Raw genomic sequence first — 49,338 nt, forward strand, 5'->3', positions numbered from 1 at the left:
TTCTGCGCCACCAGCGTCTTGGCTGCGGGCTGCTGCGCCACGGCCGTTCTGGGCTTCGGCGTTTCTTCCGGCTCTTCCTTCTTCGGCTTCACCGGCGCCTCGTCGGCGAGCGATTCGAGCTTCAGGCCGGTTTCGCCGGTTTCCTTCTTCTCGACGGTGACCCGCACCGTACCGCCCTTCTTGAGCTTGCCGAACAGCACCTCGTCGGCCAGCGGCTTCTTGATGTGCTCCTGGATCACCCGGCCGAGCGGCCGCGCTCCCATGCGCTCATCATAGCCCTTGTCGGCGAGCCAGGCGATCGCATCTGACGACAGGTCGAAGGTGACGCCACGCTCGGAAAGCTGGGCTTCGAGCTGCATGACGAACTTCTGCACCACCTGATGGATGACCGGCACCGGCAGCGAGCCGAACGGGATGATCGCATCGAGACGGTTGCGGAATTCCGGCGTGAACAGCCGGTTGATCGCCTCGACATCGTCGCCTTCGCGCTTGGTCGAGCCGAAGCCGATCGCCGCGCGCTGCGCATCCGACGCACCCGCATTGGTGGTCATGATCAGGATCACATTGCGGAAGTCGATCTGCTTGCCGTTGTGGTCCGTCAGCTTGCCGTGGTCCATCACCTGCAACAGGATGTTGAACAGGTCCGGATGCGCCTTCTCGACTTCGTCCAGCAACAGCACGCAATGCGGATGCTGGTCGACGCCGTCGGTCAAAAGACCGCCCTGGTCGAAGCCGACATAGCCGGGAGGGGCGCCGATCAGCCGTGAAACGGTGTGGCGTTCCATGTATTCCGACATGTCGAAGCGGATCAGCTCGACGCCGAGCGAGGCGGCCAACTGCTTGGCCACTTCGGTCTTGCCGACGCCGGTCGGTCCGGAGAACAGGTAGGAGCCGATCGGCTTTTCCGGTTCGCGCAGGCCGGCCCGTGCGAGCTTGATGGCCGAGGTCAGCGCGGTAATCGCGGTGTCCTGACCATAGACGACGCGCTTCAGCTCGATATCGAGGCCTTGCAGCACCTTCTCGTCGTCGGCCGAAACCGTCTTCGGCGGGATGCGGGCCATGGTGGCGATCGTGGCTTCGATCTCCTTGATGCCGATGGTCTTCTTGCGCTTGCTTTCCGGCACCAGCATTTGCGAGGCGCCGGTCTCGTCGATCACGTCGATTGCCTTGTCCGGCAGCTTGCGGTCGTTGATGTAGCGCGCCGAAAGCTCCACCGAGGCCTTGATCGCCTCGTTGGTGAACTTCACCTTGTGGAATTCCTCATAATAGGGCTTCAGGCCCTTCATGATCTCGATAGCGTCCTGGATGGTCGGCTCGTTGACGTCGATCTTCTGGAAGCGCCGCACCAGGGCGCGGTCCTTCTCGAAGAACTGGCGGAATTCCTTGTAGGTGGTCGAGCCGATGCAGCGGATCGCACCCGACGACAGAGCCGGCTTCAACAGATTCGACGCATCCATGGCGCCGCCCGATGTGGCCCCGGCCCCGATCACCGTGTGGATCTCGTCGATGAACAGCACAGCACCTGGATAGTCCTCGAGTTCCTTGACGACCTGCTTCAGCCGTTCCTCGAAATCACCGCGATAGCGCGTGCCGGCAAGCAGCGTGCCCATGTCGAGCGCGAAGATGGTGGCGTTGTGCAGCACTTCGGGAACGTCGCCCTCGACGATGCGCTTGGCCAGGCCTTCGGCGATCGCCGTCTTGCCGACGCCGGGATCACCGACATAGAGCGGGTTGTTCTTGGAGCGGCGGCACAGCACCTGGATGGTGCGGTTGATCTCGGATTCGCGGCCGATCAGCGGGTCGATCTTGCCGGCTTTGGCCTTGTTGTTGAGGTTGACGCAATAAGCCGTCAGCGCGTCCTGCTGCTGCTTCTTCTTGCCGCCTTCCTCCTGCGGCTCGGCGCCGTTCTGGCCGCCCTGCTCGTCATCGGCGCCGCGCGGCGAGCGGGTCTCCGACGCGCCCGGACGCTTGGCGATGCCGTGCGAGATGTAGTTGACCGCGTCGTAGCGGGTCATCTGCTGTTCCTGCAGGAAATAGGCGGCATGGCTCTCGCGCTCGGCGAAGATGGCGACGAGCACGTTGGCGCCCGACACTTCCTCGCGGCCCGATGACTGCACATGGATCACCGCGCGCTGGATGACGCGCTGGAAACCGGCCGTCGGCTTGGAGTCCTCGTCGTAGCCGGTGACGAGGTTGTCGAGTTCGGTGTCGATATAGGTGAGAACCGTGTGCTTGAGCTCATCGAGATCGACATTGCAGGCGCGCATGACGGCGGCGGCCTCGGTGTCGTCGATGAGCGCGAGCAGCAAATGTTCAAGGGTTGCGTATTCATGGTGCCGCTCATTGGCGAGCGTCAGCGCCTGGTGAAGCGCCTTTTCCAGGCCTTGGGAGAAAGCCGGCATGTTACCTCACTTCTTCTCCATCACGCATTGCAGCGGATGCTGATTCTGTCGGGCGAAATCCATGACCTGGGACACTTTGGTCTCGGCCACCTCGAATGTATAGACCCCGCACTCGCCCACTCCATGATTGTGAACATGAAGCATGATGCGTGTGGCGGCTTCGCGGTCCTTCTGGAAAAAACGCTCCAGCACGTGAACCACGAACTCCATGGGCGTGTAGTCGTCGTTGAGGATGAGGACCCGATAAAGGCTAGGCTTCTTGGTCTTGGTTTTGGTGCGCGTGATGACGGCCGTCCCGCGGCCGGCCTCATTGCCGTCGCCGCCGCCGTTTTGCATCCGCGCCACGTGTCTCGTGGCAGTCAAACCGATCGTCACGTATTCCTGCCTTTTTCGAATCCCCATGCGAGTCCGACATGTAGGTGTTCGATGTACGATTTTAAGCCCTTCTGTTTAGCTGACAATATGGCTAGGTGACCAAACTTGGACGATTTTCGCAATCGTGAAGGGGCGAGAGGCCCTTGATCGGGAATTGACATGAAAAAACCCGGCCGCGTTTCCGCAGCCGGGTTTTGTCACGGCCCAAAGGGCCGAATCCGGGTCATGCCGGGACGAAGTTACTTCGCCTTGGCAACGATCGATTCGAAAGGCTTGTAAGCTTCCTTGGCGAGCTCGGCATAAAGATCGCCGATCTTGGTGGCCTCGGCGACGAACGCCTCGTAGGACTGCTTGGCGTAATCCGACTGGATCTCGATCGCCTTTTCCAGCGACTTGGCCGAAAACAGCTTCTCCACAGTGGCGCTGCCGGACTCAAAACTCTTCTTGGTGTATTCGCCAGCCTCGGTGGCGATCGCCTGGGCGCCCTTGGAGAGCGACGCGAAGCTCTTCAATCCGGTGTCGGCAAATTCTTTGCCGTATTTGCTGAAGTCCTCATAGGTCTGGGTCATTTCACGATTCCCTTGACGGTTGAGGCGTCCTTCTTCGGGGCGCCCTTGTGCAATGCACTACAATATATTGTGCGCCGCACAAAAGTCAATGTTTCGCGGTGTGCGAGCCCGCCTGCGCAGGCAATGGCTAAAAATCGAATAAAGAGAGCTTCAAGCCCGAATAAAATGGTGAACGCGGCGGTTACCATAAACGGATTGGTAACGCTGCCCCGGTAGCTTGGCCGGAAGCGAGGCAGGACCCTTTGCCGCCTCCAGCGCAACGAAGAAATCCAAGGGAAGTACCAGTGCGTAAGGCGTTGTTGGGCATCGTTTCCAAATCCACCTCCCCTCTCAAAACGATCATGATCATCGCCATGGCGATGGCGTTCGTTTGCGGCGACGTTGCCTCGTCGCTGGCGGCGAGGTCGGCGGCCATCGTCATCGACGCCAAGACCGGCAAGGTGCTGTATTCGGCGGACGCAGACGGCAGGCGCTATCCGGCATCGCTGACCAAGATGATGACGCTCTATCTGACCTTCGAAGCACTGGCGAAGGGCAAGATCAGCAGGAATTCGCAGGTCGTGTTCTCGGCCAATGCCGCGGCCGAGCCGCCGACGAAGCTCGGCGTCAAGGCAGGCGGCTCGGTTACGGTCGAGACCGCGATCCTGTCGATGGTCACCAAATCCGCAAACGACTCTGCAACCGCGCTCGGCGAAATGCTCGGCGGCAACGAAGCCACTTTCGCCCGCATGATGACCGCCAAGGCGCGTGCCTTGGGCATGAACGGCACCGTGTTCCGGAACGCCAACGGCCTGCCCAATCCCGGCCAGTTCACCACCGCGCGCGACATGGCGACGCTCGGCATCGCGCTGAGGGAGCATTTCCCGCAGTATTACGGCTATTTCTCGCAGCGTTCCTTTCTCTATGGGCGCCAGCGCATCAACGGCCACAACCGCCTGCTCGGGCGCATCAAGGGCGTCGACGGCATCAAGACGGGCTACACCCGCGCCTCCGGCTTCAACCTCGTCTCGTCGGTTTCCGACGGCAATCGCCGCATCGTCGGCGTCGTCATGGGCGGCACCTCAGGCGGTAGCCGCGACAATCAGATGGCGACGTTGATCAACACCTATTTGCCGAGGGCATCGACCCGCGGCGGCGGCGATCTGGTAGCCAAGGCCGGCGACAACAACCCGATCACCGCGCTTGCCAAAGTGCTCTTGCCCAAGCACGACGCGCCGACACCGGACGACAAGCCTGATGTGGCGCAGGACGATGCCACCGTCGCCGAGGACGCTACGGTCGCGGAAGACGACACCGCGCAGGCCGAAGAGGCGGCCCCGGTCGTCAAGGCCAGGAAGGTCAAGACCGTCATCGTATCGGCCCCTCAAATTGCCACCGCCCAGGTCGTCGCTGCCTATGCCGAGCCGACGCCGGCGGCTGTCGACCCGGTCAACACGGCGTCGGTGCCGTCGGGCTGGGCCATTCAGGTGGCCTCGTCGCCAAAACAGTCCGAAGCCCAGGCCTTCCTCGACAAGACCACCAAGCAAGCGCCCAAGGTGCTGGCCGACGCGTCCGGCTTCACCGTCGCCTTCGACAAGGACGGGGTCACTTATTACCGCGCCCGCTTCGGTGGCTTTGGTTCGAAGACCGCCGCCTGGAAGGCCTGCACCGCTTTGAAGAAGAAGAACATCGAGTGCTACGCCGTCCAGCAGTAGGACTGCGTGGAAGTCATCTCCCGGAAAAATTCTGCGTCGAAGGAGACTAGTTGTGATTGGAGAGCAAGACGTCCTTGGCTTCATTAATCCGCGCCGCCAGGAAAGACGTGCCGCCGATATCGGGGTGCAGGCGCTGCATCAGGCGGCGGTGCGCCTTGCGGACATCCGCCGCGGCGGCCCCCGCTTCAAGACCAAGGACCTTGTAGGCCTCCTCCTTAGTCATGGCGCCCGAACCTGGCGCAACACCCAACCCTTCGCCACCGTTCGTCTCAGTGTTTTTGCGCCAGACGGGAAATCTGCCGTCAAGATACGTCTCTAGCAACTGCCGGCTCTCCGGATCGCCGGAGAGTTCCCGGTAGAGATGCTGCAACTCTCCCAGCCCCATCGCACCCAGCATCTTGCCTTCATGGCGGCCGGCCAGGACCAGTCCTTCGAGGCCGCCGGTAGCGTGATCAAGCTCCATTTCCAATGCCGCGGTACGCACCGTCGAACGCTTGCCCTGCACCGGTCTGGCCGTCTGGTGTTTCATTCGCACCGAACCATACCAGGCAATTGCAGCGGCCAATATGATGCCGGCGATTCCTTCGCGCCCGACCACAAGCACAGCGACGCCGATCAGCGCCAAAAGAACCGGCCCGAGCGTGCGCATCCCGCTTGCCAGTTTTCCCGGATCAGCGCGCAGAAAGATGGTCACCGCGCCGAGAAGCACCAGAAGCAATGCAACAAATAAGATAACTGCGCCCATCAGTTGCCGCCGCCCCGCAGATGCTCGATCATCAGCCGGTCTTCCGGCCTGCCCCTGGCTTCAAGCGCCTTCAGCCCGCCGGTTGCAAACACCGCAACCGCTGAAAGCAATCCTGCCAGGGTCGCGGCAGCCCGCCGATCAAATCGGAACCAAGCCCCTTTGGACAACCGCGCGATTTCCTTAAACGCTTTTTCTGCGCCGGAATCGTGACCTTCCTGGAAAACGAAGACAGGAACGCCATGCAGGCCGAGGCTGCCGGCCATTTCGGCCAGATCGTCGATGTTTTCCTCCATCGCATCGCCGATATAGACCAGCGCATTGACCTTGGCCGTAGCCGTCTGTTTCAGCGCATGCGCCAGCACCTTGCCGATCTGGGTGTGGCCGCTGCGGCATTGGATTCGCGTCATCAGCTGCTTCAAGGCATTGGTATCGGTTACGAAAGCGGACGAACGGCACTCGCCCAGCCCGCGAAAATAGACCAGTTGGACGCTGAGGATTCCGGCCTTGCCGACGGCATCGAACATCTGGCCCTGCAGCTCACAAGCCAGATCCCAGGTCGGCTGGCGGCTCATCGTCGCGTCGAGCGACAAGATCAGCCTGCCCGAGCCCGTCGCCGACGCAGCCAGCATCCTTGCCTGCCGAAGAAAGGCTTCGATCTCGCCGGCATCGGATTGAGGTTTGACCGGCGCAGGATTGGCCCTTGCGGGCACGGGCTGCTTCTTGTCGTTCATGAAAACAAGATGTGGCGTTGTTCCACCGCTTGCAAGCCCTGCCCAAGGCAACATTGAGGGCCAGAGGCCTGGATTCTCAGGGGTCAGAGCAGACCGAGATCGGCAAGCTCGCGCCTGAGTTTTGGCGGCATCTCGATCAGCCCGGCCTTGCCCTTGCCGAGATCGGGTGGCGCGTCCGCCGGCTTCAGATAGCGCCAGCCCTGAAAGGCCCGGCGCGGCTGCCAGTCGGTTCGAACAACCTCAGGGTCGAGTATCAGGTGGCAGCGGCCGACGCCCTCACCGTCGGTGAACGGCCGGATCTCGGTGATCAGCTGGCGGCATTGCACATTGCCCTTGATCACCCAGTAGAGCGAACCGCCATCGGTAACTTCGGCGCCGCGCGTCGGCATCATGCGGGTGGTGTGGTATTGCTCGACCGGCTCACCGGCGCGCCGCCGCTCGTCGAGACGGAAGGCAATCCACTCTTCGAGATCCTCGACGCTGTCGCAGCCGACACAGAGTTTTATGAGATTGAGAGACATCGCATAAGGTTAGACCGGCACGCGAATGCGTCAACGGCCTGATCGACTTCTCCACAGTAGCGGCTTAGGCCAGACCTCAGCACTCCACGACATTGACGGCTAGCCCGCCAAGGCTGGTTTCCTTATACTTCTCGTTCATGTCGAGGCCGGTCTGGCGCATGGTTTCGATCGCCGCATCGAGTGGTACGAAATGGATGCCGTCGCCCTTGATGGCCAGTGACGCAGCCGTCACCGCCTTGACGGCGCCCAGCGCATTGCGCTCGATGCACGGCACTTGCACCAGCCCGCCGACCGGATCGCAGGTCATGCCGAGATGATGTTCGAGCGCGATCTCGGCGGCGTTTTCGACCTGCTCGGGCGTGCCGCCCATGACGGCGCACAGGCCGGCCGCCGCCATCGCCGACGCCGACCCGACCTCGCCCTGGCAGCCGACCTCTGCGCCCGAAATCGAGGCGTTGGTCTTGATAATGCCGCCGACGGCGGCTGCCGTAAGCAGGAAGTCGCGGATGCTCGGCTGGTCGGCCTCAGGATGGAAATGCAGCCAATAGCGCAGCACCGCCGGCAGCGTGCCTGCCGCGCCATTGGTCGGCGCGGTGACGACCCGGCCGCCAGCGGCATTCTCCTCATTGACCGCCATGGCGTAGATCGACAGCCAGTCATTGGCGAGCAGCGGATTGGGCTTGTTCTGCTGCCACTGCTCCTGCAGCTTGTCATGCAGCATGCGCGCGCGGCGGCGCACCTTCAGTCCGCCCGGCATGATGCCGTCCTGCGACAGGCCACGGTCGATGCAGCCCTTCATGGCGCTCCAGATGCCGTCGAGGCCGGCGTCGAGCTCCTCGCGCGACATCTGCGTCTCCTCGTTGACGCGCTTCATGTCGGCGATGGAAAGACCGCTTTTGCCGGCCATGGCCAGCATCTCGACCGCGTTCTTGAAGGGATAAGGCACTTTCTTGCCTTCTGTGGTCACCGAGCCCTTGGCCTTCATCCGCTGCAGCTCTTCTTCCGAAACCACGAAGCCGCCGCCGATCGAATAGTAGATGCGCTTGAGCAGCAGGCGGCCGCCTGAATCATAAGCATAGAAGGCCATGCCATTGGCGTGGCCGGTGAGCGGCATCTTGCGGTCCAGCACCAGATCGGTAGCCGGATCAAAGCGATAGGAGGGATGGCCGGGCGGCGAAATGCGCTTTTCGGCGGCGATGCGGCTGGCTATGCCATCGGCTTGATCGGGATCGACCGTCTGCGGCGTCAGACCGGCAAGGCCGAGCACGACCGCGCGATCACTGCCGTGGCCGATGCCGGTGTAGGCGAGCGAACCATGCAGGCTGGCGCCAAGCCGGTCGACCTTCACACCCGCCGGGCGCGGCCAGTCACTTCCCGCGATCTCGTCGAGAAACCGCGCCGCTGCGGTCATCGGCCCCATCGTGTGCGAACTCGAGGGTCCTATGCCGATCTTGAACAGGTCGAAAACCGAAAGGAACACGCGGCGTTGTCTCCTGGAGTCAGGTCAAAGACTACATATAGGAACTCCCAGGATATTTCCGCTCTTTTGGAAATCGCGGCGCTGCACCAGCCGACCTTGTTTGCTCCGGCAGCGACATTGGTGCCGATCGCTGGTCGCGGACATCGAAGCGACCCGCACTGAATGTGATAAATTCAGTCCATGGGCGATTCTATCGATCTTCCGACAGCCGATCTCGCGGCGCTAGCCTTCTTCCTCCTCGCGTGGCTGCTGCACACGTTCGCCTCCGACGGCAAGCTGGTCAGCCGCGTGTCGCTGACCACGGCTATGAATGCGCAGCGGCAAGCCTGGATGCGGACCATGGCCGAACGCGAGATCCGCATCGTCGACACCGCCATCATGAGCGGCCTGCAGCAAGGCACTGCCTTTTTCGCGTCCAGCTCACTGATCGCGATCGGCGGCTGCTTTGCCTTGCTCGGCGCGTCGGACCGGGTTCTTGAAGTGCTCAGCGACCTGCCCTTGGGCGGCGCGCCGTCGCGCGCGGCTTTCCAGATTAAGGTCTTCGGACTGGTGCTGATCCTGGCATTTTCGTTCTTCAAATTCGGCTGGGCTTATCGGCTGTTCAACTACTGCACGATCCTCATCGGCGCCGTGCCGATCCCGCATGGCGAAGCCTCGCGCAACCCGGTTACCGAAACGGCGGTGTGGCGTGCGGCGCAGATGAACATGCTCGCGGGAAAGCACTTCAACTCCGGCCTGCGCGGCGTGTTCTTCTCGATCGGCTATCTCGGCTGGTTCGTCGACCCCATGGTGTTCGTGTTGTCGACGCTGTTGCTGCTGGCCGTGCTGGTGCGGCGCCAGTTCTTCTCGGCGGCCAGACAAGCGGTGATCGGTCAGCCGCCAGGCCCTGGAAAAGGCTGATCGATCCGGCCTGACAGCCAATAGGCAAAAAGCCCGATCCATTCGCGGATGGCGGTGGTGGTGGCCTGCAGCGAATCAGCCGGGTTGTCGCGAAACAGGCCGACGCCTTCCCGTCCCGAAGTGCGATAGTCGACCGGCCACGGAACGGTCGCAAAGCCGGCCTTGTCGAACAGCGCCTTGGCGCGCGGCATATGGAAGGCCGAGGTCACCAGCAGCCAGGTCTCGCCGGGCTTCGGCGTCACCAGTTCCTTGGTGAAGACCGCATTCTCATAGGTGTTGCGGGACTTGTTCTCCAGGATCAGGCGATCGGCCGTCACACCAAGCGCGGTGAGCAGACGGGGTGCCGTGGCGGCATCGCCCTCGCCATCGAGAAACAACTCGCCTGTGCCGCCGGAGACGACGATTTTGGCGGTGGGAAAGCGCCGGGCGAGGACAGCGGCCTCGACCATCCGATCGCCGCTGCTGTTCAGATCATAGCCGCCGCGCACCAGGTTGATGGAGCCTTCAAAACCGCCGCCGAGCACGACGATGCCGTCGACCTTTTCCGGCAGCTTCGGGCGCGCAAAGCGCTCTTCCAGCGGGTTGAGCATCATGGCGCCAAGCGACGTCCAGGCCGACAGCGCAAGGATCAGGAGGGCCAGCACGCTGCCGGTGACCGCCAGCCGCGGGCGGCCTATCATCGCCGCGAGCAATCCCGCCAGCAACAGGAAGATCGCCAAATTGAGCGGTTGGATGAAAAACCAGAATATCTTGGAAAAATAGAAGAACATCGCTCATCGCTCTCGGACGAGCGGCATGCTTACCACCACTTTTCCGGCTGGAATGTGCCGGCCGCCTGCTCGATGACGGCAGCAGTCTGGAACAGGGTTTCCTCGTCGAACGGCCGGCCGATCAGCTGCAGCCCGAGCGGCAGGCCCTTGGCGTCGAGCCCGGCGGGCACGGCGATGCCCGGCAGGCCGGCCATGTTCACCGTGACCGTAAAAATGTCGTTGAGGTACATCTTGACCGGATCGGCGGCCATGTCCTCGTCGGCGATGCCGAAGGCGGCGGACGGCGTTGCCGGGGTCAGGATGACATCGACGCCGGCGGCGAAGACAGTCTCGAAGTCGCGCTTGATCAGATTGCGCACCTTCTGCGCCTGTAGGTAGTAGGCGTCGTAATAGCCGGCCGACAGCACATAGGTGCCGATCATGATGCGGCGCTTGACCTCGCGGCCGAAACCGGCTGCACGCGTCTTCTCGTACATGTCGACGATGTCCTTGCCCGGCACGCGCAACCCGTAGCGGACGCCGTCATAGCGGGCGAGGTTGGACGAAGCCTCGGCAGGGGCCACGATGTAGTAGGCCGGCAGCGCGTATTTGGTGTGCGGCAGGGAAATATCGACGATCTCGGCGCCGGCCTCCTTCAGCCAGGCAATGCCCTTTTGCCACAGCGCCTCGATCTCTTCGGGCATGCCATCGACGCGGTATTCCCGGGGAATGCCGACCTTCATGCCCTTGATCGGCTTGCCGATCACCGCTTCGTAGTCCGGCACAGGCCGGTCGACCGACGTGGTGTCCTTCGGATCGACGGACGCCATCGACTTCAACAGGATCGCGGCATCGCGCACGTCACGGGCGATCGGGCCGGCCTGGTCGAGCGACGAGGCGAAGGCGACGATGCCCCAGCGCGAGCAGCGGCCATAGGTCGGCTTGATGCCGACCGTGCCGGTGAAGGCGGCTGGCTGGCGGATCGAGCCGCCGGTATCCGTCGCCGTCGCGCCGGCGCACAGAAAAGCCGAAACGGCGGTCGCTGAACCGCCGGAAGAACCACCCGGCACCAACTGCGCATTGTCCAAGCTGCGCGCGGTCCTGGTGCCGCCGGCCGACACGAAGCCGCCGTCACCCTGATGCGTCGTCGGCATCACCACCGTGTCGACACGCAAACGCCGCCATGGGTTGATGACGGGACCATAATAAGACGTCTCGTTGGACGACCCCATGGCGAACTCGTCCATGTTAAGCTTGCCGAGCATCACCGCGCCGTCGGCCCACAGATTGGCGGTGACAGTCGATTCGTAGCGCGGCTTGAAGCCGTCGAGCACATGGCTGCAGGCCTGCGTATGGACGCCTTCGGTACCGAACAGGTCCTTGATACCGAGCGGGATGCCTTCCAGCGCACCGCCCTCGCCCTTCGCCAGTTTTGCGTCGGAGGCCTTGGCCATGTCGCGCGCCTTGTCACTGGTCACCGCGACATAGGCATTGAGCGCCGGATTGGCGCGATCGATGGCCGCGAGATAGGCCCCGGTGAGTTCGGTCGCGGTGATCTCCTTGCCGCGCAACTTGGCGCGCGCCTGCGAAATCGTCAGCTGGGTCAGGTCGCTCATCAAAGGCTCTTTTCGTAAAACACCGACCACTCGGAATCGGGATAATCCAGCACCGGGCCGCAGCGCGAAAACCCGGCGCGTTCGTAGACAGTCCAGGCGGCGGGATGGCGATCGCCCGTCTCCAGCACCAGGCGCTTCAGCCCCTCAGTACGCGCCAGCGCCTCGACCCGCTCGACGATGCTGGCGCCGATCTTGCGGCCGCGATGCGAAGGCCGTGTGTACATGCGCTTGACCTCGCCGGTGGCGCCGTCATGGCGCTTCAACGCACCGCAGCCAACAGCGAGACCATCCTCGCGGGCGATGAAAACGGTCGTATCCTCACCGGCCATCTGCTCGACCGTCAGATGGTAGCAGTGCTCAGGCGGCGTCAATTCGAGCAAGGTTTCGTTGAGTTCCTCGACCAGGCCGCGCACGTCGTCCTGCAGCGGCGTCTCGATGGCGATCTCGATTGCCATCGGCCCGCTACTCCACGACCTTCGGAACGAGGAAGAAATTCTCGTCGGTCGCCGGCGCATTGGCGACGATGTCGGCCGCCTTGCTGCCGTCGGTGACAACGTCCTGGCGCTTCTTCATCTCCATCGGCGTCACCGAAGTCATCGGTTCGACGCCGGAAACATCGACCTCGTTCAACTGCTCGACGAAGCCTAGTATAGCATTCAGCTCGCCGGTCATGCGTTGGGCATCTTCTTCACTCACCGCGATGCGGGCGAGATGCGCGACGCGCTTCACTGTTTGCAGATCAACAGACATGTTTTGCCTCGGGGAAAACCAGTTCGGGCTATAGCGGCGCCGCGCGCGGTGCGCAACATGCATCGTGCGGCAGATCAGACCGTGGTGGCGGCCCGGTTCTCGGCCATCGGTCCAAGGACAAGGCGCTGTCTATGGCAGGGCAACGCCCTCGCACAGATAGTAGCTGCCGCTATTGCCGCTTGCCTCGCTTTCGTCACCGGCCGGCCGGACCGATACGAGATCGACTTGCTTCGCGTTCATTTGCGTCACCGAGAGCACATCCGGAAAGACATAGCCCGGTTCCTGGCAGATGGCCGTCACCGCCCAGCTTGGCGAAGCCGTTGCCTTGCTGATCTGCAGAAACTCGCAATTGTACTCGACGCCTTGCAGGCCATGCGCCGAAAGAACGATGTTGCCGGCGTCGATCAACGTTTGCAGCGTGTCCCTTTTTGCCTGTTTGCAAAGCTCCTCGGACTGAAGGTAGACGCCTTCGATGAAATCATCCGCGGCGAGCGCGGGCGACGCCGCGACAAACATGGATACGCAAAGAGATCGCCCCAACGCCATGGATTCATTCCGCTTTAGCTGTTTCTAGACAGTAATCGTCTCACCGATTTTCGGCAATGCCACCGTCACACCGGATCCCTCCAGTCCCGCCTCGAACTTATCAGCGGTCTGATCGATCATCGGGAACGTGCCGAAATGACAAGGGATAACGGTTTCGAACTTGAAGAAGCGGCGGCAGGCAAGTGCCGCCACTGCGCCGCCCATGGTGAAACGGTCGCCGATCGGCACGATGCCGATCTTCGGTTCATGCAACTCATTGATCAGCGCCATGTCAGAAAAGATGTCGGTATCGCCCATGTGATAGAGCGTCTTGTCTTCCGGGAAATGCAGGACAAGGCCGCCCGGATTGCCAAGATAGGTGTTCTGGCCGCCATCGCCCGGGAACGAGGACGAGTGCAGCGCCTGGACGAACGTGGTGGTGAAGCTGCCGCAATCGACGGTGCCGCCGATGTTGCCGGGATTGATCTTCTTGTCGCTGGCGCCCTTGCCGACCAGGTACATGCAGATCTCGAAATTCGCGACCAACTGGGCGCCGCTTTTGCCGAGCACTTCCAGCGCGCCGCTGGTGTGGTCGCTGTGACCATGCGTCAGCAGCACATGCGTGATGCCCTCGGCCGGTCCTTCCCAACCGCCCGTCCAGGACGGATTGCCGATCAGATAGGGATCGATGAGGATCTTGGCGTCAGCCGTTTCGATGCGGAAGGCCGAGTGGCCGTACCAGGTCAGTTTCATGAATGCATTCCTCGATTTTTGTCTTGCCAAAGGATAGAACGCCGACAGCCCGGAGATCAAAGGGTTACTGTGCCCGTTATGCGGTTGAGAGAACACATGACGGTGAAAGGCAAAGGACGGCCGTTGGGCATTATCACGATAGAGGAATTGCCGGCGCGGCTGGCCGGCGGCAAGACGCTGGCCGGGCTCGACCTCGGCGACAAGACGATCGGCGTCGCGGTCTCGGACCAGAGGTTTTCCTTCGCCCATCCGCGCCCGGTCATCATGCGAAGGAAATTCTCGCTCGATGCGGCGGCGCTGCTCGCCTTGCTGCGGAAGGAGAATGCCGGCGCGGTGGTGATTGGGCTGCCGATCAACATGGACGGTTCGGAAGGGCCGCGCGCGCAGAAATCGCGCGCCTTCGTCCGCAACATGGCGCAGATGAGCGACCTGCCCTTTGTGCTCTGGGATGAAAGGCTATCGACGGTCGCCGCCGAAAGGACGCTGATCGAGATGGATTTCTCGCGCCGCAAACGTGCCGGCAAGATCGATTCGGCGGCAGCCGCGTTTATTCTGCAGGGAGTTTTGGACCGGCTTCAGTCGCTCCACGCATCCGCCCGAACGGAACCGGACCCGCCCAGCGCCGTCTGACCCAGACTGTGATTTCGCGGCGGCGGCGAAATGCCCACAGCGCCATCAGCAGAAACCCGTCGAAGACGCAGGCCTTTGCCACCATGCCGGGGATGGTCGCCGGATCGATGCCGAGCATCTGGCCATAAAGTTCGAAGACGAAATCGTGCAGTCGTCGGCTGAGCATGACATAGCCGAAATTCATGTCGTTGAGCGAAAGGTAGAACCAGCCCCAAAATAGTGCCATCGGGCCCGCCCACAATGCGAAGATGTAACGCATCAGCGGCCTCCCCCGGCATTGGAGCCCGTGCGGCCCGATATGAGTGAAAGCAGCGAATTGTGGGCCGCGGCCTTTGCCATGCCATGCGCGACGGCGCGAACCTCGCCCTTGCCCGAAGCAGCTGCCGCAACCGCGGACCGCCGTTCGGCAAGCATGGCGACATAGGACGCCAGAAGTGCTGCCAACTGCACGGCGACGACCATGAACAGCCCATTGATGCCTTGCGCGGCGCCACCGATGACGATCAGCGACAACACGCCGGACGCGGAGATGAAGGCGATGCGGGCAACGCTGTCGGCGCCCTGGCTGGTCGCGTCATTGATCAGGGTTTCGACGAAGGCCCAGAAGAACAGCACCGCCACGACAAGCAATGCGGTGGCGAGCGGCGCCACGACGACGAATTTGTCGAGGTCGATGAAGCGGGTGCCCTCGATTGTGGCTCCCAACACCCCGAGCGCCGCCGCCACACCACGGTTTCCGTCGATGCAGATGAGCGCAAGCAGGGCGAAAACGATCGTCCAGTGCAAGGCCAGAAAAGAGGTCAATACGTGTCGCATCGGCGTTCCTGCTTCGCAAAGAAGGGGCGGCCAATTTGAACCATTCCCTGCTTTCGCTGAGACAGTGGGCTTTGCCGCTCGCTACCGCAATGGAAACCATTTGTTAAGGTTAACGGCGATTAGTTATGTGCACGAGGATATCCGCCGATGCCTCAAAACGTGCATGCCGTCAGTTTTTGTGACGCTCGCGGCTCAATTCACCGGCGGGTAGAGCGTGTCGATGATCATGCGCGCATCGTGGCGCGAATCGAGCATGCCATAGGTGTTGCGCCATTGGCCGGCCAAGCGCGTCTCGACGAAAGCGTCGGCGATCCGCCCTGCCCCCAGCCGGCGCAACTCCGCCGCCGCCGCCGACAGTGCCAGCTGTTCGGTGAGCAGACGGGCGGAGCCCTCGTCGGTCGCCGCGACCTGCATAGCCGCCTTCAGCACGCCGATCGTGCCGCGTCCGCCGGCGCCGAGATCGCGGTCGATGCCGGCCAGCACATCCTCAAACAGGCCAGGCGCACGGCCAAGCACGCGCAGCACGTCGAGTGCCATGACATTGCCCGAGCCTTCCCAGATCGCGTTGACCGGGGCTTCGCGATAATAGCGGGCGAGTGGCGCCTCCTCGACATAGCCATTGCCGCCGAGACATTCCATCGCCTCGTAGAGCAGCGGCGGTGCGATCTTGCAGACCCAGTATTTGACCACCGGCGTCATGGCGCGGGCAAACGCTGCTTCACCGCGGTCGCCGGCCGCTTCATCGAAGGACCGCGCCAGCCGGAACGACAGCGCTGTGGCGGCGGCGACATCGAGCGCCATGTCTGCCAACACGCGCTGCATCAACGGTTGCTCGATCAAGGTCGAGCCAAACACCTGTCGGTGGCGCGCGTGATGAACGGCCTCGGCCAGGCCCGCGCGCATGATCGCCGAAGATGCGATGGCACAATCGAGCCGGGTCAGGGTGACCATGTCCATGATCGTCTTCACGCCCGCCCCCGGTTCGCCGACCATCTCGCCGATGGCGTTGACGAATTCCACTTCGGAGGACGCGTTGGAGCGGTTGCCGAGCTTGTCCTTCAGCCGCTGGAAGCGGAAGCCGTTGCCCGAGCCGTCACCGAGAACGCGCGGCACGAGGAAGCACGACAGTCCCTCCGGCGCCTGCGCCAGCACAAGGAACGCATCCGACATCGGCGCCGACATGAACCATTTGTGCCCGGTCAGGCGATAGAAGCCGCTGCCGGCGCGCTCCGCCCTCGTCACATTGGCGCGCACATCGGTGCCGCCCTGTTTCTCGGTCATGCCCATGCCGAGCGTCAGCCCGGTCTTCTCGACCGGCGGCTTCTGGCTCTGGTCGTATTTGCGCGTCGTCACGCGCGGCGCCCATTCGCGAAACAGTTTTGGGCTGGCCATCAAGGCAGCCAGTGAAGCGTTGGTCATGGTGATGGGGCAGAGATGCCCGGTCTCGAGCTCTGCCGTCAGGTAAAACCGGGCGGCACGGACCTGATGGCGGCGGCCGATCTCGGCGTCGCCATTTTCCCAGACCGAGGAATGCAGCCCGTTGGCCACCGAGCGGCGCATCAAGGCGTGATAGGCGGGGTGGAACTCGACCACATCGATGCGCCGTCCCTGGCGATCATGCGTCCTGAGCTTCGGGGTCTCGACATTGGCAAGACGCGCCAGTTCCTGCGCCTCCTGCGTCAGCACGAAACGGCCAAGCCCATCGAGTTCCCGGCGCACCGGATCGGAAAAACGCTCAGCGAGCTGGATCAGCAACGGATCGCCCCGCCAGGCGTTGCCGCCCGTCAGCGGCGGCGGCTGGTTCGTCACGTCGTCGGTCACGCCCAATCCTTCTATCGGTAGAAAGGTGCTTATCGTCAGAAAGCCACGAATCCGAGGCCGTCGGCTAGATATAGCCAAGCCATGCAGCGCGCGCGATGAAAATACCGGCCGATTTAATCGGCCATCTACACGAAAAAATTGAGGAGAACGGCTTCAATCCAAAGCTGGCGCTTGCAGCCGCAAAATCTCCACCCTATAGCAGCGCCTTGAGATGACCGACGCTTCGTCCCTGACACTCTACCCTCACCGCCATCTTCTGGGCATCCGCGACCTTTCCCCCGCCGACATCGAGCTTTTGCTCGACAGGGCGGATCGTGCGGTCGCGATCTCGCGGCAGTCCGAGAAAAAAACCTCGACGCTGCGCGGCCGCACCCAGATCAACCTCTTCTACGAAGCCTCGACGCGTACGCAGTCGTCGTTCGAGCTTGCCGGAAAGCGGCTCGGCGCCGATGTCATGAACATGTCGGTGGCGAGCTCCTCGGTGAAGAAGGGCGAGACGCTGATCGACACGGCGATGACGTTGAACGCCATGCGCCCCGACATCCTGATCATCCGCCACCAGTCGGCCGGCGCCGCCGCCCTTCTGGCGCAGAAGGTCGGTTGCTCCGTCGTCAATGCCGGCGACGGCGCGCATGAGCACCCGACACAGGCACTGCTCGACGCACTGACCATTCGCCGCGCCAAGGGCCCGCTGTCGAAGCTGATCGTGGCGATCTGCGGCGACATCCTGCACTCGCGCGTGGCGCGCTCGAACATCATGCTGCTCAATGCGCTCGGCGCGCAGGTGCGCGTCGTCGCACCGTCGACGCTGCTGCCCACCGGCATCGAGAAAATGGGCGTCATCATCACCCACTCGATGGCCGAGGGCCTCAAGGGGGCCGACGTGGTGATGATGCTGCGCCTGCAGCGCGAGCGCATGGAAGGCGCCTTCGTGCCGTCGGTGCGCGAATATTTCCGCTATTTCGGCCTTGATGCCGAGAAGCTGAAGGCGGCCAAGGACGACGCGCTGGTGATGCATCCCGGTCCGATGAACCGCGGCGTCGAGATCGCCTCGGAAATCGCCGACGGACCGCAAAGCGTCATTCAGGAACAGGTCGAGATGGGCGTCGCGGTACGCATGGCGGTGATGGAAGCGCTTCTCGATCCCCGTCGTAATCAAGAAGGCCGCAACCACGAGGGCCGCGGCGCATGAGTACGACGGTCTTTGAACGCGCCCGCATCGTCGACCCGTCGCGCGGCATCGACGAAGTCGGTGCCGTCATCGTCGAGGGCCACAAGATCGTTGCCGCCGGCAAGGCGGCGCTCAACCAAGGGGCGCCCGAGGGCGCTATCGTCGTCGACTGCGCCGGCAAGGCGATCATTCCAGGCCTGATCGACGGCCGCGTCTTCATCGGCGAACCGGGCGGCGAGCATCGCGAAACCATTGCGTCGGCAAGTGTCGCGGCGGCGGCCGGCGGCGTCACCTCTATCGTCATGATGCCCGACACCGACCCGGTGATCGACAATGTGGCGCTGGTCGAGTTCGTGCTGCGCACCGCCAAGGACACGGCAATCGTCAACGTCTTTCCGGCGGCGGCAATCACCAAGGGCCTCGACGGGCGCGAAATGACAGAGTTCGGCCTGCTGCGCGAGGCCGGCGCCGTCGCCTTCACCGATGGCCGCCACACCATATCGAGCGCGCTGGTGATGCGCCGTGCGCTGACCTATGCACGCGACTTCGGCGCCACCATCGTGCATGAGACGCAGGATGCCGACCTCGGTTCGTCCGGCGTGATGAATGAAGGCCTCTACGCCAGTTGGCTCGGCCTCTCCGGCATTCCGCGTGAAGCCGAATCCATTCCGCTGGAGCGTGATCTCGCCCTTGCGCGGCTGACGCGCGGCTCCTATCACGCGGCGAAGATCTCGACGGCGATGGCGGCAAACGCCGTGATGCGCGCGAAAGCCGACGGTGCTGCCGTAACGTCAGGCGTCGCGATCCACAATCTGTCGCTGAATGAAAACGATGTCGGCGAATACCGTACCTTCTTTCGCCTGACGCCGCCCTTGCGCGCCGAGGAAGACCGGCTGGCGATGATCGAGGCGGTCAGGGACGGCACGATCGACATCATCGTCTCCTCGCACGATCCGCAGGACGTCGACACCAAGCGCCTGCCCTTCGCGGATGCGGCAGCCGGCGCCATCGGGCTCGAAACCCTGCTGGGCGCGGCATTGCGGCTCTACCACAATGGCGACGTGCCGTTGCTCCGGCTGATCGAGACCTTGTCCACCGCTCCCGCAAAACTGTTCGGACTGCCCGGCGGCACGCTGAAACCGGGCGCCCTCGCCGATCTTGCGCTCGTCGATCTCGACGAACCCTGGATCGTCAGCGAGAGCGGCATTCGTTCGCGCTCGAAAAACACCTGTTTCGAAGGCGCGCGGCTGCAAGGCAAGGTCTTGCAAACGCTGGTGGCGGGCCGCACAGTATTTTCCGTCTGAGCCGGCCACCGCGCGCCTGATCCGGCCAGCCTGGGGGAAACGCGGGGAAACAATGACTTACAGCCTTATCCTAGCTCTCGTGTTTGGCTATTTTCTTGGCTCGATTCCGTTCGGGCTGCTGCTCACCCGCGCGGCTGGCCTTGGCGATGTGCGCAAGATCGGCTCCGGCAACATCGGCGCCACCAATGTTCTGCGCACCGGCAACAAGGGCCTTGCCGCCGCGACGCTGCTGCTCGACGCGCTGAAGGGCACGGCCGCCGTGCTGATATCAGGCCATTTTTCGCCTGAACTGGCGATCTGGGCAGGCCTTGGCGCCTTTCTCGGCCATCTCTTCCCGGTATGGCTGGGTTTCAAGGGCGGCAAGGGCGTCGCGACTTATCTCGGCGTGCTGATCGGCCTTGCCTGGCAGGTGGCACTGATCTTCGCCGTCGTCTGGCTGGTGATGGCATTCCTGTTCCGTTATTCCTCGCTGGCGGCGCTGACGGCGGCCGTCGTCGTGCCGATCGCCCTCTATCTGTTGAGCACGCCGCAGAATGCTGCCCTGTTCGTGGTGATGAGCATCATCGTTTTTATCAAGCACCGGGAAAACATTTCACGCCTGCGTGCCGGCACCGAGGGCAAGATCGGAGCTAGGGAGTGAGCGAGCCGGCTGCCGGGCCGCGCCTCAGCGACCGGCAGCGGCTGAGCTGGCTGCGGCTTATCCGCACCCAGAATGTCGGTCCCGCCTCTTTTCGCGACCTGATCAACCGCTTCGGTTCAGCCGAAGTGGCGCTCGAAATACTGCCGGAGCTGATGATTTCAGGCGGCGCCAAACGCATCGCCCGCATTCCTTCCATTGCCGAAGCCGAGGCCGAGTTGGAGACAGCCCGAAAGGCTGGCGCGCGCTTTGTCGGCATCGGTGAGACAGACTATCCGCCGCTTTTGCGCAACATGGACAATCCGCCACCGCTGCTGGCGGTCAAAGGCAATGCCGCAGTGTTCCGGCTGCCGGGGGTCGCCATCGTGGGCGCCCGCAACGCATCGCTGGCCGGCATCAAGATGGCGCGCATGCTGGCGGCGGAACTCGGACGCGACGGCTACGCAATCGTCTCCGGCCTGGCGCGCGGCATCGACACGGCGGCGCATCAGGGCAGTCTTGCGACCGGTACGATCGGTGTTCTGGCTGGTGGCCTCGACCTGCCCTACCCGCCCGAAAATGCCGGCTTGTGCGGGGAAATCGCTGAGCGCGGCGCCGTCATATCGGAAATGCCGTTCGGCTGGCAGCCGCGCGCACAGGATTTCCCGCGCCGCAACCGCCTCGTCGCGGGCGCGGCCCTTGGGCTGGTGGTTGTCGAGGCAGCACAACGCTCGGGATCGTTGATCAGCGCCAGGCTCGCGGGCGAAATGGGCCGGCTGGTCTTCGCCGTCCCGGGCTCACCGCTCGACCCACGCGCCGCCGGCACCAACGGCCTGCTCAAGGACGGCGCCACCCTGGTCACTGAGGCATCGGACATTTCCAGGGCGATTGCCCCGCTGACCGGCATGCGGGCGCCCGACGTGCCGCCGTTCGAAGAGCCGCCCGACTTCTCGGTCACGCCGCCGCCCGGCGAAAGCGATCGCGCCCGAATCATCGAGACGCTCGGCCCGACGCCCGTGCCGATCGACGAGATCATCCGCCACACCGCCTTGCACCCGGCCCAGGTCTTCATGGTGCTCCTGGAGCTCGACCTCGCCGGCCGCCTCGAGCGCCATGCCGGCGGACATGTATCGCTGGTATTTGGGGATTCTTCCATCTGACTCGAGACACCTTCGGTGCGACGCTGTTCGCATCCCGGAAAGAGAACTCGCTATCTCTATGCGGTGGGCCAGAAAAACGCATCAACCCAATTTACAACTGACATGTTAGTGAGCTATCACTGCCTTCGAACATCCTTTCGGAGACTTCCCGGTGACATCACGCTTTGGCCTTTCAGCCGCACTCGCCACACCTTTTGATGCCTCCGGGCAGATCGCCACCGCCCTCATGGTTGCCCAGGCCAGGCGTTGTCTGGCCGAGGGGTGCAGCAGCGTTACGCTTTTCGGCACCACCGGCGAAGGCGCGTCGGTGGGCGCCGTGGAGCGGCATTCGGTGACCGAAGCCATGCTGGCTGCCGGGATCTTGCCGCATCAACTTGTTGCCGGCGTGCTGGTCGATGCGGCCGAAGATGCCGCCGAACAGGCCCGACATGCCTTGCAACGCGGCGCCCGCAACATTCTGCTTGCACCGCCGAGCTACTTCAAGAATGTCGGTGAGGACGGTCTTTTTGGCTGGTTTTCCGCTGTCTTTGCCGCGCTCGGTCCCCTCGCCCGCGGCGTGCTGCTCTACAACATCCCGTCGGTCACGATGGTGCAGCTCTCGCTTGGCCTGATCGGCCGCTTGCGCACCGCCTTTCCGGATGTCGTTGCCGGGGTCAAGGATTCCGGCGGAGACTGGAGCTACAGCGAGGAGCTGCTAAGCGCCCATGGCGATCTGGTGATCCTGATCGGTGATGAGCGGCATCTGGCGCGAGCGGTGCGAATTGGTGCTCAAGGCGCAATCTCCGGCATGGCCAATTTCGCCACCGGCGAAATCCGCGCCATGGCCGAGGATGGGCGCGATGATACCCGCGTCGAGCGTTTCGTGCTCGAATTGCTTAAATACCCGGTCACTCCGGCGGTGAAGGTCATGGTGGCGCGCAAGACTGGCGACGATCGCTGGCTGGCGGTCCGCCCTCCGCTGGAGCCGATCGCTTCGCAGGGGCGCCAACAGCTTGCCGCCGCCTATGACAGTCTGTTTGCCAGGGAATCAGCCTGATCGGCAAAGGGAAGCGCGCTGAAATGGAAGACGGCAGCGAACCGACCACCCTCAGGGAAAAAGCCTATGCCAGCTTCACGCGGCATTTGCTGGCCCGCGATCTGCTGCCGGGCCAGTTCGTGTCGCAGCGCGAGCTGGTTGCCTTCACCGGATTGCCGCTCGGCGCCATTCGCGAAATCGTGCCGCGTCTCGAGGCCGAAGGGCTACTGACGACGATCCCGCAGCGCGGCATGCAGATCGCTCATATCGACATCAGCCTAATCCGCGAGGCTTTTCAGTTCCGCCTGTTCATGGAGCGCGAAGCGGTGGCGCTGTTCACCACCAGCGCCTCCGATGAGGAACTTGCCCGCCTGCGGCGCGAACATGAGGAGATGCTGGCGCAAGCCCTTTCGCAGGCGCCGACGCCCGAAATGGAAGCCAAGGCCCAAAGCATCGACTGGGCGATGCACGACACCTTCATCGATGCGCTGGGCAACGAGATCATCGCCAAGGCCTATCTGGTCAACTCGGTGAAGATCCGTCTGATCCATCAGGAGCGCTTCCGCATCGACGGGCGCGTCGTGCCGGTCATGCGCGAGCACCTCGCGGTCATCGAAGCCATGGAGAGCCGCGACCCGCAGAAGGCGGTCGAGGCGATCAGCCTGCACATTGACAAGGCGCGCCGGCTGGCGCTGCAAATCTGAGGAACCATGAGCCGCACCGCGGTCGCGGTGCAATCGACAACGACAGCAACCGGGAGGAAGAAATGTCGTCCAATCTGTTCAACCCAACCAGGAGGCAACTCCTTCAAGGAACCGCGGCCCTTGCCGCCGCCGGCATTGCGGGCGTCCGCCCGGGCTTTGCCGCCGGCGTCGACTGGAAGCGCTTCGCCGGCACGACGCTCGACGTCAATCTGGTCAAAAGCCCGCGCAGCGACACCCTCATAAAATATCTCGCCGAGTTCGAGGAGTTGACCGGTATCAAGGTCAATGCCGAGGCGACGCCCGAGCAGCAGCAGCGCCAGAAGACGGTGATCGAGCTGAGCTCCGGCAAGCCGAGCTTCGACGTCGTGCATCTGAGCTATCATGTGCAAAAGCGGCAGTTCGAAAAGGGCGGCTGGCTGGCAGACATATCAGGCTATCTCACCGATCCTACCCTTACCGATCCCGGGCTGGTCGAAAGCGATTTCGCCGATGCCGGCATGCTGTTCGCCAAGGACGGCCAGGGCGTGCTGCGTTCGCTGCCCTTCTCGGTCGACTACTGGATCCTCTACTGGAACAAGGAACTGTTCGAGGCCAAGGGGCTCAAATACCCTGAAACCTTCGAGCAACTGGTGGCCGCAGCGGAGGCGCTGACCGACCCGTCGACCAACACCTACGGTTTCGTCGCCCGTGGCATCAAGAACGCCAACACACCGGTGTGGACGTCGCTCATGCTTGGCTACGACATGACGCCACTCGATGGTCAGGGCAAGCTGCGCACGACGTCGCCCGAGGCGATCGAGGCCGCCGGCCTCTACCAGCGGCTGATGACCAAGTCCGCGCCTCCAGGCGTCACCGGCTTCAACTGGGCCGAAGCGCAGTCCGCCTTCCTGCAAGGCAAGATCGGCATGTGGTTCGACGGCGTCGGCTTTGCCCCGCCGATGGAAAATCCGGAAAAGTCGCGAGTGGTCGGCAAGGTCGGCTATGGCGTCATGCCCAAGGGTCCCAAGGCGCACGCCGCGGGCACCTTCGGCGACGGCATCGGCGTGACGGCCGCCAGCGAGAAGAAGGAGGCCGCCTATCTGTTCTGTCAGTGGGCAGTGTCGCCGGCCATGGGCGCGCGGCTGCTGCAGGCAGGCGCCGGCGTCCCGTTTCGCAAATCGGTGCTTGAAGATCCCAAGGTGCGCGAAGGCGTCACCATGCCGGCGAGCTGGCTCGATGCGGTGGTCGGCTCCGGCAATGTTAGCCGGCTGTCGCTGCCGGTCATCATCCCGGTCACCGAATTCCGCGACATCTATGGAGTTGCGCTGACCAATTTGATCGCCGGCGCCGATCCCGCCGAGGAGCTGAAGAAGGCCACCGAGCAGTTCCAGCCGGTCCTCGACAGGAGCGAGCAAGGCTGATGTCCGCCACCACCCCAGAACGCACCGGGGTGACGACGCAAGCCATCGAAGGGAGCCAGACGATCCGGCTGGCTCCCAACTACTGGCCTTTCGTCGTTCCGGCGCTCGTCGTCGTCGGCGCAGTGATCGTCTTTCCCTGGGCCTTCACGCTGTGGATGAGCGTCAACCGCTGGACGCTCGGCCAGTCGCGAAGCTTTGCCGGGATGGAGAATTATCTGCGGCTGGCGGTCGACCAACGCTTCTGGGAATCGCTGCTCCATACCTTGAGCTACACCTTCCTCTCGGTTGCCGCGCCGATGCTGCTTGGCACCATCGCCGCCCTGATCTTCGACGCCAGGTTTCCGCTGCGCGGCCTGTTGCGCGGCGTCTTCGTGATGCCGATGATGGCGACGCCCGTCGCCGTGGCGCTGGTCTGGACGATGATGTTCCATCCCCAGCTCGGCGTCCTCAACTACCTTTTGTCGCTGATCGGCATCCCGGCGCAGGAATGGATCTTCAACGCCAACACGGTCATTCCGTCGTTGGTTGCGGTCGAGACCTGGCAGTGGACACCGCTGGTGATGCTGATCGTGCTTGGCGGCCTGGCGTCCGTGCCGCGCGAGCCGTTCGAGAGCGCCGAAATCGATGGCGCCAATGCCTGGCAGCAATTCTGCTATCTCACTTTGCCGATGATCGCGCCGTTCCTGATGATCGCGGTGATCATCCGCACCATCGATGCGCTGAAGAGTTTCGACATCATCTACGCCATGACCCAGGGCGGACCGGGCACGGCCTCGGAAACCATCAACATCTATCTCTACAACACCGCCTTCTCCTACTACGACATCGGCTATGGCTCGGCCATGGCCGTGGTGTTCTTCATCGTTATCGTCGCCCTGTCCTTCATCCTCTTGATGCTGCGCCAGCGCTCCCAGTGGATCGGCGTGGAGGGCAAATAGATGAGTTCACGGCTGCTCAATCAGGTCGGGCTGTTTTTCGCGGCCCTGGTCTTCGTCTCGCCGGCGATCCTGTTCTTCCTCTGGATGATCTCGCTGTCGCTGAAATTCGAGATCGACAACGGCGCCTACCCGCCGATCCTGGTCCCCGAACATCTCGCCTGGTCGAACTACGCAAAGGTGTTCGAGGAAAACAATTTCCTGCTCTATCTCTGGAATTCGGTTCTGGTGACCGGCACGGCGACACTTTTGGCACTCCTGATCGGCGTCCCGGCCGGCTATGGCATCGCACGGCTCAAGGCCGAACGATCGGCGGTCGTCATCATGATCGCCCGCATGACGCCGGGGCTTTCCTATCTCATCCCGCTTTTCCTGCTGTTCCAATGGGTCGGCATTCTCGGGACGCTGTGGCCGCAGATCATCATCCATCTGGTGGTGACGGTGCCGATCGTGGTCTGGGTGATGATCGGCTATTTCGAGACCACGCCGATGGAACTGGAGGAGGCGGCCAACATCGACGGCGCCTGCTCCTGGCAGGTGTTCCGGCTGGTCGCTTTGCCCATCGCCAAGCCGGGCATCGTGGTCGCCTTCATCTTGTCCGTCATCTTCTCATGGAACAATTTCGTCTTCGGCGTGGTGCTCGCCAGCCGCGAGACGCGCACGCTGCCGGTCGCCGTCTACAACATGCTCTCCTACGAGCAGGTGAGCTGGGGTCCGCTCGCCGCCGCGGCCCTGGTGGTGACGCTGCCGGTGCTGGTTCTGACCATGTTCGCACAAAGGCAGATTGTCGCCGGACTGACCGCCGGCGCCGTCAAGGGCGGCTGAGCGCTACCCGACATCAAACTTTTTCGAGGAAACCCAATGGCTTCGGTAACAATCAACAACGTGCAGAAGGCTTTCGGAACGGCCAAGATCATTCACGATGTCAGCGTCGACATCGCCGATGGCGAGTTCGTCATCCTCGTCGGCCCGTCGGGCTGCGGAAAGTCGACGCTGCTGCGCATGATCGCCGGCCTTGAAACGATCTCAGGCGGCAGGATCGCCATTGGCGACCGCATCGTCAACAATCTGCGGGCACGGGACAGGAATATCGCCATGGTGTTCCAGAACTACGCGCTCTATCCGCATATGACGGTGGCAGACAATATGGGATTTGCCCTGAAGATCAAGAAAGCCGATCCGGCCGATACCGCCAGCCGCGTCGGCCGAGCCGCCAGCATTCTGGGCCTCGACAAGCTGCTCGACCGTTACCCGCGCCAGCTCTCCGGCGGCCAGCGCCAGCGCGTCGCCATGGGCCGCGCGATCGTGCGCGATCCGCAGGTTTTCCTGTTCGACGAGCCGCTGTCCAATCTCGACGCCAAATTGCGCGTCCAGATGCGCGGCGAGATCAAGGCGCTGCACCAGCGGCTGGGTACCACCACCATCTATGTCACGCATGACCAGATCGAGGCCATGACCATGGCCGACAAGATCGTCGTGCTGCACGACGGCCTCGTCGAGCAGATCGGCGCGCCGCTCGACCTTTACGACCGCCCTGCCAATCTCTTCGTTGCCGGCTTCATCGGCTCTCCGGCCATGAACTTCATCACCGGCCACGTCGAGGAAAGCGTGTTCCGCAGCACCGGTGGACTGACCTTGCCGCTGCCGGAAGGCATCAACTTGGCAAAAATTCCCGCGGGTGAACTCATCTACGGCATCCGTCCCGAACATATCCGAGCAACGACTTCCCGGGGTATTGCCGGCACGATCGTGCTTCTGGAAGCCACCGGTTCGGAAATCTTCGCACGGGTCGACTGCGCCGGCGAAGAAATCTCCTGCCTTTTCCGGGAACGGCTTGCGCTGAAGCAGGGCGAGCAGATGCGGATCGAGATCGATCGTGCCTGTGCTCACCTGTTCGATGCCAAGACCGGCCGGCGATTGTAGGGCAAAGGTCCGATATCCCCGCGCAAAGGTCTCAAGCGACGGGTTAGCTCTTGCCACTCGCGTCGCTTGGCAGCAGTCTCGGCTCAAAGAGCCGCTCATCGGGTGGATGCCGGTGCGACAGGATTTTGCAATTGCGACAGGATTTTGCAATGACCCGCGATCAGATGCTCACCCACCTCCGCGCCGCCGGTGACGTCGCAAGCGAGGCGGCGGCGCATGGGCACCATCCCTTCGGCGCCGTCCTGGTCGGGCCCGACGACCGCATCCTCATGCGCCAGGGCAATCTCGACACGGTGCGTCACGCCGAGACCGAACTCGCCCGGCGCGCCGCGGCGGCCTACGAGCCGGAGTTCCTCTGGACCTGCACGCTGGTCTCAACCGGTGAGCCCTGCGCGATGTGCACCGGAACGCTCTACTGGGCGAATATCGGCCGGCTAGTCTACGGCTACGAGGAGGCCAAACTCTTGGCGCTCACCGGGGATCACGCGGAGAATCCGACGATGAGCCTCTCTTCGCGCACCGTGCTCGACTCCGGCCAGAAAAAGATCGAGGTCTTTGGCCCCTTCCCCGAAATCGCGGACGAACTGCTCGCGCCGCACCGCGATTTCTGGAACCGCTGACGGCTTCGTGCCAGTCGGCAAACCCCGGTCAATGGCAACAGCCGTCGGATCGATCGGAGCCGTAATGCTGCTGCCGTGCGCATGGGAAAGTCTCCCCGCTGGCTATGGAGGATTTATAACGATTTGGTGAGCGCGATGGGATTCGAACCCATGACCTACTGATTAAAAGTCAGTTGCTCTACCGGCTGAGCTACGCGCTCCCGCGGGCTCAAAAGCCGCCCTCGAAATTGCGCGGAACATAGGGAGAGTGCCTCGACCGGTCAACCGGAAAAAGAGGGTTCGTAAACACGGTGGCTTCGCCTCGTCGCGGCACTCTCTCGTCGCATCAGCGGAGAGAGCAACTAAGGAGCTCAGCCGTTTAGCCCGCAGCGGCATCCTGTCTCGGGAACAATTGCATAGGCCACTCGTTTTTCCAGCACGGGGACGTCCGCTAACCCTCGAGGAGAAGAGCAATGAACAGAATCACAGTGGGTATGCTGGCAGCCACGCTCTCGGCCACATTCGTTGCGGCGGAGGCAGTGCCCGTCAACGCCCAACCGAACTATGTGCCGCAATCCCAGGTCGCGGTGCCGGATGTGCAGACAGTCCAGTACCAGGAGTGGCGCAAGAACCGCTACAATCGCAGTTTTTCGCGTGACCGCAATTTTTCCCGCAATCGCGGCGCGTATTGGAACGGCCATCGCGGCTATCGCGAATATCGCCCCGGCTACCGTCGTCACGGCGATTATTGGTTCCCGCTCGCGGCCTTCGCTACCGGCGCGCTGATCACCGGCGCCATCATCAACAATGAACGCAATCGTGTCTATGAAGGCAACTCGCATGTGCAGTGGTGCTACGACCACTATCGCAGCTACCGTGCTTCGGACAACACGTTCCAGCCGAATTACGGCCCTCGCCGAGAGTGCCGTTCGCCTTACTGATCCAAAGTGTGAGTGCTGAGTAAAAAGCCCGCGCCGGAAACAGCGCGGGCTTTCTATCGAGATACCTAAGCGGGAAAGCCGTTGTCAGATCGCCCAGTTGATGCTCTTAAAAATCAAATATAGCGCTCCACCCTCACCACGCGGTGAACGGTAGGCCCCAAGAGCATCGCAAATTCGAGCCATCGCTCCAGTCAATTCCCAGCCTAGCGCTTCCAGGTCATTGTCGGCGTCCGTCACGTAGGCCTGCGTCAACTCATCTATGCTGTTCTTCTCGCCGAAGGAGCGAACCAGCCTGGCGTCGCTGAGTAGCTCGCCGGGCAAATTCGAATTTGCCCACGCCCACAGCCAGTTGCTGGCCTTGGCGCTCGTAGAGCCCGCAATCTGGATCTCGGTAACGATCTTGACGCCTCCTTCATCCGAGAACAGAAGCTTTCCAGCCTTAAGATCATAGTCATAGCGCGACCAGCTGCCGAGGTGGAAATCTTTGTTCAACCGGTCATTCTTGGCATTCAGCTGTTCGATAGCCTCGTCGCGCCACGCAGGATACCAGTCTGGCTTCATCCCCTCGCCCCATCACTCATCACCTCACGGGTGCTTATTGCACGCTCAGCGTTCTGCGAACAGCATCGCGCCAGCCGGCAAGCTTGGCTATGCGCACGGAGCCATCCATGTCCGGCTGGAATCGTCGCTCCAGCGCCCAGCTTTTCGCGAACTTCTTGGCATCCGGCCACACGCCCGCTTTAGAGCCAGCCAGCCATGCGGCGCCCAGCGCGGTCGTCTCCAGAATGGTCGGGCGGTCGACCGGTGCATCGAGGATGTCGGCGAGGCGCTGCATGGTCCAGTCGGACGCTACCATCCCGCCGTCGACCCGAAGCACGGTCTTGGCTGAGGCGCCCTTCCAGTCCTTGCGCATGGCGTCGAGCAGGTCGCGTGTCTGGTAGGCCACGGCTTCCAGGGCCGCGCGGGCAAACTCCGCCGGGCCGGAATTGCGGGTCAGCCCAAAGATGGCGCCGCGTGCTTCGGCATCCCAATGCGGCGCGCCCAGCCCGACGAAGGCGGGCACCAGATAGACGTTTTGCGTCGGATCAGCCTCGGCCGCCAATTTGCCGCTCTGCTCGGCCTTGCCGATCACCTTGATGCCATCACGCAGCCATTGGACGGCAGCACCGGCGATGAAGATCGAGCCTTCCAGCGCGTAGGTCGTCTTGCCGTTCAGCCTATAGGCGATGGTGGTCAGCAGTCGGTTTTTCGAGCGCACCAGATCGCTGCCTGTGTTGAGCAGCGCAAAACAGCCGGTGCCGTAGGTCGATTTCATCATGCCTGGCTCGAAGCAGGCTTGGCCAATGGTCGCCGCATGCTGGTCGCCGGCAACGCCGAGGATTCTTATCTCGGCGCCGAAGAGGTTTTTCTCCGTGATTCCAAAATCATCGGCACAGTCTTTTACCTCGGGAAGCATTTTTGACGGGATGTTGAGAATGGCCAGCAGCTCGTCGTCCCAGGCATTCTCAGCGATGTTGTAGACCAGCGTGCGCGAGGCGTTGGTGGCGTCCGTCGCGTGGACCTTGCCGCCGGTCAGCCGCCAGATCAGGAAGCTGTCGATGGTGCCAGCCAGCAATTCGCCTTTCTCGGCGCGCTTTCTAGCGCCCTTCACCTTGTCGAGCATCCAGGCGATCTTGGTGCCTGAAAAATAGGGATCGAGCAGCAGGCCGGTCTTGCGGGTGAACTTCTTCTCCAGGCCCTGCTTCTTCAGTTTCTGGCACAGTGGCGCGGTGCGCCGGTCCTGCCAGACGATGGCGTTGTGGATCGGCTTGCCGGTCGCCCTGTCCCAGATGACGACGGTCTCGCGCTGGTTGGTGATACCGAGCGCGGCCACCTCGGAAGCATTTCGGCCGGCCTTCTTCAATGCCGCCTTCACGGTAGACACGACACTCGCCCAGATATCCTCGGGATCGTGCTCGACCCAGCCGGAGGCCGGATAATGCTGGGTGAATTCCTTCTGCCCGCTGCCGACGACCTTCATCTGACCGTCGAACAGGATCGCCCGTGTCGAAGTCGTTCCCTGGTCGATTGCCAGCACAAAACCGCTCATTCCAGCGCCCTCCGTCTCGATACAAAGAGGGGAGACGGCAACGAGCCGCCTCCCCCAATTTCACACGGGCGCGAACGCCCGCATAGACAATGCTACTTCTGCCAGCTTTTCACCAGTTCGTCGTAGTTGATGGTGATCGGCTTTTCCTTCTCGTTCTCGATCTTCAGCTGAGGAGCGAGATTGCCTTTCTTGACCGCGTCGGCGTTCCAGTAGGCGAGGTCATGCTCTTCGGCCATCTTCGGGCCGATATCGCCCTGGACGCCCGACTTCTCGATGCGGCTCATCACCTTTTCCTGCTCACCGCAGAGCGAGTCCATCGCTTCCTGCGCCGTCTTGGCGCCCGACGAAGCATCGCCGATCGCCTGCCACCAGAGCTGTGCCAGCTTCGGATAGTCAGGCACGTTGGTACCGGTCGGCGACCACTGGACGCGCGCCGGCGAGCGGTAAAACTCGATCAGGCCGCCGAGCTTCGGAGCGCGCTCGGTGAAGCTCTTGTCGTGGATCGTGCTCTCGCGGATGAAGGTCAAGCCGACATGGCTCTTCTTCACGTCGACGGTCTTCGAGGTGACGAACTGCGCGTAAAGCCATGCGGCCTTGGCGCGGTCGGTTGGGGTCGACTTCATCAGAGTCCAGGAACCCACGTCCTGATAGCCGAGCTTCATGCCGTCCTTCCAGTAGACGCCATGCGGCGACGGCGCCATGCGCCACTTGGGCGTACCGTCGTCGTTCAGCACTGCCTTGGCGCCGGCATCGACCATCGAGGCGGTGAAGGCGGTGTACCAGAAGATCTGCTGCGCGACCGCGCCCTGAGCCGGAACCGGGCCGGATTCGGAGAAGGTCATGCCCTGGGCTTCCGCCGGAGCGTAGGCCTTCAGCCAGTCGAGGTATTTCTGGATCGAATAGACGGCAGCTGGGCCGTTGGTGTCGCCGCCGCGCGCCGTGCAGGAGCCGACCGGTCGCGAGTTCTCATCGACCTTGATGCCCCATTCGTCGACGGGCAGACCGTTCGGGAGGCCTTTGTCGCCGTTGCCGGCCATGGACAACCAGGCGTCAGTGAACCGCCAGCCGAGCGACGGATCCTTCTTGCCGTAGTCCATGTGGCCATAGACCTTCTTGCCGTCGATCTCTCGGCCGGTGAAGAACTCGGCGATATCCTCATAGGCCGACCAGTTGACTGGAACGCCGAGGTCGTAACCGTACTTGGCCTTGAAGTCGGCCTTGTTCTTCTCGTCGTTGAACCAGTCGTACCGGAACCAGTAGAGGTTCGCGAACTGCTGGTCGGGAAGCTGGTAGAGCTTCTTGTCGGGCGCGGTCGTGAACGAGGTGCCGATGAAGTCCTTCAGGTCGAGGTTCGGATTGGTGACGTCCTTGCCGTCGCCAGCCATCCAGTCGGTCAAATTGCGCACCTGCTGGTAGCGCCAGTGGGTGCCGATCAGGTCGGAATCGTTGACCCAGCCGTCATAAAGGTTCTGGCCGGTCTGCATCTGGGTCTGGATCTTCTCGACGACGTCGCCTTCCTGGATGACGTCATGCGTGATCTTGATGCCGGTGATGGCAGTAAAGGCCGGCGCCAGCACTTGCGATTCATACTGGTGCGTGGCGATGGTTTCCGAAACGACCTTGATGTCCATGCCGGCGAAAGGCTTCGCGGCATCGATGAACCACTGCATTTCGGCTTCCTGGCCGGCGCGGTCGAGCGTCGAAAGCGGACCGATTTCCTTGTCCAGGAAGGCTTTCGCCTCGTCCATACCGGCATAGGCGTTGCCAACCCCGAGCAATAGGACAAGCGCAGTCGTTGATGTTAAAAATTGCCGTCGCATTGTGTTTCCTCCACTGTTTTAAGGTTTCAAGTGCGATCTGGAGCGGCCGCCGGCACGCGGTCGCTCCAACAGTTTCCCCCTCTATACGTAGCGGAACACGCCAACGGCGTAGACCACGGAGAGAGCGAGAGCCCACCACAGGTTGGATCCGACGAGACCCAACCAAGCGAGATGGATAAAGGCGCTGCCAAGCAGCGAGAGGAAGAGACGGTCGCCGCGCGTTGTCTCGAAACGCAGCACGCCGACGCGCGGATTGCCGCCCGGCGAGGCATATTCCCACGCCGCCATGCCGCACAGCAGCAGAAGGATGGTCCCGAAGAAGGCCGCGGTCGGCCAGGTCCATGCCATCCAGGTGAGGTCGAAATTCATGACCAAACCCTCCCCGGGGTGAAGCCCTTGGCGATGGTGTTGCGCGCGAACTTCTGCGTTCGTTTCATCAAACCCTCCCCAGGGCGAAGCCCTTGGCGATGTAGTTGCGCACGAACCAGATGACCAGCGCGCCGGGGATCAGCGTCAGCACGCCGGCGGCGGCGAGCAGGCCCCAGTCCATGCCGGCGGCCGAGACCGTGCGGGTCATGGTGGCGGCGATCGGCTTGGCGTCGGTCGTGGTCAGCGTGCGGGCGATAAGCAGTTCCACCCACGAGAACATGAAGCAGAAGAAGCAGGCGACGCCGATGCCGCTCGCGATCAGCGGCATGAAGATCCTGACGAAGAAGCGCGGGAACGAGTAGCCGTCGATATAGGCGGTCTCGTCGATTTCCTTCGGCACGCCCGACATGAAGCCTTCGAGGATCCACACCGCCAGCGGCACGTTGAACAGGCAATGCGCCAGCGCGACGGCGATGTGGGTGTCGATCAGGCCGAAGGCCGAATAGAGCTGGAAGAAGGGCAGCGCGAACACCGCCGGTGGCGCCATCCGGTTGGTCAGCAGCCAGAAAAACAGGTGCTTGTCGCCGAGGAAGCGATAACGCGAGAAGGCGTAGGCCGCCGGCAGCGCCGCTGCCACCGAGATCACCATGTTCATCACCACATAGGTGATCGAGTTGATGTAGCCCGAATACCAGGATGCATCGGTGAAGATGGTGACGTAATTGGCGATCGTAGGCTGATGCGGATACAGCGTCAGCGAGGAGACGATCTCGGCATTGGTCTTGAAGCTCATATTGATGAGCCAGTAGATCGGCAGCAACAGCACGATGATGTAGACCGTCGGCACGATCCACCACCAGCGCGATTCCTCGCCGCGACGGCGCATCAGCCGCGCGATCTGGTCCTGCGACATTGCGCTGGCAAGTCCTTCCGAAGCCGTCGTTTCGCTCACTCTTTCCTGCCTCGTCGTTCTTTCGTTGGCGCCGCTCATCTCAGCGCTCCGCGTCGTAGTTGGTCATCACGGTGTAAAACACCCATGACAGCAGAAGAACGATGAGGAAGTAGACCAGCGACATGGCCGCGGCCGGGCCGAGGTCAAACTGGCCGAGCGCCGTCTTGACCAGGTCGATCGAAAGGAATGTCGTCGAGTTACCCGGTCCGCCGCCCGTCACCACGAAAGGCTCCGTGTAGATCATGAAGCTGTCCATGAAGCGTAGCAGCACGGCGATCAGCAGCACCCGGTTCATCTTCGGCAGTTGGATGTAGCGGAACACCGCCCAGCGCGAGGCACCGTCGATCTTGGCCGCCTGATAGAAGGCATCCGGAATGGAGACCAGGCCCGCATAGCAGAGTAGCACGACGAGGCTGGTCCAGTGCCAGACGTCCATGATGATGACGGTGACCCAGGCGTCGAACGAATCCTGCACGTAGTTGTAGTCGATGCCGAGCGCATTGACGTAATAGCCGAGCAATCCGATGTCGTTGCGCCCGAAAACCTGCCAGATGGTGCCGACGACGTTCCACGGGATCAACAGCGGCAGTGCCATCAGCACCAGGCAGACCGGTACGCCCCAGCCCTTCTTGGGCATGTTGAGGGCTATGAAGATGCCGAGCGGCACTTCGATGGCGAGGATGATAAAGGAGAAGATGAGGTTACGGACCATCGCCTCCCAGAAGCGGCTGGAAGAGAGCAGTTCCTCGAACCACTCGGTGCCGGCCCAGAAGAAGACGTTGTTTCCGAACGTGTCCTGCACCGAATAGTTGACGACGGTCATCAGTGGGATCACCGCCGAGAACGCCACCAGCACCAGCACCGGCAGCACTAGGAACCAGGCCTTGTTGTTCCAGGTCTTTTCCATCTATGCCCCCATCTCGACGCGCCAGGAATCGGCATAGATGTTGATGCCGGCCGGGTCGAACCGCATCTTTGGTTCAGCGGGTACGGTTTCGTCCTCACCGATCACGGCAGCGATGTCGCGCCCTTCGAGCTTGGCGCGCACCACCTTGTGGCGGCCGAGATCCTCTATCTTGCTGACCTGCACGGCCATGCCGTCGCGGCCGAGCCGGACATATTCGGGACGAATGCCAAGCTCGATGGCGCCGCTGGCTGCCTTGGGTGCGCCTGGCAGTTCGATCCGCTGCGATCCAAGCGTCGCCGTCTTGCCGTCGATTGCCACCGGCATGACGTTCATGCCGGGCGAGCCGATGAAATAGCCGACGAAAGTGTGGCGCGGCCGTTCGAACAGTTCCGCCGGCGTGCCGATCTGGACGATACCGCCATCATACATGACCACGACCTGGTCGGCGAAGGTAAGCGCCTCGGTCTGGTCGTGCGTGACATAGACCATGGTGTAGCCGAAGCGGCGGTGCAGCTGCTTCAACTGCGAGCGCAGCACCCACTTCATATGCGGATCGATGACGGTCAGCGGCTCGTCGAACAGAATGGCGTTGACATCCGAGCGCACCAGTCCGCGGCCGAGCGAGATCTTCTGCTTCTGGTCGGCGGTCAGCCCCCTCGCCTTCTTCTTCGCCCACGACGCCAGGTCGATCATCTCGAGCGTCTCGCGCACCTTGCGGTCGACATCGGCTTCCGGCACGCCGCGATTGCGCAGCGGGAAGGCCAGATTGTCGTAGACGGTCATCGTGTCGTAGATGACCGGGAACTGGAACACCTGCGCGATGTTGCGCTCTTGCGTCGACAGACTGGTCACATCCTTGCCGTCAAACAGCAACCGGCCATGTGAGGGATGAAGGAGACCCGAAATGATGTTGAGCAGCGAGGTTTTGCCGCAACCGGAGGGCCCGAGCAGCGCATAGGCGCCGCCATCCTCGAAGACGTGATGCACTTCCTTGAGAGCAAAATCGGCATCTGTCCGCGGGTTCGGCAGGTAGGAGTGACGGATGTGATTGACGTCGATGCGCGCCATATCGCTCTCCTATGCCGCCAGCTTCGGTGCGCTTACGGCGCGGCCTTGCCCGTCGAAGACCATGATGTGACGCGGGTCGATAAACACGTCGATCGCGGCGTCAGTCTCGAAATCGAGGATACCGTGGGTCAGCATGACCCAGCGCGCATCGGCGAAGTCGAGATGAATGAAGCTCTCCGACCCGGTGATCTCGGTGATGGTGACCTTCGCACGCACCGGCACGGCCAACGCATTGGGCCGATCGAGCGAAAGATGGTGCGGCTGGAAGCCGACCGTATAGTTCGCATCGGCAATGCCGACGAGTTCGGCCGGCACCGGCAGCTTGACGCCGCCTTCGAGCAAAAAGTCCGGACCCTTCTTGGCCAGCACGATGGTGTTGAGCGGCGGGTCGGCGAAAGTTTTGGCCGTCACCAGATCGACCGGCTTGCGGAACACGTCGATTGTCGGGCCGAACTGGGTGATGTGGCCTTCGGAAAGTGTCGCCGTATTGCCGCCGAGCAGCAGCGCTTCATGCGGCTCGGTCGTGGCATAAACGAAGATGGTGCCGGCGGCGGCAAAAATCCTCGGCAGTTCGGCGCGCAGTTCTTCGCGCAGCTTGTAATCGAGATTGGCAAGCGGCTCGTCGAGCAGAACCAGGCTGGCATTCTTGACGATGGCGCGCGCCAGTGCGGTGCGCTGCTGCTGGCCGCCGGACAGGCTGAGCGGCGTGCGGTCGAGGTAAGGTGTCAGTTTCAAAAGGGCGGCGGCTTCACGCACCTGACTGTCGATCTTGGCCTGCTCGACGCCGGCCACCCGCAACGGCGAGGCGATGTTCTCATAAACGGTCATCGCCGGATAGTTGATGAACTGCTGGTAGACCATGGCGATCTTGCGCTTCTGCACCGGCACGCCGGTGACATTCTGGCCGTCGAACCAGATCGAACCGGAGGTCGGCACATCGAGGCCGGCCATCAGCCGCATCAGGCTGGTCTTGCCGGAAAGCGTGGGCCCGAGCAGGACGTTGAGCGAGCCATGCTTAAGCGTCAACGACACGTCGCGGATATGCTCGACCGCACCAACCTTCTTGGTGACGTTCCTCAGTTCCAGCATGACGCCTCCTCCCAGGCCTTCCGCATCAGCTCAAACCCCTCTTCATTCGGCAGCCGCGACATGTCGCCGGCTTATGCCGCGCATGAATTCATCGAGCGCGGCCACCTGTTCGCGGCTGAGATGCAGACCGCGCTTGGTCCGGCGCCACAATACATCTTCTGATGTGACCGCCCATTCGTTTTGAACGAGGTAGCGCACCTCGGCCTCAAAAAGATCGGCGCCAAAGTTACGGCCGAGATCAGCATTCGATTTGGCCAGCCCCAACAGCATCCTGGCGCGGGTGCCGTAGAGCCTAGTCAGCCGGCGGGCCAGGCGCGCGTCGAGGAACGGATAGGCGGTTTTTAGTTTCGCCACTTCGGCATCGAAACCAGTGGCCGGGAAATCGCCGCCCGGCAGTGGCGCGTTTGCCGTCCACGGCTTGCCGCGCTTGCCAAGAAAACCCTCGATCTTTTCCAGCATCGATTCCGACAGCCGGCGATAGGTGGTGATCTTGCCGCCGAAGGCGTTGACGATGGGGGCAGCGCCCTCGCCGCCATCGGCTTTGAGCACATAGTCGCGCGTCGCTTCCTGCGCCTTGGAGGCGCCGTCATCATAGAGCGGACGAACGGCCGAATAGGTCCAGACGATGTCCGTGCGCTTGACCGGTTGCGCGAAATATTCGCTTGCCGCGGCGCAGAGGTAGTCGATCTCGGTGTCGGTTATCTTCACGTCATGTGGATCGCCGGGATAGTCCTGGTCGGTGGTGCCGATCAGTGTGAACTCTTCCTCATAGGGAATGGCGAAGATGATGCGGCCATCCCGGTTCTGGAAGAAATAGGCACGCGGATCGTCGAACTTCTTGGCGATGACGATATGGCTGCCCTGCACGAGGCGGACATTGTGCACATCGTGGAGGCCGACGACGCCGGAAAGTACATGATCGACCCAGGGCCCGGCGGCATTGACCAGCAGGCGCGCCTTGATCTCCTCGGTCTCGCCGGTCTGCAGATCCTCGATCTGGACCGTCCACAAACCGTTTTCGCGGCGCGCACCGACCACTTTCGTGCGGGTGCGGACCGTTGCACCGCGGTCGGCGGCATCACGCGCATTCAGTGCCACCAGCCGTGCATCGTTGACCCAGCCATCCGAATATTCGAAGGCCTTTTTAAACAATGGTTTCAGAGGCTTGCCGGCCGGATCCCTGGCCATGTCCAGCGTCCTGGTCGCCGGCAGCAATTTGCGCCCGCCGATGTGGTCGTAGAGGAAGAGACCGAGCCTGATCAGCCAGGCTGGGCGCAGGCCCTTGGCATAGGGCAGCACGAAGCGCATCGGCCAGATGATGTGCGGCGCATTCTTCCAGAGAACCTCGCGCTCCATCAGCGCCTCGCGCACCAGGCGGAATTCGTAGAATTCTAGGTAGCGCAGGCCGCCATGGATCAATTTGGTCGAGCCCGAGGAGGTCCCGCTGGCCAAGTCGTTCATCTCGGCGAGGAAGACGGAAAAACCGCGCCCAACGGCATCGCGGGCGATACCGCACCCATTGATGCCGCCACCAATGACGAAAATGTCACGGATCGGAGATGCGTCCACGAATTCCTCCAACGATTTCGCATTGCACCATTTTTGGCCTTTTACGAAACCGTGTCGGAATTATTTCGAAATGATAACGAATGTCAAACGAAATATCACAAGCCTGTGAGAAGACTGCGATGGAGCGTCGAAATCGCTTAACCGAGCGATGTTTCGATCAGTTGAACCTCGGCTTCCTGGCAGATTTTGCGCACCGACGGGATGTCGCAACGGTCGGTGATGAAGGTGTTGACCTGCGACAGGTGGCCGATGCGCACCGGGGCGGTTCGCTCGAATTTGGTCTGGTCGGAAACCAGGATGACATGCCTTGCGTTGGCGATGATCGCCTGCGCCACTTTGACCTCGCGGAAATCGAAGTCGAGCAAGGCGCCGTCATGATCGATGGCGGAGGCGCCGATCACCGCATAGTCGACCTTGAACTGCCTGATGAAGTCGACCGCCGCCTCGCCGACCACACCGCCGTCGGAACCGCGCACGACACCACCGGCAATCACCACCTCGATCGAGGGATATATCCGCATCCTATTGGCAACATTGATGTTATTGGTGATGACCATGAGACCGCTGTGATCGAGCAGCGCTTTGCTGACGGACTCTGTCGTGGTGCCGATGTTGATGAACAACGAGGCGTTATCGGGGATCAGCCTGGCCGCCGCCCGGCCGATCGCCTCCTTCTCGTCGGCGGCGATCTTGCGCCTGGCCTCATACTCCATGTTCTCGATGCCGGACGGGAACAGCGCGCCGCCATGGATGCGCGAAAGCAGCCGCTGGTCGCACAAATCGTTGAGATCCTTGCGTATGGTCTGCGGCGTCACATTGAAATGTGTGGCCAGATCCTCGACTAGCACCCGACCATGATCCTTGGCCATCTGGATGATTTCAGCATGGCGTGGCGACAGATACATAGGGCAACCTCCCGTTTTCGTTTTTCTTGTCTATAGTCGAAAACGAAACCGATGAAAAGGCATAAGCCGGCTAACGAAATGCATATGATCGCAAAGGCAAACGCCAGCGCAATCCCGGCTGGACTTGCTCAGACCACACCGCGCGCGATTTCCGTGACGACGGTGAAGGCCATATCGACATCGGCGGCGGTCGCTTCGAACTGTCCGACCTGGAAACGGATGGCTATCCGTCCATCGACCCGCGTCTGCGTCAGGTAGATGCGGCCATCGTCGTTGATCGCATTGACCAGCCGCAGATTGTGCTCGTCCGCCTCCGCGTCGGTTGCTGCCTTGTGTCGGAACGAGAACAGCGACAGCATAGGCTCGCTGACGATCTCGAAATCCGGCTCGCTTGCCAGCCGCGCGGCAAGCCCTTCGCTCCACGCGACATGGTTGCGGATCATCGTGCGCAGGTTTTCCAGCCCATGCGCACGCAACAGGAACCACAATTTCAACGCGCGGAAGCGCCGGCCGAGCGGCACCGACCATTCGGAATAGTTGATGATGCCGTCATGACCGTGCGTCTTCAGATAATCCGGCTTGATAGCCAGCGTCCTGACATGGCTTTCCGGGTCGCGCAGGAACTGGATCGAGCAGTCGAACTGGGCTCCGAGCCATTTGTGCGGATTGAAAACGACCGAATCGGCACCTTCGACACCCGTCCAGAAATGCCGATACTCTGGACAGATCATTGCAGATCCGGCCCAGGCGGCATCGACGTGGAGATAAAGGCCATGCCGCCGCGCCACCTCGGCAACCGCTGCAATATCGTCGGTGCCGCCGGCGCTGGTGCCGCCGACACAAGCGATGATCCCCGTTGGCAGCATGCCGGCTTCCCGGTCGGCGACGATCGCCGCCTCGAGGGCTGCCGTATCCATGGCGCGAAAACGACCACCGACGGGAATGCGCACGAGATTGTCCTCGCCGATGCCGGACACCCAGATCGCCCGGTCGATCGAAGTGTGCACCTGGTCGGAGGAATAGATGCGCAATCGCGCTTGCCCGGCCAGGCCTTGCTTGTTGCCTTGCCAGTCGAGAGCCCGTTCGCGCATGGTCAGCACCGCGGCCAGTGTCGCCGACGAGGCCGAATCCTGGATCACCCCGGCGAACCCTTCGGGCAGGCCGAGCGCCTGGCGCATCCAGTCGACGGTGCGCGTTTCGAGTTCGGTCGCCGCCGGCGACGTCTGCCAAAGCATGCATTGCGCGGCCATCGCCGAAACCAGATATTCCGCCACCACCGAGACCGGCGCCGCATTGGCCGGGAAGTAGGCAAAGAAACGCGGATGCTGCCAATGCGTCATCCCCGGCAGAATCTTCTCTTCGAAGTCGGCGAAGATCCGGTCCATCGGTTCGGCGTCTTCGGGTGGAGACGCCTCTATGCTTCTAAAGATGTCGCCGGGCTCGACCAGCGGCCGCACCGGCCGCTCGCGCAGCGTGTTGCGGTAGTCGGCGCCCCAGTCGGCGGCACGCCGCGACCACTGCCGGAACTCATCGTTGTTCATCCTATCCTCCCGACATGATCCCTCGCCGCCATCCGCCGCGGCTGGCCCTTATTATTTAACGCGTGAAATATATGCAACCACCCGCGAATGCGGAACGCCTCAGCCAGGGAAATCAGGCAGGCTGGCAAAGGCCGTCTTCAGCGCATTCGACCAGCCGTCCGAGATCGTGCGGTAATATTGGTCGTCCTGGCCGATCCGCTTTTTCAATCCGACCTTGAAAGCGTCCTTCTCCAGGAAGAGCAGGTCGAGCGGCAAGCCGACGGATAGGTTCGACTTCAACGTCGAATCGAACGACACCAGCAGCAGCTTCACGGTCTCGGCGAGGCTCATCGTCTTTTCATAGGCGCGGATGATGATGGGCTTGCCGTATTTGGTCTCGCCGATCTGGAAAAACGGCGTGTCATCGGTCGATTCGATGAAATTGCCTTCGGGATAGATCATGAACAGGCGCGGCTCGCTGCCCTTGATCTGGCCGCCGAGAATGAAGGAGGCATTGAAGTAGGAATCCGCCTTCTCGCCGGCTGGTGACGAACTGGCGATGACTTCCTTGACCGTGTCGCCGACCAGCCGCACCGTCTGATACATTGACGGCGTCTCCAGCAGCGTGGCGTGACGATCGGCAACTGCCTTGGTGCGTTCATCAAGCAGGCTGACCACGGCCTGCGTCGTCGCCAGGTTGCCCGCCGACATCAAAACGATGACGCGCTCGCCCGGCTGTTCCCAGACATGCATCTTGCGGAAGGTGGAAATCGAATCCATGCCGGCATTGGTGCGCGTGTCCGACATGAACACGAGCCCGCGATCGATCTTCAGGCCGACGCAATAAGTCATGGAATCTCTTCTGGCGGCAATCCTGCGTAGGATTACTGCTCCACCGTGACGGTGACCGCAAGCTGTTCTTCGACCTGTCCCAGCCGAATTCCCGACACCGGCGTGGCGTCGCGGTAGTCGCGGCCGGTTGCCACCTTTACATAGCGCTCGTCAGGCGAAATGCCATTGGCGGCGTCGAAGGCAACCCAGCCGAGGCCCGAAACATGCGCTTCGGCCCAGGCATGACTTGCGGCCTGCTCGACCGTCGCATCCAGCATCAGATAGCCGCTGACGTAACGGGCCGGAAAGCCCATGGCGCGGGCAGCGGCGGCAAAGACATGGGTGTGATCCTGGCAGACACCGGTTTTCAGCGCCAAGGCTTCCTCCGCCGGCGTCGTCGCATTGGTGGTGCCGGGCGTGTAGGCGACGCGCTCGCTAATAACAGCCATCAGCCGGTGCAGCCTTTCGATGTCGGTGCCCTTGCCAACCGATGTGGCGAGTTCGCGAACACCACTGCCGATCGCCGTCAATGGTGTTTCATGGCTGTACAGCCATAGCGGTGTGAACCCCTGGTGTGGTCCGGAGACGCCTGCGGTGTCGCGCGTCACCACTTCGCCTGATGCTTCCACCGTGATGAAGTCGCGCTCGCCCTCGACGCTCAACAGCCTTGTGTCATTGCCGAAATGGTCGACAAAGCGAACCTCTTCGCGCGCGCCTTCGATCGCCAGCGCCCAGGACAAAACAGTCTGCGTCGATCCGCTGACCGGAAGCAGCCGCAACCGCTGCAACAGATAGTGCACCGGTGCATCGTAGCGGTATTCGGTCCGGTGGGTGATCTTCAGCCGCATGCGCTATGTCCCGCCTGTGAGCATGATCCTGTCCCAGTTTTCGGAGTCATGCTCAATTGAACCGGTAGTCCTGCGCGATCTCGTCGCCGAGCCTGGTGTTGTCGCGAATGAAATTGGCCAGGAATTCATGTAGGCCGGCATCGAAAATATCCTTGATCGATCCGGCTCTCAGCATCGTCTGCGTTTTCTCCGCCGTTGCGTGGCAGGCATGACGTTCGCCGTAATCGTCGCCGAGGAACTTCAGATGCTCCGACAGGAAGCGATAGCAGAAGGTCAGCGAGCGCGGCATGCGGACATTGAGGATCAGATAATCGGCGATGTTGGTCGGCTTGTAGTCGGCGTCATAGACCCAGCGATAGGAGCGATGCGCCGACACTGAACGGAGGATCGATTCCCACTGGTAGTTGTCGAGCGTCGAGCCGACCCAGGAGATCGACGGCAGAAGTACGTAGTATTTCACGTCGAGGATGCGCGCCGTGTTGTCGGCGCGCTCGACATAGGTGCCGAGTTGGGAGAAATCGAAAATCTCGTTGCGCAGCATGGTGCCGTAGAACGAGCCGCGGATCAGCGCCGTCTCGCGCTTGATCGCGTCGAGCACGCTGGGCAGGTCGCGCTCGTCGATCGGCCTGGCCAGCATTCGCTTCAGCGACATCCAGGCTTCGTTGATGCTCTCCCATGTCTCGCGCGTCAGCGCGGTGCGCACCATGCGGGCATTGTTGCGGGCCGTCTCGATCGACGCCATCGTGCTCGACGGATTCGACGTGTCGCGCAAAAGAAAGTCGGCGACATTGGCGGCGGTATAGTCAGAATATTTCTGACTGAAGGTGATGTCGGAACCGGCGCTGAGCAGCACTGAACTCCACTCTTCCGAGGCGTTCTGCGTGCGGGTCAGCGCCATGCGCAGACCCGCATCGACCAGCCGCGCCATATTCTCCGCTCGCTCGATATAGCGGTTCATCCAGTAAAGCCCGTTGGCGGTGCGGCCGAGAAGCATGTCAACGTGCCTCGATTTTGAGCGAGTAGCGAATAGCGAGTAGCGAATAGGGGAAAAATAGCTTCATAACTTTTGTTGCAGGCTCCTGATCATAGAACGTAGCATTTTCCCGATCTCATCGGCTTTGCTAAGCAAGCGCACCACCTCTGCTTCGACCATCAACCCTACTTTTGCGGACACGATCAGGTGCGTTTCCAACTCTTTGAGAGACCCCTGGGCCATGCGAAGAAATTGAATGAATGATCCCGTACTTTCTCGCCCATGCCCTTCAGCGATGTTTGCGGCAATTGATACGGACGACCGCCGCATCTGAGAGGTCATTCCGTAGACTTCGCTGTTTGGAAAGGCCTTTGTTACCGAATAGCAATCTACGGCCAACTCGACGGCCGCCTTCCAAACAATCAAGTCCCTGTAAGAGTTAATCGTCGTTTTGCTGCCCTTCCCCTATTCGCTACTCGCTACTCGCTATTCGCTTCAATCATCCAGCACCCACGTATCCTTCGTCCCGCCACCCTGCGAGGAATTCACGACCAGCGACCCCTCCTTCAGCGCGACGCGGGTCAGCCCGCCGGGCACGATCTGGATGCGGTCGGAGACCAGCACATAGGGCCTGAGATCGACATGGCGCGGCGCCAGCCCCTTGTCGGTCAGGATCGGGCAAGTCGACAGCGCCAGTGTCGGCTGGGCGATGTAGTTCGACGGCTTTGTCGCAAGCTTCTTGGAAAAATCCTCGCATTCCTTCTTGGTCGCCGCCGGCCCGACCAGCATGCCGTAGCCGCCGGAACCGTGGACCTCCTTGATCACCAGCTCGCCGATGTGTTCAAGCACATATTTCAGGCTGTCCGGCTCCGAACAGCGCCAGGTCGGAATGTTGCCCAGGATCGCCTTGCGGCCGGTGTAGAATTCAATGATCTCGGGCATGTAGGAATAGATCGCCTTGTCGTCGGCGATGCCGGTGCCCGGCGCATTGGCGATGGTGATGTTGCCGGCACGGTAGACATCCATGATGCCGGGTATGCCAAGTGCGGAGTCAGGGCGGAAGGTCAGCGGGTCGAGGAAGGAATCGTCGACGCGGCGGTACAGCACGTCGATCTGCTTGTAGCCTTCGGTCGTGCGCATCGCGACATGGCCGTCGACGACCCGCAGATCCTGGCCTTCGACCAGTTGCACGCCCATCTGGTCAGCAAGAAAGGCATGTTCGAAATAGGCGGAGTTGAAGCTGCCGGGCGTCAACACGGCAATGGTCGGCGCGCCCTTGGTGCTTTGCGGCCGCACCGCCGCCAGCGACTGGCGCAGAAGCTGCGGGTAGTTCTCCACCGGCCGCACCTTGATCTTCTGGAACAGCTCGGGGAACAGCTGCATCATCGTCTCGCGGTTCTCCAGCATGTAGGAGACGCCCGACGGCGTGCGCGCATTGTCCTCCAGCACATAGAATTCGTCCTCTGAGATGCGGACGATATCGACGCCGATAATGTGGGTGTAGACGCCGGCCGGCGGCCTGACCCCGATCATCTCGGGCAGAAACGCCTCGTTCTTGGCGATCAACTCCCTGGGAATGCGCCCGGCGCGCAGGATTTCCTGGCGATGGTAGATGTCGTCGAGGAAGGCGTTCAGCGCCTGCACGCGTTGCTCGATGCCTTGCGTGAGGCGCCGCCATTCATTGCCTGAAATGATGCGGGGTACGATGTCGAACGGGATCAGCCGTTCGGAGGCTTCCTGCTCGCCATAGACGGCGAAGGTGATGCCGGTCTTGCGGAAGACGCGTTCGGCGTCCTGCATCTTCTCGGTAAGCCTGGCCGGATCCTGCTCCTTCAGCCAGCGATCATAAGCCGAATACGGTCTTCTCAATCCGGAGACTTCCGGAAGCATTTCATCGAACGCTGCCAATCGCATACTCCCCTGTGACACCATTTCACTGGCGTCGCAGAAGAAAATCAAGCGCAATCGGTCATTTGGGAGATGCGGACGATCAGTATGTTGCGGCTGCCTAAAATTGAGGCAGCTGAAATATGCCGGTAGTCAGGCTTTGCCTCGTGTCCGGGCAAGTGCGTTTCGTGGCTAGAATGCGCGGAACGTGACGACGGTGAATGTGTCCTTGATGCCGGGGAGAATCTGCACCTTCTCGTTGACGAAGTGGCCGACATCTTCCTCGTCGTCGACATAGAATTTGGCGAGCAGATCGTAGTTGCCGGCGGTGGAGTAGATTTCCGAGGCGATCTCGGCATCGGCAAGCGCGCTGGCAACCTCATAGGATTTGCCCAGCTCGCATTTGATCTGCACGAAAAACGCCTTCATGGCTTCGTCCCGCTAAACGTCCAAGTCCAAGCGGCCCTTCTGGCAGACTGGAGGCGGGCTTTCAAGCGCTGGAATGAATGCTCAGCCGGCTCGGGCCCAGGCTACCGCCTCTCGCAGGCCTGTCACCGGCATGCCGCGCTTGAACCGAGCGAGATGAATATTCTCACCATCGCTGAAACCACGATGGGCTGCCAAGCGTATGTTATGATGCGTCTTCGGACAGCGCTGTTTTTGAGGGAAGATATTTCGCGGGACAACGGAGACAGGCCATGCGCCGCGCCTTTTTCGCATTCGCAGTCGTTCCATTCATTTTCGTGTCGTCGGCGTTTGCTGGCGACGCCGAAATCAAGGCTGGGCAGTCTGTCATCGACGGCCAACTGAAGGCCCTTATCGCCAATGACGGCGCCACCGCCTACAGCTTCGCCGCCCCGAATGTGAAACGGGTCTTCCCGACCGTGGACGCCTTCATGAACATGGTGACCAACGGCTACCCGCCGGTGCGCAAGCCGCAGACCTATTCCTTCGGAAAGGTCGAGGAGACGGCTCCGGGTTCGATCGACCAGCAGGTGCTGATCGTCGGTCCCGACGGCAAGGACTACGAAGCTGTCTACACGTTGCAGCAACAGCCCGACGGCACCTTCCAGATCACCGGCTGCAGCCTGCGTGCATCGAATTCGCTGAGCACTTGAAGCCTCAGCGCAACGGAATATCGCCCCTCGCCCAACCCTCGGTGATTTCCGCGCCGCGTGTCCCGAACGTGCCGGCCTCGATGGCAGCACGGATGTCCTGCATAAGGCTCTGATAATACGAGAGATTGTTCCAGGTCAAAAGCATGGCCCCGAGCCCCTCCTGCGAGCGCACCAGATGGTGGAGATAGGCGCGCGAGTAGTCCCGGGCGGCCGGGCAATCGCTTTCCTCGTCCAAAGGGCGCGGATCGTCGGCATGGCGGGCGTTGCGCAGATTGACCTTACCGCGCCTGGTGTAGGCAAGGCCATGCCGGCCGGCTCGCGTCGGCATCACGCAATCGAACATGTCGATGCCGCGCGTCACCGATTTCAGGATATCGTCAGGCGTGCCGACGCCCATGAGATAGCGCGGTTTGTCATCAGGTAGTTCCGGACAGGTGATGTCGAGCATCTCGAGCATCACCGCTTGCGGCTCGCCGACGGCCAGACCGCCAACCGCATAGCCCTTCAACTCCATCGCGCTTAGCGCCTGTGCAGAGCGCTCCCGTAGTGCCGCGTTGTCGCCGCCTTGCACGATGCCGAACATCGCCTTGCCCGGCTGATCGCCGAACGCCGTCTTGCAGCGATCGGCCCAGCGCAGCGACAGCTCCATGGCGCGCTCGATCTCCTTCATCTCGGCCGGCAGCGCCGTGCATTCGTCGAGCTGCATCTGGATGTCGGAATCGAGCAGTCCCTGAATCTCGATCGAACGCTCCGGCGACATCTCGTAGGCGGCGCCGTCGATATGTGAGCGGAAGGTGACGCCCTTTTCGGTCAGCTTTCTCAGCTTCGACAGTGACATCACCTGGAAACCGCCACTGTCGGTCAGGATCGGATGCGGCCAGCGGGCGAATTCATGCAAGCCGCCGAGCCGCGCCACACGCTCGGCGCCGGGCCGGAGCATCAGATGATAGGTGTTGCCAAGGATGATGTCGGCACCGACACCGCGTACCTGGTCCATATACATCGCCTTGACGGTGCCGCCGGTGCCGACCGGCATGAAGGCCGGCGTGCGGATTTCACCGCGCGGCATGTCGATCACGCCGCGCCGCGCCTTGCCGTCGGTTGCCAGAACCTTGAAGCTGAACGGCTTAGCCATTGAATTCCTTGTCATGGACCGGGGCGTCCGGCGCCTGCTTGTCGAGCGACTGCCGGTAGCGAATGCAGCCACGCATGAATTTTGGCCAAGGTGGCACGGCGATCGCCGGTTCGGTCTTCTCCGGCAAGAGATCCCACAGATCGGGGTGATGCCAGCACAGATCGTGGCCTGTGGCATCGCGATGCGCACGAATGCCGGTGCGAAGCTTTTTCACCTCCGCGATCAGGGCATCGCGGTCCAGGCTCTTGAGATCATCATCCATCGCTCGTCTCCGCTCGATAAAGCAAGCTTGCGTCGCCATAGGAATAGAATCTGTAGCGGTTCTCGATCGCATGCGCATAGGCCGCGCGCATCATGTCGAGGCCGCTGAAGGCTGAAACCAGCATGAACAGCGTCGAGCGCGGCAGATGGAAATTGGTCATCAGCATGTCGGCGGTACGAAAGCGATAGCCGGGCGTGATGAAGATGTCGGTCGGGCCGGACCAGGCGGCCAGAGCACCGTTCTCACGCGCCGCGCTCTCCAGCAGGCGCAGCGAGGTCGTGCCGACGGCGACGATGCGCCCGCCCCTTGCCCTGGCCGCATTGAGCGCATCCGCTGTTTCTGCGCTGACCGAACCGGTCTCGGCATGCATCTTGTGGTCGGCGGTGTCATCTGCCTTCACCGGCAAGAACGTACCGGCGCCGACATGCAAGGTGACGAAGCGGCGTTCGATGCCCTTGGCGTCAAGCGTTGCAAAAAGCTCTGGCGTGAAATGCAGGCCCGCGGTCGGTGCCGCGACGGCGCCTTCCTCCCGGGCATAGATGGTCTGGTAGTCGGCCCGGTCGCGCTCGTCGTCGTCGCGCTTGGAGGCGATATAGGGCGGCAGCGGAATGTGGCCGACCGCATGCAGAGCCTCGTCGAGGAAGGGCCCCGACAGGTCGAAGCCGAGCAGCGCCTCGCCTCCCTCGCCTTTCTGGATCACCGTGGCATCAAGCTGGCCGAGGAAACAGGAATTGCCGTCATGGCCGAAATGGATGCGGTCGCCGATGGCGATACGCTTGCCCGGCCGCATGAAGGCCAGCCAGCGGTCCGGCGTCATGCGCATATGCAGCGTGGCCTCGACCTGTGCCTGTGCCTCGCCGCGCCGCCTGATGCCTTTGAGCTGCGCCGGAATGACCTTGGTGTCGTTGAAAACCAGCACGTCGCCGGCCCTGAGCAAGGATGGCAGGTCACCAACCGTGCGGTCGTCGAGCCCTTCGCCCGGTTTGATCACCAGCATTTTGGCGCTGTCGCGCGGCTCCGACGGGCGAAGCGCGATGCGCTCCTCCGGCAAATCGAAGTCAAAGAGATCGACGCGCATCAGTAGAGCCGGACGAGCAGCGCTCCGGCCAGCAGCAGCACCGCGCCGGCGATGCGGCCGAGCGAGATTTCAC

General features: G+C 62.1%; 52 protein-coding genes and 1 tRNA gene. 16 read left to right on the forward strand and 37 right to left on the reverse strand.

Annotated elements, in window-relative coordinates:
• The 3 genes from clpA to NKJ06_RS18425 all read right to left on the reverse strand — a co-directional run.
• On the reverse strand, positions 1-2,402 hold a 2,402-nt coding region (clpA, locus tag NKJ06_RS18415; protein ID WP_352810351.1), incomplete at its 3' end, for an ATP-dependent Clp protease ATP-binding subunit ClpA.
• Positions 2,403-2,408: 6 nt separating this feature from the next.
• Positions 2,409-2,738, reverse strand: coding sequence for an ATP-dependent Clp protease adapter ClpS (gene clpS, locus NKJ06_RS18420; protein WP_010909565.1), 330 nt, complete (start codon positions 2,736-2,738; stop codon positions 2,409-2,411).
• Between the two features lie 278 nt (positions 2,739-3,016).
• Entirely contained in the window at positions 3,017-3,346 is a 330-nt protein-coding gene (locus tag NKJ06_RS18425) for a phasin family protein (protein ID WP_352627802.1), read from the reverse strand.
• Positions 3,347-3,630: 284 nt separating this feature from the next.
• Between NKJ06_RS18425 and NKJ06_RS18430 the strand changes: the two genes are divergently transcribed.
• Positions 3,631-5,040: an SPOR domain-containing protein gene (locus NKJ06_RS18430; protein ID WP_352627803.1), complete on the forward strand. Its 1,410-nt coding sequence runs from the start codon at positions 3,631-3,633 to the stop codon at positions 5,038-5,040.
• Between the two features lie 46 nt (positions 5,041-5,086).
• On the opposite strand, the gene NKJ06_RS18435 is transcribed toward NKJ06_RS18430, so the two are convergent.
• The 4 genes from NKJ06_RS18435 to NKJ06_RS18450 form a co-directional block, all read right to left on the reverse strand.
• Entirely contained in the window at positions 5,087-5,785 is a 699-nt protein-coding gene (locus tag NKJ06_RS18435) for a DnaJ domain-containing protein (protein ID WP_352627804.1), read from the reverse strand.
• Complete coding sequence (locus tag NKJ06_RS18440; protein WP_352627805.1) at positions 5,785-6,516, reverse strand: vWA domain-containing protein; 732 nt, start codon at positions 6,514-6,516, stop codon at positions 5,785-5,787. The genes NKJ06_RS18435 and NKJ06_RS18440 overlap by 1 nt, the downstream gene beginning before the upstream one ends.
• Before the next feature lie 83 nt (positions 6,517-6,599).
• Positions 6,600-7,037, reverse strand: coding sequence for a DUF1489 family protein (locus NKJ06_RS18445; RefSeq protein WP_352627806.1), 438 nt, complete (start codon positions 7,035-7,037; stop codon positions 6,600-6,602).
• Positions 7,038-7,113: 76 nt separating this feature from the next.
• Positions 7,114-8,517 (reverse strand): L-serine ammonia-lyase, encoded by a 1,404-nt coding sequence (locus NKJ06_RS18450; protein ID WP_352627807.1) that lies wholly within the window; start codon positions 8,515-8,517, stop codon positions 7,114-7,116.
• Positions 8,518-8,697: 180 nt separating this feature from the next.
• On the opposite strand from NKJ06_RS18450, the gene NKJ06_RS18455 reads away from it, so the two are divergent.
• On the forward strand, positions 8,698-9,417 hold the full coding sequence (locus NKJ06_RS18455; RefSeq protein WP_352627808.1) for a DUF599 domain-containing protein: 720 nt from the start codon (positions 8,698-8,700) through the stop codon (positions 9,415-9,417).
• Here NKJ06_RS18455 and NKJ06_RS18460 read toward each other — a convergent pair.
• From NKJ06_RS18460 to NKJ06_RS18485, 6 genes are all read right to left on the reverse strand, one after another.
• Positions 9,390-10,187 (reverse strand): YdcF family protein, encoded by a 798-nt coding sequence (locus NKJ06_RS18460; protein WP_352627809.1) that lies wholly within the window; start codon positions 10,185-10,187, stop codon positions 9,390-9,392. The two genes, NKJ06_RS18455 and NKJ06_RS18460, sit on opposite strands and share 28 nt — an antisense overlap.
• 29 nt (positions 10,188-10,216) lie before the next feature.
• Positions 10,217-11,782 (reverse strand): amidase, encoded by a 1,566-nt coding sequence (locus tag NKJ06_RS18465; protein ID WP_352627810.1) that lies wholly within the window; start codon positions 11,780-11,782, stop codon positions 10,217-10,219.
• Complete coding sequence (locus NKJ06_RS18470; protein WP_352627811.1) at positions 11,782-12,237, reverse strand: GNAT family N-acetyltransferase; 456 nt, start codon at positions 12,235-12,237, stop codon at positions 11,782-11,784. The genes NKJ06_RS18465 and NKJ06_RS18470 overlap by 1 nt, the downstream gene beginning before the upstream one ends.
• Positions 12,238-12,244: 7 nt before the next feature.
• A complete protein-coding gene (gene gatC, locus NKJ06_RS18475; protein ID WP_352627812.1) occupies positions 12,245-12,532 on the reverse strand; it encodes an Asp-tRNA(Asn)/Glu-tRNA(Gln) amidotransferase subunit GatC in 288 nt (95 codons plus the stop codon).
• Positions 12,533-12,661: 129 nt separating this feature from the next.
• Entirely contained in the window at positions 12,662-13,078 is a 417-nt protein-coding gene (locus NKJ06_RS18480; protein ID WP_352627813.1) for a hypothetical protein, read from the reverse strand.
• 24 nt (positions 13,079-13,102) lie between these two features.
• The gene (locus NKJ06_RS18485; RefSeq protein WP_352627814.1) at positions 13,103-13,810 is read right to left on the reverse strand and encodes a metal-dependent hydrolase; all 708 of its coding nucleotides are present in this window, start codon (positions 13,808-13,810) and stop codon (positions 13,103-13,105) included.
• 123 nt (positions 13,811-13,933) lie between these two features.
• On the opposite strand from NKJ06_RS18485, the gene ruvX reads away from it, so the two are divergent.
• On the forward strand, positions 13,934-14,440 hold the full coding sequence (gene ruvX, locus NKJ06_RS18490) for a Holliday junction resolvase RuvX (RefSeq protein ID WP_352627935.1): 507 nt from the start codon (positions 13,934-13,936) through the stop codon (positions 14,438-14,440).
• Here ruvX and NKJ06_RS18495 read toward each other — a convergent pair.
• The 3 genes from NKJ06_RS18495 to NKJ06_RS18505 form a co-directional block, all read right to left on the reverse strand.
• Positions 14,358-14,699, reverse strand: coding sequence for a DUF6105 family protein (locus tag NKJ06_RS18495; RefSeq protein WP_352627815.1), 342 nt, complete (start codon positions 14,697-14,699; stop codon positions 14,358-14,360). The genes ruvX and NKJ06_RS18495 overlap by 83 nt on opposite strands.
• Positions 14,699-15,256, reverse strand: coding sequence for a hypothetical protein (locus tag NKJ06_RS18500; RefSeq protein WP_352627816.1), 558 nt, complete (start codon positions 15,254-15,256; stop codon positions 14,699-14,701). The genes NKJ06_RS18495 and NKJ06_RS18500 overlap by 1 nt, the downstream gene beginning before the upstream one ends.
• A gap of 192 nt (positions 15,257-15,448) precedes the next feature.
• Entirely contained in the window at positions 15,449-17,077 is a 1,629-nt protein-coding gene (locus tag NKJ06_RS18505) for a DNA alkylation response protein (protein ID WP_352627817.1), read from the reverse strand.
• 211 nt (positions 17,078-17,288) lie between these two features.
• Between NKJ06_RS18505 and NKJ06_RS18510 the strand changes: the two genes are divergently transcribed.
• From NKJ06_RS18510 to NKJ06_RS18560, 11 genes are all read left to right on the forward strand, one after another.
• Positions 17,289-18,269, forward strand: coding sequence for an aspartate carbamoyltransferase catalytic subunit (locus NKJ06_RS18510; protein WP_352627818.1), 981 nt, complete (start codon positions 17,289-17,291; stop codon positions 18,267-18,269).
• Positions 18,266-19,552, forward strand: a complete 1,287-nt coding sequence (locus NKJ06_RS18515; protein ID WP_352627819.1) for a dihydroorotase — start codon at positions 18,266-18,268, stop codon at positions 19,550-19,552. Before NKJ06_RS18510 ends, NKJ06_RS18515 begins: the two co-directional genes overlap by 4 nt.
• 52 nt (positions 19,553-19,604) lie before the next feature.
• Positions 19,605-20,192, forward strand: a complete 588-nt coding sequence (gene plsY, locus NKJ06_RS18520) for a glycerol-3-phosphate 1-O-acyltransferase PlsY (RefSeq protein WP_352627820.1) — start codon at positions 19,605-19,607, stop codon at positions 20,190-20,192.
• Positions 20,189-21,328, forward strand: a complete 1,140-nt coding sequence (dprA, locus tag NKJ06_RS18525) for a DNA-processing protein DprA (RefSeq protein ID WP_352627821.1) — start codon at positions 20,189-20,191, stop codon at positions 21,326-21,328. Before plsY ends, dprA begins: the two co-directional genes overlap by 4 nt.
• 151 nt (positions 21,329-21,479) lie before the next feature.
• On the forward strand, positions 21,480-22,364 hold the full coding sequence (locus NKJ06_RS18530; protein ID WP_352627822.1) for a dihydrodipicolinate synthase family protein: 885 nt from the start codon (positions 21,480-21,482) through the stop codon (positions 22,362-22,364).
• Between the two features lie 23 nt (positions 22,365-22,387).
• Positions 22,388-23,047 carry a GntR family transcriptional regulator gene (locus NKJ06_RS18535; protein WP_352627823.1) on the forward strand — a complete coding sequence of 220 codons (660 nt, stop codon included), beginning with the start codon at positions 22,388-22,390 and terminating at the stop codon, positions 23,045-23,047.
• 62 nt (positions 23,048-23,109) lie between these two features.
• Positions 23,110-24,447, forward strand: coding sequence for an ABC transporter substrate-binding protein (locus NKJ06_RS18540; RefSeq protein ID WP_352606190.1), 1,338 nt, complete (start codon positions 23,110-23,112; stop codon positions 24,445-24,447).
• On the forward strand, positions 24,447-25,385 hold the full coding sequence (locus tag NKJ06_RS18545) for a carbohydrate ABC transporter permease (RefSeq protein ID WP_352627824.1): 939 nt from the start codon (positions 24,447-24,449) through the stop codon (positions 25,383-25,385). Before NKJ06_RS18540 ends, NKJ06_RS18545 begins: the two co-directional genes overlap by 1 nt.
• On the forward strand, positions 25,386-26,207 hold the full coding sequence (locus NKJ06_RS18550; protein WP_352627825.1) for a carbohydrate ABC transporter permease: 822 nt from the start codon (positions 25,386-25,388) through the stop codon (positions 26,205-26,207). It abuts the gene before it with no gap.
• 36 nt (positions 26,208-26,243) lie between these two features.
• Positions 26,244-27,305 carry an ABC transporter ATP-binding protein gene (locus NKJ06_RS18555; protein ID WP_352627826.1) on the forward strand — a complete coding sequence of 354 codons (1,062 nt, stop codon included), beginning with the start codon at positions 26,244-26,246 and terminating at the stop codon, positions 27,303-27,305.
• Between the two features lie 149 nt (positions 27,306-27,454).
• Positions 27,455-27,925 (forward strand): nucleoside deaminase, encoded by a 471-nt coding sequence (locus NKJ06_RS18560; RefSeq protein ID WP_352627827.1) that lies wholly within the window; start codon positions 27,455-27,457, stop codon positions 27,923-27,925.
• A 124-nt stretch (positions 27,926-28,049) separates the two neighbouring features.
• Here the strand turns inward: NKJ06_RS18560 and NKJ06_RS18565 are convergent.
• Positions 28,050-28,125: transfer RNA gene (locus NKJ06_RS18565), tRNA-Lys, on the reverse strand.
• Positions 28,126-28,377: 252 nt separating this feature from the next.
• Here NKJ06_RS18565 and NKJ06_RS18570 point away from each other — a divergent pair.
• On the forward strand, positions 28,378-28,845 hold the full coding sequence (locus tag NKJ06_RS18570; RefSeq protein ID WP_352627828.1) for a BA14K family protein: 468 nt from the start codon (positions 28,378-28,380) through the stop codon (positions 28,843-28,845).
• An 84-nt stretch (positions 28,846-28,929) separates the two neighbouring features.
• Here NKJ06_RS18570 and NKJ06_RS18575 read toward each other — a convergent pair whose 3' ends face one another.
• The 17 genes from NKJ06_RS18575 to NKJ06_RS18655 all read right to left on the reverse strand — a co-directional run bounded on the left by NKJ06_RS18575 (position 28,930) and on the right by NKJ06_RS18655 (position 46,101).
• Positions 28,930-29,406 carry a DUF6882 domain-containing protein gene (locus NKJ06_RS18575; RefSeq protein WP_352627829.1) on the reverse strand — a complete coding sequence of 159 codons (477 nt, stop codon included), beginning with the start codon at positions 29,404-29,406 and terminating at the stop codon, positions 28,930-28,932.
• Positions 29,407-29,440: 34 nt separating this feature from the next.
• Positions 29,441-30,934, reverse strand: coding sequence for a glycerol kinase GlpK (glpK, locus tag NKJ06_RS18580; protein ID WP_352627830.1), 1,494 nt, complete (start codon positions 30,932-30,934; stop codon positions 29,441-29,443).
• 92 nt (positions 30,935-31,026) lie between these two features.
• Positions 31,027-32,754: an ABC transporter substrate-binding protein gene (locus NKJ06_RS18585; RefSeq protein ID WP_352627831.1), complete on the reverse strand. Its 1,728-nt coding sequence runs from the start codon at positions 32,752-32,754 to the stop codon at positions 31,027-31,029.
• An 81-nt stretch (positions 32,755-32,835) separates the two neighbouring features.
• Positions 32,836-33,123 (reverse strand): DUF2160 domain-containing protein, encoded by a 288-nt coding sequence (locus NKJ06_RS18590; protein ID WP_127258932.1) that lies wholly within the window; start codon positions 33,121-33,123, stop codon positions 32,836-32,838.
• A gap of 67 nt (positions 33,124-33,190) precedes the next feature.
• Entirely contained in the window at positions 33,191-34,114 is a 924-nt protein-coding gene (locus tag NKJ06_RS18595; RefSeq protein WP_352627832.1) for a carbohydrate ABC transporter permease, read from the reverse strand.
• Between the two features lies 1 nt (position 34,115).
• Positions 34,116-34,982 carry a carbohydrate ABC transporter permease gene (locus NKJ06_RS18600; protein WP_023759298.1) on the reverse strand — a complete coding sequence of 289 codons (867 nt, stop codon included), beginning with the start codon at positions 34,980-34,982 and terminating at the stop codon, positions 34,116-34,118.
• Positions 34,983-36,050 (reverse strand): ABC transporter ATP-binding protein, encoded by a 1,068-nt coding sequence (locus NKJ06_RS18605; RefSeq protein WP_352627833.1) that lies wholly within the window; start codon positions 36,048-36,050, stop codon positions 34,983-34,985.
• 9 nt (positions 36,051-36,059) lie between these two features.
• Complete coding sequence (locus NKJ06_RS18610) at positions 36,060-37,139, reverse strand: ABC transporter ATP-binding protein (RefSeq protein ID WP_352627834.1); 1,080 nt, start codon at positions 37,137-37,139, stop codon at positions 36,060-36,062.
• Between the two features lie 42 nt (positions 37,140-37,181).
• The gene (gene glpD / locus NKJ06_RS18615; RefSeq protein WP_352627835.1) at positions 37,182-38,708 is read right to left on the reverse strand and encodes a glycerol-3-phosphate dehydrogenase; all 1,527 of its coding nucleotides are present in this window, start codon (positions 38,706-38,708) and stop codon (positions 37,182-37,184) included.
• 137 nt (positions 38,709-38,845) lie between these two features.
• Positions 38,846-39,613: a DeoR/GlpR family DNA-binding transcription regulator gene (locus NKJ06_RS18620; RefSeq protein WP_352627836.1), complete on the reverse strand. Its 768-nt coding sequence runs from the start codon at positions 39,611-39,613 to the stop codon at positions 38,846-38,848.
• 128 nt (positions 39,614-39,741) lie between these two features.
• Positions 39,742-41,154: a pyridoxal phosphate-dependent decarboxylase family protein gene (locus NKJ06_RS18625; protein ID WP_352627837.1), complete on the reverse strand. Its 1,413-nt coding sequence runs from the start codon at positions 41,152-41,154 to the stop codon at positions 39,742-39,744.
• A gap of 99 nt (positions 41,155-41,253) precedes the next feature.
• Entirely contained in the window at positions 41,254-41,985 is a 732-nt protein-coding gene (locus tag NKJ06_RS18630) for a proteasome-type protease (RefSeq protein WP_352627838.1), read from the reverse strand.
• A 32-nt stretch (positions 41,986-42,017) separates the two neighbouring features.
• Positions 42,018-42,812 (reverse strand): transglutaminase family protein, encoded by a 795-nt coding sequence (locus NKJ06_RS18635; RefSeq protein ID WP_352627839.1) that lies wholly within the window; start codon positions 42,810-42,812, stop codon positions 42,018-42,020.
• 52 nt (positions 42,813-42,864) lie between these two features.
• The gene (locus NKJ06_RS18640; protein WP_352627840.1) at positions 42,865-43,806 is read right to left on the reverse strand and encodes an alpha-E domain-containing protein; all 942 of its coding nucleotides are present in this window, start codon (positions 43,804-43,806) and stop codon (positions 42,865-42,867) included.
• A 63-nt stretch (positions 43,807-43,869) separates the two neighbouring features.
• Positions 43,870-44,229: a four helix bundle protein gene (locus NKJ06_RS18645; RefSeq protein ID WP_352627936.1), complete on the reverse strand. Its 360-nt coding sequence runs from the start codon at positions 44,227-44,229 to the stop codon at positions 43,870-43,872.
• A 51-nt stretch (positions 44,230-44,280) separates the two neighbouring features.
• Positions 44,281-45,693, reverse strand: a complete 1,413-nt coding sequence (locus tag NKJ06_RS18650; RefSeq protein ID WP_352627841.1) for a circularly permuted type 2 ATP-grasp protein — start codon at positions 45,691-45,693, stop codon at positions 44,281-44,283.
• Positions 45,694-45,864: 171 nt separating this feature from the next.
• The gene (locus NKJ06_RS18655) at positions 45,865-46,101 is read right to left on the reverse strand and encodes an Lrp/AsnC family transcriptional regulator (RefSeq protein ID WP_010909609.1); all 237 of its coding nucleotides are present in this window, start codon (positions 46,099-46,101) and stop codon (positions 45,865-45,867) included.
• A 269-nt stretch (positions 46,102-46,370) separates the two neighbouring features.
• Here NKJ06_RS18655 and NKJ06_RS18660 point away from each other — a divergent pair, with 269 nt between their 5' ends.
• Positions 46,371-46,790, forward strand: a complete 420-nt coding sequence (locus NKJ06_RS18660) for a DUF4864 domain-containing protein (RefSeq protein WP_352810353.1) — start codon at positions 46,371-46,373, stop codon at positions 46,788-46,790.
• 4 nt (positions 46,791-46,794) lie between these two features.
• On the opposite strand, the gene tgt is transcribed toward NKJ06_RS18660, so the two are convergent.
• The 3 genes from tgt to queA are packed head-to-tail and all read right to left on the reverse strand — an operon-like array spanning position 46,795 to position 49,265.
• On the reverse strand, positions 46,795-47,925 hold the full coding sequence (gene tgt, locus NKJ06_RS18665; protein ID WP_352810354.1) for a tRNA guanosine(34) transglycosylase Tgt: 1,131 nt from the start codon (positions 47,923-47,925) through the stop codon (positions 46,795-46,797).
• The gene (locus NKJ06_RS18670) at positions 47,918-48,187 is read right to left on the reverse strand and encodes a hypothetical protein (RefSeq protein WP_352810355.1); all 270 of its coding nucleotides are present in this window, start codon (positions 48,185-48,187) and stop codon (positions 47,918-47,920) included. Before NKJ06_RS18670 ends, tgt begins: the two co-directional genes overlap by 8 nt.
• Positions 48,180-49,265, reverse strand: a complete 1,086-nt coding sequence (gene queA, locus NKJ06_RS18675) for a tRNA preQ1(34) S-adenosylmethionine ribosyltransferase-isomerase QueA (protein WP_352810356.1) — start codon at positions 49,263-49,265, stop codon at positions 48,180-48,182. The genes NKJ06_RS18670 and queA overlap by 8 nt, the downstream gene beginning before the upstream one ends.
• Between the last annotated feature and the right edge of the window lie 73 nt (positions 49,266-49,338).

The sequence above is a fragment of the Mesorhizobium sp. M0293 genome (genome assembly GCF_040321735.1).
GTDB lineage: Bacteria > Pseudomonadota > Alphaproteobacteria > Rhizobiales > Rhizobiaceae > Mesorhizobium.

Excerpts from the sequence above, each read along its gene's own strand:
- NKJ06_RS18655 (WP_010909609.1), bottom strand. The coding sequence starts at position 46,101 with ATGAAGGCGTTTTTCGTGCAGATCAAATGCGAGCTGGGCAAATCCTAT.
- NKJ06_RS18515 (WP_352627819.1), top strand. The coding sequence starts at position 18,266 with ATGAGTACGACGGTCTTTGAACGCGCCCGCATCGTCGACCCGTCGCGC.
- NKJ06_RS18435 (WP_352627804.1), bottom strand. The coding sequence starts at position 5,785 with ATGGGCGCAGTTATCTTATTTGTTGCATTGCTTCTGGTGCTTCTCGGC.
- NKJ06_RS18605 (WP_352627833.1), bottom strand. The coding sequence starts at position 36,050 with ATGGCGCGCATCGACGTCAATCACATCCGTCACTCCTACCTGCCGAAC.
- NKJ06_RS18660 (WP_352810353.1), top strand. The coding sequence starts at position 46,371 with ATGCGCCGCGCCTTTTTCGCATTCGCAGTCGTTCCATTCATTTTCGTG.
- NKJ06_RS18585 (WP_352627831.1), bottom strand. The coding sequence starts at position 32,754 with ATGCGACGGCAATTTTTAACATCAACGACTGCGCTTGTCCTATTGCTC.
- glpK (WP_352627830.1), bottom strand. The coding sequence starts at position 30,934 with ATGAGCGGTTTTGTGCTGGCAATCGACCAGGGAACGACTTCGACACGG.
- NKJ06_RS18600 (WP_023759298.1), bottom strand. The coding sequence starts at position 34,982 with ATGGAAAAGACCTGGAACAACAAGGCCTGGTTCCTAGTGCTGCCGGTG.
- clpS (WP_010909565.1), bottom strand. The coding sequence starts at position 2,738 with ATGCAAAACGGCGGCGGCGACGGCAATGAGGCCGGCCGCGGGACGGCC.
- NKJ06_RS18455 (WP_352627808.1), top strand. The coding sequence starts at position 8,698 with ATGGGCGATTCTATCGATCTTCCGACAGCCGATCTCGCGGCGCTAGCC.
- queA (WP_352810356.1), bottom strand. The coding sequence starts at position 49,265 with ATGCGCGTCGATCTCTTTGACTTCGATTTGCCGGAGGAGCGCATCGCG.
- NKJ06_RS18575 (WP_352627829.1), bottom strand. The coding sequence starts at position 29,406 with ATGAAGCCAGACTGGTATCCTGCGTGGCGCGACGAGGCTATCGAACAG.
- tgt (WP_352810354.1), bottom strand. The coding sequence starts at position 47,925 with ATGGCTAAGCCGTTCAGCTTCAAGGTTCTGGCAACCGACGGCAAGGCG.
- NKJ06_RS18460 (WP_352627809.1), bottom strand. The coding sequence starts at position 10,187 with ATGTTCTTCTATTTTTCCAAGATATTCTGGTTTTTCATCCAACCGCTC.
- gatC (WP_352627812.1), bottom strand. The coding sequence starts at position 12,532 with ATGTCTGTTGATCTGCAAACAGTGAAGCGCGTCGCGCATCTCGCCCGC.
- NKJ06_RS18465 (WP_352627810.1), bottom strand. The coding sequence starts at position 11,782 with ATGAGCGACCTGACCCAGCTGACGATTTCGCAGGCGCGCGCCAAGTTG.
- NKJ06_RS18555 (WP_352627826.1), top strand. The coding sequence starts at position 26,244 with ATGGCTTCGGTAACAATCAACAACGTGCAGAAGGCTTTCGGAACGGCC.
- NKJ06_RS18570 (WP_352627828.1), top strand. The coding sequence starts at position 28,378 with ATGAACAGAATCACAGTGGGTATGCTGGCAGCCACGCTCTCGGCCACA.
- NKJ06_RS18595 (WP_352627832.1), bottom strand. The coding sequence starts at position 34,114 with ATGAGCGGCGCCAACGAAAGAACGACGAGGCAGGAAAGAGTGAGCGAA.
- NKJ06_RS18440 (WP_352627805.1), bottom strand. The coding sequence starts at position 6,516 with ATGAACGACAAGAAGCAGCCCGTGCCCGCAAGGGCCAATCCTGCGCCG.
- NKJ06_RS18620 (WP_352627836.1), bottom strand. The coding sequence starts at position 39,613 with ATGTATCTGTCGCCACGCCATGCTGAAATCATCCAGATGGCCAAGGAT.
- NKJ06_RS18445 (WP_352627806.1), bottom strand. The coding sequence starts at position 7,037 with ATGTCTCTCAATCTCATAAAACTCTGTGTCGGCTGCGACAGCGTCGAG.
- NKJ06_RS18510 (WP_352627818.1), top strand. The coding sequence starts at position 17,289 with ATGACCGACGCTTCGTCCCTGACACTCTACCCTCACCGCCATCTTCTG.
- NKJ06_RS18590 (WP_127258932.1), bottom strand. The coding sequence starts at position 33,123 with ATGAATTTCGACCTCACCTGGATGGCATGGACCTGGCCGACCGCGGCC.
- NKJ06_RS18640 (WP_352627840.1), bottom strand. The coding sequence starts at position 43,806 with ATGCTTCTCGGCCGCACCGCCAACGGGCTTTACTGGATGAACCGCTAT.
- NKJ06_RS18610 (WP_352627834.1), bottom strand. The coding sequence starts at position 37,139 with ATGCTGGAACTGAGGAACGTCACCAAGAAGGTTGGTGCGGTCGAGCAT.
- NKJ06_RS18545 (WP_352627824.1), top strand. The coding sequence starts at position 24,447 with ATGTCCGCCACCACCCCAGAACGCACCGGGGTGACGACGCAAGCCATC.
- NKJ06_RS18635 (WP_352627839.1), bottom strand. The coding sequence starts at position 42,812 with ATGCGGCTGAAGATCACCCACCGGACCGAATACCGCTACGATGCACCG.
- NKJ06_RS18630 (WP_352627838.1), bottom strand. The coding sequence starts at position 41,985 with ATGACTTATTGCGTCGGCCTGAAGATCGATCGCGGGCTCGTGTTCATG.
- NKJ06_RS18535 (WP_352627823.1), top strand. The coding sequence starts at position 22,388 with ATGGAAGACGGCAGCGAACCGACCACCCTCAGGGAAAAAGCCTATGCC.
- NKJ06_RS18495 (WP_352627815.1), bottom strand. The coding sequence starts at position 14,699 with ATGCGTTACATCTTCGCATTGTGGGCGGGCCCGATGGCACTATTTTGG.
- NKJ06_RS18485 (WP_352627814.1), bottom strand. The coding sequence starts at position 13,810 with ATGAAACTGACCTGGTACGGCCACTCGGCCTTCCGCATCGAAACGGCT.
- NKJ06_RS18425 (WP_352627802.1), bottom strand. The coding sequence starts at position 3,346 with ATGACCCAGACCTATGAGGACTTCAGCAAATACGGCAAAGAATTTGCC.
- NKJ06_RS18625 (WP_352627837.1), bottom strand. The coding sequence starts at position 41,154 with ATGAACAACGATGAGTTCCGGCAGTGGTCGCGGCGTGCCGCCGACTGG.
- NKJ06_RS18670 (WP_352810355.1), bottom strand. The coding sequence starts at position 48,187 with ATGGATGATGATCTCAAGAGCCTGGACCGCGATGCCCTGATCGCGGAG.
- plsY (WP_352627820.1), top strand. The coding sequence starts at position 19,605 with ATGACTTACAGCCTTATCCTAGCTCTCGTGTTTGGCTATTTTCTTGGC.
- NKJ06_RS18500 (WP_352627816.1), bottom strand. The coding sequence starts at position 15,256 with ATGCGACACGTATTGACCTCTTTTCTGGCCTTGCACTGGACGATCGTT.
- NKJ06_RS18540 (WP_352606190.1), top strand. The coding sequence starts at position 23,110 with ATGTCGTCCAATCTGTTCAACCCAACCAGGAGGCAACTCCTTCAAGGA.
- NKJ06_RS18550 (WP_352627825.1), top strand. The coding sequence starts at position 25,386 with ATGAGTTCACGGCTGCTCAATCAGGTCGGGCTGTTTTTCGCGGCCCTG.
- NKJ06_RS18560 (WP_352627827.1), top strand. The coding sequence starts at position 27,455 with ATGACCCGCGATCAGATGCTCACCCACCTCCGCGCCGCCGGTGACGTC.
- NKJ06_RS18480 (WP_352627813.1), bottom strand. The coding sequence starts at position 13,078 with ATGGCGTTGGGGCGATCTCTTTGCGTATCCATGTTTGTCGCGGCGTCG.
- NKJ06_RS18470 (WP_352627811.1), bottom strand. The coding sequence starts at position 12,237 with ATGGCAATCGAGATCGCCATCGAGACGCCGCTGCAGGACGACGTGCGC.